This is a genomic window from Microbacterium sp. NPDC096154, from assembly GCF_040302945.1.
In the GTDB taxonomy this organism is placed as follows: Bacteria; Actinomycetota; Actinomycetes; order Actinomycetales; family Microbacteriaceae; genus Microbacterium.
Genome location: NZ_JBEOSM010000004.1, coordinates 230,687 through 286,611, shown reverse-complemented (window position 1 = coordinate 286,611; position 55,925 = coordinate 230,687). Strand labels below are relative to the sequence as shown.

52 protein-coding genes (2 of these 52 running past the window's edge) are annotated in these 55,925 nt (G+C 72.5%); 15 read left to right on the top strand and 37 right to left on the bottom strand.

Annotation, left to right across the window (positions count from 1 at the left end; translation table 11 throughout):
• Window positions 1–141 carry the 3' portion of a hypothetical protein gene (locus ABTW64_RS07900; protein ID WP_350621043.1) on the top strand. It extends 129 nt beyond the left edge of the window, so only the last 141 of its 270 coding nucleotides appear in the window; the start codon falls outside the window, past its left edge; it ends in the stop codon at window positions 139–141.
• A 36-nt stretch (window positions 142–177) separates the two neighbouring features.
• Here the strand turns inward: ABTW64_RS07900 and ABTW64_RS07895 are convergent, their stop codons facing one another.
• Together ABTW64_RS07895 and ABTW64_RS07890 are read right to left on the bottom strand one after the other, a co-directional pair.
• Window positions 178–891 carry a ZIP family metal transporter gene (locus ABTW64_RS07895; RefSeq protein WP_350621041.1) on the bottom strand — a complete coding sequence of 238 codons (714 nt, stop codon included), beginning with the start codon at window positions 889–891 and terminating at the stop codon, window positions 178–180.
• 30 nt (window positions 892–921) lie between these two features.
• On the bottom strand, window positions 922–1,728 hold the full coding sequence (locus ABTW64_RS07890) for a TerC family protein (protein WP_350621039.1): 807 nt from the start codon (window positions 1,726–1,728) through the stop codon (window positions 922–924).
• Window positions 1,729–1,788: 60 nt separating this feature from the next.
• Between ABTW64_RS07890 and argG the strand changes: the two genes are divergently transcribed.
• On the top strand, window positions 1,789–3,231 hold the full coding sequence (gene argG / locus ABTW64_RS07885) for an argininosuccinate synthase (RefSeq protein ID WP_350621037.1): 1,443 nt from the start codon (window positions 1,789–1,791) through the stop codon (window positions 3,229–3,231).
• Between the two features lie 281 nt (window positions 3,232–3,512).
• Window positions 3,513–4,994 carry a condensation domain-containing protein gene (locus tag ABTW64_RS07880; protein ID WP_350621035.1) on the top strand — a complete coding sequence of 494 codons (1,482 nt, stop codon included), beginning with the start codon at window positions 3,513–3,515 and terminating at the stop codon, window positions 4,992–4,994.
• 36 nt (window positions 4,995–5,030) lie between these two features.
• On the opposite strand, the gene ABTW64_RS07875 is transcribed toward ABTW64_RS07880, so the two are convergent.
• Window positions 5,031–5,540, bottom strand: a complete 510-nt coding sequence (locus tag ABTW64_RS07875; protein WP_350621033.1) for an Lrp/AsnC family transcriptional regulator — start codon at window positions 5,538–5,540, stop codon at window positions 5,031–5,033.
• Between the two features lie 117 nt (window positions 5,541–5,657).
• Between ABTW64_RS07875 and ald the strand changes: the two genes are divergently transcribed.
• Window positions 5,658–6,758: an alanine dehydrogenase gene (ald, locus tag ABTW64_RS07870; RefSeq protein ID WP_350621031.1), complete on the top strand. Its 1,101-nt coding sequence runs from the start codon at window positions 5,658–5,660 to the stop codon at window positions 6,756–6,758.
• 248 nt (window positions 6,759–7,006) lie between these two features.
• Here the strand turns inward: ald and ABTW64_RS07865 are convergent, their stop codons facing one another.
• Complete coding sequence (locus tag ABTW64_RS07865; RefSeq protein WP_350621029.1) at window positions 7,007–7,720, bottom strand: hypothetical protein; 714 nt, start codon at window positions 7,718–7,720, stop codon at window positions 7,007–7,009.
• Window positions 7,721–7,833: 113 nt separating this feature from the next.
• On the opposite strand from ABTW64_RS07865, the gene ABTW64_RS07860 reads away from it, so the two are divergent.
• On the top strand, window positions 7,834–8,796 hold the full coding sequence (locus ABTW64_RS07860) for a methyltransferase family protein (protein WP_350621027.1): 963 nt from the start codon (window positions 7,834–7,836) through the stop codon (window positions 8,794–8,796).
• An 87-nt stretch (window positions 8,797–8,883) separates the two neighbouring features.
• Here ABTW64_RS07860 and mnhG read toward each other — a convergent pair whose 3' ends face one another.
• From mnhG to hemE, 16 genes are all read right to left on the bottom strand, one after another.
• Complete coding sequence (mnhG, locus tag ABTW64_RS07855; protein ID WP_350621025.1) at window positions 8,884–9,219, bottom strand: monovalent cation/H(+) antiporter subunit G; 336 nt, start codon at window positions 9,217–9,219, stop codon at window positions 8,884–8,886.
• Entirely contained in the window at window positions 9,219–9,497 is a 279-nt protein-coding gene (locus ABTW64_RS07850; RefSeq protein ID WP_350621023.1) for an MrpF/PhaF family protein, read from the bottom strand. The genes mnhG and ABTW64_RS07850 overlap by 1 nt, the downstream gene beginning before the upstream one ends.
• A complete protein-coding gene (locus tag ABTW64_RS07845) occupies window positions 9,494–10,075 on the bottom strand; it encodes a Na+/H+ antiporter subunit E (RefSeq protein WP_350621021.1) in 582 nt (193 codons plus the stop codon). Before ABTW64_RS07845 ends, ABTW64_RS07850 begins: the two co-directional genes overlap by 4 nt.
• Window positions 10,072–11,634, bottom strand: coding sequence for a Na+/H+ antiporter subunit D (locus ABTW64_RS07840; RefSeq protein ID WP_350621019.1), 1,563 nt, complete (start codon window positions 11,632–11,634; stop codon window positions 10,072–10,074). The genes ABTW64_RS07845 and ABTW64_RS07840 overlap by 4 nt, the downstream gene beginning before the upstream one ends.
• Window positions 11,631–12,236, bottom strand: a complete 606-nt coding sequence (locus tag ABTW64_RS07835; protein WP_350621017.1) for an NADH-quinone oxidoreductase subunit K — start codon at window positions 12,234–12,236, stop codon at window positions 11,631–11,633. Before ABTW64_RS07835 ends, ABTW64_RS07840 begins: the two co-directional genes overlap by 4 nt.
• Complete coding sequence (locus ABTW64_RS07830) at window positions 12,233–15,208, bottom strand: Na+/H+ antiporter subunit A (protein WP_350621015.1); 2,976 nt, start codon at window positions 15,206–15,208, stop codon at window positions 12,233–12,235. Before ABTW64_RS07830 ends, ABTW64_RS07835 begins: the two co-directional genes overlap by 4 nt.
• Before the next feature lie 139 nt (window positions 15,209–15,347).
• Window positions 15,348–16,670: a glutamate-1-semialdehyde 2,1-aminomutase gene (hemL, locus tag ABTW64_RS07825; protein WP_350621013.1), complete on the bottom strand. Its 1,323-nt coding sequence runs from the start codon at window positions 16,668–16,670 to the stop codon at window positions 15,348–15,350.
• Between the two features lie 134 nt (window positions 16,671–16,804).
• A complete protein-coding gene (gene hemB, locus ABTW64_RS07820) occupies window positions 16,805–17,788 on the bottom strand; it encodes a porphobilinogen synthase (protein ID WP_350621011.1) in 984 nt (327 codons plus the stop codon).
• Window positions 17,785–18,690: a uroporphyrinogen-III synthase gene (locus ABTW64_RS07815; RefSeq protein ID WP_350621009.1), complete on the bottom strand. Its 906-nt coding sequence runs from the start codon at window positions 18,688–18,690 to the stop codon at window positions 17,785–17,787. The genes hemB and ABTW64_RS07815 overlap by 4 nt, the downstream gene beginning before the upstream one ends.
• Window positions 18,687–19,724: a hydroxymethylbilane synthase gene (gene hemC, locus ABTW64_RS07810; RefSeq protein WP_350621007.1), complete on the bottom strand. Its 1,038-nt coding sequence runs from the start codon at window positions 19,722–19,724 to the stop codon at window positions 18,687–18,689. The genes ABTW64_RS07815 and hemC overlap by 4 nt, the downstream gene beginning before the upstream one ends.
• Window positions 19,721–20,428, bottom strand: a complete 708-nt coding sequence (gene hemQ / locus ABTW64_RS07805; RefSeq protein WP_350621005.1) for a hydrogen peroxide-dependent heme synthase — start codon at window positions 20,426–20,428, stop codon at window positions 19,721–19,723. Before hemQ ends, hemC begins: the two co-directional genes overlap by 4 nt.
• 119 nt (window positions 20,429–20,547) lie before the next feature.
• Window positions 20,548–20,835: a hypothetical protein gene (locus ABTW64_RS07800; protein ID WP_350621003.1), complete on the bottom strand. Its 288-nt coding sequence runs from the start codon at window positions 20,833–20,835 to the stop codon at window positions 20,548–20,550.
• Window positions 20,825–21,256 carry a phage holin family protein gene (locus ABTW64_RS07795; RefSeq protein ID WP_350621001.1) on the bottom strand — a complete coding sequence of 144 codons (432 nt, stop codon included), beginning with the start codon at window positions 21,254–21,256 and terminating at the stop codon, window positions 20,825–20,827. The genes ABTW64_RS07800 and ABTW64_RS07795 overlap by 11 nt, the downstream gene beginning before the upstream one ends.
• Window positions 21,253–21,597, bottom strand: coding sequence for a hypothetical protein (locus ABTW64_RS07790; RefSeq protein ID WP_350620999.1), 345 nt, complete (start codon window positions 21,595–21,597; stop codon window positions 21,253–21,255). The genes ABTW64_RS07795 and ABTW64_RS07790 overlap by 4 nt, the downstream gene beginning before the upstream one ends.
• Before the next feature lie 146 nt (window positions 21,598–21,743).
• Window positions 21,744–23,195: a protoporphyrinogen oxidase gene (hemG, locus tag ABTW64_RS07785; RefSeq protein ID WP_350620997.1), complete on the bottom strand. Its 1,452-nt coding sequence runs from the start codon at window positions 23,193–23,195 to the stop codon at window positions 21,744–21,746.
• A gap of 8 nt (window positions 23,196–23,203) precedes the next feature.
• Window positions 23,204–24,238, bottom strand: coding sequence for a uroporphyrinogen decarboxylase (gene hemE, locus ABTW64_RS07780; RefSeq protein WP_350620995.1), 1,035 nt, complete (start codon window positions 24,236–24,238; stop codon window positions 23,204–23,206).
• 133 nt (window positions 24,239–24,371) lie between these two features.
• Between hemE and ABTW64_RS07775 the strand changes: the two genes are divergently transcribed.
• Both ABTW64_RS07775 and ABTW64_RS07770 read left to right on the top strand, forming a co-directional pair.
• A complete protein-coding gene (locus tag ABTW64_RS07775; RefSeq protein WP_350620993.1) occupies window positions 24,372–25,652 on the top strand; it encodes a glutamyl-tRNA reductase in 1,281 nt (426 codons plus the stop codon).
• Between the two features lie 100 nt (window positions 25,653–25,752).
• Complete coding sequence (locus tag ABTW64_RS07770; RefSeq protein ID WP_350620991.1) at window positions 25,753–26,325, top strand: HhH-GPD-type base excision DNA repair protein; 573 nt, start codon at window positions 25,753–25,755, stop codon at window positions 26,323–26,325.
• A 37-nt stretch (window positions 26,326–26,362) separates the two neighbouring features.
• Here ABTW64_RS07770 and ABTW64_RS07765 read toward each other — a convergent pair whose 3' ends face one another.
• From ABTW64_RS07765 to ABTW64_RS07745, 5 genes are all read right to left on the bottom strand, one after another.
• Window positions 26,363–26,992, bottom strand: coding sequence for a GntR family transcriptional regulator (locus ABTW64_RS07765; protein ID WP_350620989.1), 630 nt, complete (start codon window positions 26,990–26,992; stop codon window positions 26,363–26,365).
• 149 nt (window positions 26,993–27,141) lie between these two features.
• Complete coding sequence (locus ABTW64_RS07760; RefSeq protein WP_350620987.1) at window positions 27,142–28,527, bottom strand: glycine--tRNA ligase; 1,386 nt, start codon at window positions 28,525–28,527, stop codon at window positions 27,142–27,144.
• A 123-nt stretch (window positions 28,528–28,650) separates the two neighbouring features.
• Complete coding sequence (locus ABTW64_RS07755) at window positions 28,651–30,525, bottom strand: glycosyltransferase family 2 protein (protein WP_350620985.1); 1,875 nt, start codon at window positions 30,523–30,525, stop codon at window positions 28,651–28,653.
• Between the two features lie 43 nt (window positions 30,526–30,568).
• Entirely contained in the window at window positions 30,569–30,961 is a 393-nt protein-coding gene (locus tag ABTW64_RS07750; RefSeq protein WP_350620983.1) for a hypothetical protein, read from the bottom strand.
• Window positions 30,962–31,081: 120 nt separating this feature from the next.
• On the bottom strand, window positions 31,082–31,771 hold the full coding sequence (locus tag ABTW64_RS07745) for a GNAT family N-acetyltransferase (protein WP_350620981.1): 690 nt from the start codon (window positions 31,769–31,771) through the stop codon (window positions 31,082–31,084).
• 84 nt (window positions 31,772–31,855) lie between these two features.
• On the opposite strand from ABTW64_RS07745, the gene ABTW64_RS07740 reads away from it, so the two are divergent.
• Window positions 31,856–33,298 (top strand): MFS transporter, encoded by a 1,443-nt coding sequence (locus ABTW64_RS07740; protein WP_350620979.1) that lies wholly within the window; start codon window positions 31,856–31,858, stop codon window positions 33,296–33,298.
• A gap of 28 nt (window positions 33,299–33,326) precedes the next feature.
• On the opposite strand, the gene ABTW64_RS07735 is transcribed toward ABTW64_RS07740, so the two are convergent.
• The 5 genes from ABTW64_RS07735 to ABTW64_RS07715 form a co-directional block, all read right to left on the bottom strand.
• A complete protein-coding gene (locus tag ABTW64_RS07735; protein ID WP_350620977.1) occupies window positions 33,327–34,217 on the bottom strand; it encodes a hypothetical protein in 891 nt (296 codons plus the stop codon).
• Window positions 34,218–34,325: 108 nt separating this feature from the next.
• Entirely contained in the window at window positions 34,326–35,060 is a 735-nt protein-coding gene (locus ABTW64_RS07730; protein ID WP_350620975.1) for an IclR family transcriptional regulator domain-containing protein, read from the bottom strand.
• Between the two features lie 251 nt (window positions 35,061–35,311).
• Window positions 35,312–36,478, bottom strand: coding sequence for a thiolase family protein (locus ABTW64_RS07725; protein ID WP_350620973.1), 1,167 nt, complete (start codon window positions 36,476–36,478; stop codon window positions 35,312–35,314).
• Window position 36,479: 1 nt separating this feature from the next.
• Window positions 36,480–37,121 (bottom strand): 3-oxoacid CoA-transferase subunit B, encoded by a 642-nt coding sequence (locus tag ABTW64_RS07720; RefSeq protein ID WP_350620971.1) that lies wholly within the window; start codon window positions 37,119–37,121, stop codon window positions 36,480–36,482.
• The gene (locus ABTW64_RS07715) at window positions 37,118–37,858 is read right to left on the bottom strand and encodes a 3-oxoacid CoA-transferase subunit A (protein ID WP_350620969.1); all 741 of its coding nucleotides are present in this window, start codon (window positions 37,856–37,858) and stop codon (window positions 37,118–37,120) included. Before ABTW64_RS07715 ends, ABTW64_RS07720 begins: the two co-directional genes overlap by 4 nt.
• A 213-nt stretch (window positions 37,859–38,071) precedes the next feature.
• Here ABTW64_RS07715 and ABTW64_RS07710 point away from each other — a divergent pair, with 213 nt between their 5' ends.
• Window positions 38,072–38,884, top strand: coding sequence for an SDR family oxidoreductase (locus ABTW64_RS07710; RefSeq protein ID WP_350620967.1), 813 nt, complete (start codon window positions 38,072–38,074; stop codon window positions 38,882–38,884).
• A gap of 50 nt (window positions 38,885–38,934) precedes the next feature.
• On the opposite strand, the gene ABTW64_RS07705 is transcribed toward ABTW64_RS07710, so the two are convergent.
• Window positions 38,935–40,047, bottom strand: a complete 1,113-nt coding sequence (locus ABTW64_RS07705; RefSeq protein WP_350620965.1) for an alcohol dehydrogenase catalytic domain-containing protein — start codon at window positions 40,045–40,047, stop codon at window positions 38,935–38,937.
• 92 nt (window positions 40,048–40,139) lie between these two features.
• On the opposite strand from ABTW64_RS07705, the gene ABTW64_RS07700 reads away from it, so the two are divergent.
• Both ABTW64_RS07700 and ABTW64_RS07695 read left to right on the top strand, forming a co-directional pair.
• On the top strand, window positions 40,140–41,840 hold the full coding sequence (locus ABTW64_RS07700; protein ID WP_350620963.1) for a helix-turn-helix domain-containing protein: 1,701 nt from the start codon (window positions 40,140–40,142) through the stop codon (window positions 41,838–41,840).
• Window positions 41,841–41,942: 102 nt separating this feature from the next.
• On the top strand, window positions 41,943–42,671 hold the full coding sequence (locus ABTW64_RS07695) for a Pr6Pr family membrane protein (protein ID WP_350620961.1): 729 nt from the start codon (window positions 41,943–41,945) through the stop codon (window positions 42,669–42,671).
• Here ABTW64_RS07695 and ABTW64_RS07690 read toward each other — a convergent pair.
• The 3 genes from ABTW64_RS07690 to ABTW64_RS07680 form a co-directional block, all read right to left on the bottom strand.
• Window positions 42,649–44,058, bottom strand: a complete 1,410-nt coding sequence (locus tag ABTW64_RS07690; RefSeq protein WP_350620959.1) for a flavin monoamine oxidase family protein — start codon at window positions 44,056–44,058, stop codon at window positions 42,649–42,651. The genes ABTW64_RS07695 and ABTW64_RS07690 overlap by 23 nt on opposite strands.
• 274 nt (window positions 44,059–44,332) lie before the next feature.
• Window positions 44,333–45,100, bottom strand: coding sequence for a M56 family metallopeptidase (locus tag ABTW64_RS07685; protein WP_350620957.1), 768 nt, complete (start codon window positions 45,098–45,100; stop codon window positions 44,333–44,335).
• Window positions 45,101–45,116: 16 nt separating this feature from the next.
• Window positions 45,117–45,479 carry a BlaI/MecI/CopY family transcriptional regulator gene (locus tag ABTW64_RS07680; RefSeq protein ID WP_350620955.1) on the bottom strand — a complete coding sequence of 121 codons (363 nt, stop codon included), beginning with the start codon at window positions 45,477–45,479 and terminating at the stop codon, window positions 45,117–45,119.
• Between the two features lie 151 nt (window positions 45,480–45,630).
• Here ABTW64_RS07680 and ABTW64_RS07675 point away from each other — a divergent pair, with 151 nt between their 5' ends.
• From ABTW64_RS07675 to ABTW64_RS07660, 4 genes are all read left to right on the top strand, one after another.
• Window positions 45,631–47,265 (top strand): cytochrome ubiquinol oxidase subunit I, encoded by a 1,635-nt coding sequence (locus tag ABTW64_RS07675; protein WP_350620953.1) that lies wholly within the window; start codon window positions 45,631–45,633, stop codon window positions 47,263–47,265.
• A 20-nt stretch (window positions 47,266–47,285) separates the two neighbouring features.
• Entirely contained in the window at window positions 47,286–48,347 is a 1,062-nt protein-coding gene (gene cydB, locus ABTW64_RS07670; protein WP_350620951.1) for a cytochrome d ubiquinol oxidase subunit II, read from the top strand.
• Window positions 48,344–51,739, top strand: coding sequence for a thiol reductant ABC exporter subunit CydC (gene cydC, locus ABTW64_RS07665; RefSeq protein ID WP_350620949.1), 3,396 nt, complete (start codon window positions 48,344–48,346; stop codon window positions 51,737–51,739). The genes cydB and cydC overlap by 4 nt, the downstream gene beginning before the upstream one ends.
• Before the next feature lie 210 nt (window positions 51,740–51,949).
• Entirely contained in the window at window positions 51,950–53,077 is a 1,128-nt protein-coding gene (locus ABTW64_RS07660) for a M14 family zinc carboxypeptidase (RefSeq protein WP_350620947.1), read from the top strand.
• A gap of 195 nt (window positions 53,078–53,272) precedes the next feature.
• On the opposite strand, the gene pcaC is transcribed toward ABTW64_RS07660, so the two are convergent.
• The 3 genes in view from pcaC to ABTW64_RS07645 are tightly spaced (each overlapping or abutting the next) and all read right to left on the bottom strand, a layout consistent with a single transcriptional unit that may run on beyond the window.
• Window positions 53,273–53,668: a 4-carboxymuconolactone decarboxylase gene (gene pcaC, locus ABTW64_RS07655; protein WP_350620945.1), complete on the bottom strand. Its 396-nt coding sequence runs from the start codon at window positions 53,666–53,668 to the stop codon at window positions 53,273–53,275.
• On the bottom strand, window positions 53,665–54,438 hold the full coding sequence (locus ABTW64_RS07650) for an alpha/beta fold hydrolase (protein ID WP_350620943.1): 774 nt from the start codon (window positions 54,436–54,438) through the stop codon (window positions 53,665–53,667). The genes pcaC and ABTW64_RS07650 overlap by 4 nt, the downstream gene beginning before the upstream one ends.
• On the bottom strand, window positions 54,435–55,925 hold the 3' portion of the coding sequence (locus ABTW64_RS07645) for a lyase family protein (RefSeq protein WP_350620941.1). The gene runs 33 nt beyond the window's last position; only the last 1,491 of its 1,524 coding nucleotides appear in the window; the start codon falls outside the window, past its right edge — the gene reads right to left on this strand; its stop codon occupies window positions 54,435–54,437. The genes ABTW64_RS07650 and ABTW64_RS07645 overlap by 4 nt, the downstream gene beginning before the upstream one ends.

Below are 55,925 nucleotides of genomic sequence, written 5' to 3'. Positions count from 1 at the left end.
GTCGCCGCCGTGCTCGTCGTGATCGCGCTGCTGAAGGGGCTGAGCCGTCAGGGCAAGGGCATCGTGCCCGTGGTCTTCGCCGGCATCTTCATCGCGCTGACGTGGGCCGGCATCTCGGCCGGCGGCGGCATCCTCTGGTGAGCTGAGCCGGCACCGGGCTCCTCACGCCCGCGTGCCTCAGCCGCCGAGGGCCGAGAGGCCCGCGGCGAGCGCGAAGCCCAGCACGGTCGCGATGCCGGCGACGTCCTGCGCGCGCCGCTGAGCCTCGGGGATCATCGAGTCGACGAGCATCACCAGCAGGGCACCGGCCGCGAAGCCGCTGAGGCCGGCCTGCAGCTCGGGCGTCGCCACGTCGGCGAGCACGTAGCCCGCGACGGTGGCGCCCGCGCACACCACCGCGACGACGGCCCACAGGCCCGTCACGCGAGGACGCGCCACGCCCCCGTCGAGCAGGTCGGCGGATGAGCCGATCGCCTCGGGCAGGTTCGAGACGAAGATGGCGACCACGAGCGCCACGCTGACGCCCGCGCCGTCGGCCAGCCCGAAGCCGAGCACCAGCTGCTCGGGGATGCCGTCGAGCAGTGCGCCGAGCGCCAGCGGCACCCCCGCCGCCGCTCCGCCGCCCTTGCGCCGAGCCCAGCGCTCGACGAGGCGATCGGCCACGAAGTACACCGCGGCGCCCGCAGCCACGCCGACCGCGAGCGGCACCGGTCCCCCGCGCTCGAGCCCGTCCTCCCACAGCTCGAAGGCGATGCTGGCGATCAGCGCGCCGGCGCCGAACCCCAGCACCACGCCGAGCGCGCGATCGGGCCAGCGGCGCAGACCAGCCAGGAGCGCGCCGAGCACGAGGGGCGCGGCGCCCACCATGCCCCACAGCAGGCTCTGGATCATCCGGTGTCCTCCGCCAGGGGACGGGGAGCCTCAGGCCTTCTGCTCTGCCGTCGCGCGGGCCTCCTCGTCGGCCGTGTACCCGCTGTGCAGGTGCACCGGCTCGGTGGCCTGTCCGGTGCGCTTGCGCTTGCGGGCGGCCGCAGCGAGGTTGAGCGTCTCGACCAGGATCGCGAACGCCATCGGTCCGTAGATGAACGCCTTGTCGATGTGGAAGCCGAAGCCCTCCGCGACCAGGAAGACGCCGATCAGCAGCAGGAACGACAGCGCCAGCATCTTCACCGTGGGGTGCTTGTTCACGAACGTGAAGATGTGCTTGGCGGCCACGAGCATGAGGCCGAACGACAGCACGACGACGGCGATGATCACGATCATGTTGTTCGTCATCCCGACGGCCGTGATGACCGAGTCGAGCGAGAACACCAGGTCGAGCGCCAGGATCTGCGCGAGCACCGCGCCGAACGTCGCCTTCGCTCCGGCCGCCGCTCCGTGATCGTCGGCGCCCTCGAGCTTGTGGTGGATCTCCGTGACGGCCTTGTACAGCAGGAACAGTCCGCCCGCGATCAGGATGAGCTCACGGCCCGAGAACCCCATCGACCCGATGTGGAAGAGATCCTCCTCGAGTGTGATGATCCAACCGGCGAACAGCACCAGCAGCACGCGCATCAGCATCGCGAGCGTCAGGCCCAGGTTGCGGGCCTTCGCCTGCTGCTCGGGCGGCAGCTTTCCGGCCAGGATCGAGATGAAGATCACGTTGTCGACGCCGAGCACCACCTCCAGCACGAAGAGCGTGACGAACACCAGGGCCAGGTCGGGCGTGAACTCGAGCGAGAACTCCATGAGTCCAGCATGGCCGACCGGCGGCCGTTTGCCCCACCCGCACCCCAATAGGATGAAGCCATGTCGAAGGTCCTGGAGTCCCTGCCCATCGGCGAGCGCGTCGGCATCGCCTTCTCCGGGGGTCTCGACACCTCCGTCGCCGTCGCCTGGATGCGCGACAAGGGCGCGGTGCCCTTCACCTACACGGGCGACCTCGGCCAGTACGACGAGGACGACATCGCGTCGATCCCGGGCCGCGCGCTCGACTACGGCGCCGAGGCGTCGCGCCTGATCGACTGCAAGCCGATGCTGGTCGAGGAGGGCCTGGGCGCCCTCGCGTGCGGCGCGTTCCACATCCGGTCGGGCGGCCGCACGTACTTCAACACCACTCCCCTGGGCCGCGCCGTCACGGGCACGCTGCTCGTGCGCGCCATGCGCGAGGACGGCGTCGAGATCTGGGGCGACGGCTCGACCTACAAGGGCAACGACATCGAGCGGTTCTACCGCTACGGCCTGCTCGCCAACCCGCGCCTGCGCATCTACAAGCCGTGGCTCGACGCGACGTTCGTGTCGGAGCTGGGCGGCCGCAAGGAGATGAGCGAGTGGCTCGTCGCGCACGGCTTCCCGTATCGCGACTCGGCCGAGAAGGCGTACTCGACCGACGCCAACATCTGGGGCGCCACCCATGAGGCCAAGACCCTCGAGGAGCTGAACGTCTCGCTCGAGACGGTCGAGCCGATCATGGGCGTGCGGTTCTGGGATCCGGCCGTCGAGATCGCGACCGAGGACGTCACGATCACGTTCGAGGCAGGTCGCCCGGTCGCCATCAACGGCACGGACTACCCCGACGCCGTCGCCCTGGTCCAGGAGGCGAACGCGATCGGCGGCCGCCATGGCCTCGGCATGAGCGACCAGATCGAGAACCGGATCATCGAGGCCAAGTCGCGCGGCATCTACGAGGCACCCGGCATGGCGCTGCTGTTCATCGCCTACGAGCGTCTGGTGAACGGCATCCTGAACGAGGACACGCTCGCGACGTACCACGAGCAGGGCCGCCGCCTCGGCCGCCTGATGTACGAGGGTCGCTGGCTCGAGCCGCAGTCGTTCATGCTGCGCGAGTCGATCCAGAAGTGGGTCGGATCGCAGATCACCGGATCGGTCACCCTGCGCCTGCGCCGCGGCGAGGACTACACCATCCTCGACACGCGCGGCCCGGCGCTGTCGTACGCGGCCGAGAAGCTGTCGATGGAGCGCGTCGGCGACGCCGCCTTCGGCCCGACCGACCGCATCGGCCAGCTCACGATGCGCAACCTCGACATCGCCGACTCGCGCACGCGCCTCGAGCAGTATGCGGGCATGGGCCTGATCGGCGGCCCCACGGCCGAGCTGGTCGGCGCCCTCGAGTCGGGTGAGGCCGACGAGATCACGCACGCCGCCGAGCCGGTCGGCCTCGGCGCCGAGGAGAACGCCTCGGCCATCGACGCCGCCAGCGAGTCGGCCGCGTTCGACACCGGCACCGACTGACCGGGCTCTTGCCCCGAGTTGCCACGGCATCACGGCAGGACGGGGCAACCGCACGATCAGTTGCCCCATCCTGCGGCAACATGGCGGCAATTCGGGGCAACGGCTGGTCGGCCCGAGCTGCGGTGACCTCCGTGCGCCGCCTGAGGCCGCCATGTCCCCCGAAGGTGGGACATACCGCGCGCCGATATTCTGTCATCCTGAGTGGAGTCCCGACCCCGGGAAGCACATCGATGTGATGCGCTTCGCGGGGTCTTCTCTTGTGACAGAACAGGCGATCTCCCATGCGCTCCGGACTCCTGCCCGACTGGACCGTTCCCGCCGGAACGGCCACCGTCTTCCACGTGACGCCCCGCACCCTCGACGCCGTGCACGCCGCCACCCCGCGGCCCGTGCAGCTGAGCTACATCCAGAAGCGCCACTTCCTCGACGCGGCCGGCGCACAGACCGTCAAGCGCCACTCCAGCTATGCGGTCATGGCGTTCGAGATCCACGACGCGTACGACGAGCGGCTCGTGGCGCAGGTGTTCCGCGACCATCTGCGGCGCCACGAGACGTACCACACGTGGGTCGAGCCGACGGGCGACGCCTACGCCGGGCGCACGGTCTCGCCCGAGGACATCGATGTCGAGGTCGCGCACGTGGTGCGCACGCGGCCAGGCGGCACCGACCTGCAGAAGTGGGTCGAGGTCGAGTTCCCCGACATCGCCGAGTGGGATCTGTTCCGCCTCATCGCGATCCGCCCCGAGGGCGTGCGCGACCGGTTCACGCTCGCCTTCGCGGTCGATCACTTCTACATCGACGGCGTCTCGCTCGGCGTCATCCTGTACGAGTTCGTCACCGCCTACCGCGCCGCACGAGCGGGCACGGCCCCTCGGCTGCTGCCCGTGGAGGGGTATGAGAAGTACGCCATCGACGAGCACGCGCACACGAGCGCGCTGACCCTCGAGTCGGACGACGTGCAGGCGTGGCTGCGGATGCTGGTGCGCGCCGGCGGGCGCCTGCCCGCGTTCCCGCTGCCGCTCGGGCTGTCGCCCTCGGGTCGCGCGCGCGGCTGCGGCACCATGGTCGAGAAGGCGGTCGATCGCGCAGACCTCGACGCGTTCGGCGAGGTCTGCCGGGCGGCGGGCGCCTCGCTCAACGCAGGCCTGATCGCGATCGCCGCGCTGCTGGACCACGCGGCGACAGGCGCATCCGTGTACTCCATGCTGACGCCCATCGCGACGCGCGAGCGGCGCACGCAGATCCTGTCGGTCGGGTGGTACACGCGCCTCGTTCCGGTGCAGGTCGACCTTCCCGACGACCCGTTCGACTTCGCCCAGCTGGCGGTGCGCGCACAAGCCGGCGTGGAGGCGGGGGCGCGTCTGTCGCGCACCCCGCTGCACCGCGTGGCCGAGCTGCTGCCCGCCGGCCTGGCCGATTCGGTGCCGGCCGACTTCGCCTCGCCGATGATCTCGTACCTCGACCTGAAGAGCTTGCCCGGCAACGACCTGCCCGCGAAGCACCGGATGGAGGTCTACGGCAGCGTGCACGACTCGCGGGAGGTCTTCACCTGGCTCAACCGCACGGCCGACGGCCTCGACGTGAACCTCATCCACCCCGACACTCCGCTGGCCCGCGCGAACGTCGGGCTCTATCTGCGGGCGTTCGTCGCCGCCGTCCGCACCACCGGCCGCCTGGGCCGCTTCGACGCGGTCGCGATGGCCTCCCACCTGCTCGACCTGCGCACGGCCGCCACGCGCGAGAACGAGGGCGTGACGGCATGACCGTGCGGAGCCGGCGACCGGCTCCGCACGCTCGGCTCAGCGGAAGGGCGCAGCGACCGCGTTGCGGTGGTACTCGAAGATGATGCTCGTGCGCGTCGAAGCCACCGACTGCTGCGCCGAGAGGTGATCGACCACGAAGCGGCGCACGTCGCTGGACCCCTCGACCGCGATATGCACGAGGAAGTCGTCCACGCCGCCCAGGAAGAACAGCTGCAGCACCTCGGGCAGTCGGCGCACCTCGTCGGCGAACTGCACGATGCTGTCGTGCCGGGCGCCCGGGCGCAGCGTCACGCCCACGATGGCCTGAAGGCCGCGCCCCAGCCGGTTGTGGTCGACGCTCGCATGGAATCCCCGGATGACGCCGCGCTCGACGAGCGAGCGCATCCGGGCGTGGGCGGTCGACGGCGCGATGTCGAGAGCGGCCGCGAGGTCGGCGTTGGTGATGCGACCTTCCCGCTCCAGGATCTCGACCATGCGCTCGTCCAGCTCGTCGAGTTCAGCCGGCCGCAGATTATTCGGATGCGATGCGGATGAGAACCTCGCCATCGACGCATATCCCCTCTCCCGATAACCCTGTCGAACGATCTTCGCACGATATCTGTTCGAAACGAAGGAACTGCGATCCTGTCGCGTGACCAGGACGACCCACGGAAGCGAGACGTCATGCGCATCGGCATCCCGACCGAGATCAAGAACAACGAGAACCGGGTGGCCATCACGCCCGCCGGCGTCGATGCGCTCGTGGCGAGCGGCCACGACGTTCTGGTGCAGGCGGGCGCCGGCCTGGGCTCGCGCATCTCGGACGAGCAGTACGCGGCCGCGGGCGCACGGGTCGTGACCGAGGCGGCCGACGTGTGGGGCGACGCCGACCTGCTGGTCAAGGTCAAGGAGCCGATCGCGTCGGAATACGGCTACCTGCGTCCCGACCTCACGCTCTTCACGTACCTGCACCTGGCAGCCGACGGCCCGCTGACCGCGGCTCTGGTCGAGGCGGGCACCACGGCGGTCGCGTACGAGACCGTGCAGCTGCCCGACCGCTCGCTGCCGTTGCTGGTGCCCATGAGCGAGGTCGCAGGGCGCCTGTCGATCACGGTCGGCGCGTACACTCTGATGCGCGCCCAGGGCGGACGCGGCATGCTGCTGGGCGGCGTCGCGGGCACGCCGCGCGCGAAGGTCGTGGTGATCGGAGGCGGCGTCGCGGGCGAGCATGCCGCGGCGAACGCCCTGGGTCTCGGCGCCCAGGTGACCGTGCTCGACGTGTCGCTGCCGCGCCTGCGCGAGCTCGAGCACCGCTACGGCGGCGCCCTGCAGACCCGTGCGTCGACGCGCTTCGCGATCGCGGAGGCGATCGCCGATGCCGACCTCGTGATCGGCTCGGTGCTGATCCCGGGCGCCGCGGCCCCCAAGCTCGTGACGCTCGACATGGTCGAGGCCATGAAGCCCGGATCCGTGCTGGTCGACATCGCGATCGACCAGGGCGGCTGCTTCGAGGGGTCGCACGCGACCACCCATGACGACCCGACCTTCGCGGTGCACCAGTCGCTCTACTACTGCGTCGCGAACATGCCGGGTGCGGTGCCGGAGACCTCGACGCGCGCCCTGACCAACGCGACGCTTCCGTACATCGCCCGGATCGCCGACCGCGGCTGGGATGCGGCGGCCGCCGCCGATCCGGCGCTGGCCAAGGGGCTGAACGTGCGCGCGGGAGACATCGTCAACGAGGGCGTGAAGGCCGCGTTCGAGGGCTTCGCCCTGGCCCGCTGAGCCGCGGACGCGCGCGGGCCGGGCGCGGTGCGCGGTGCGCGGGGCCCGGCGCGGTGCGCGGTGCGCGGGGCCGGGCGCGGTGCGCGGGGCCCGGCGCGGTACGCGGGGCCGTTGCGGGGTCGGTGCGCCTGCACGGCAGCGGAGATCTGCACGGATCCGGATGGATCCGGCTCGATATCTCCGCAGCCGTGCAGATCTCCTGAATCGTGCAGGTACCGCCGGGTCGCCTGACGCGTCGGCGAGCCGGCTCAGCCCGCGAGCTGGTCGACGAGGGCCTGCGTGACCGTGGTGGCCGCCGCGACGTCGTCGGTCATGAGCGTGCTGCCGGTCGCGATCGCATTGCCGACCGAGGCCGAGACCGAGACGCTGGTCATCTCGGTGCCGGCGACCGACGCTACCGTGCGCAGCGCGAAGACGTCGTCGGCGCCCGGGATGTCGACATCCACGGCCTCGATTCGGGAGGCGACCTCCGTGCCGTCCTCGGCCGTCAGCGTCACCTGCGCGCACGTCTGCGGCGCGGCGGCGTTGCGCTCCAGGGCGTCCGCCACCACGGAGGGGTCGGCGAACGACATGATGCCGCCCGAGACCCCGGCCTCCTGGTCGGCGCCGATCGCCACCGTGCTCTCGTTCTCGACCGTCAGCGCGAACGAGCTGTCGATCAGCGCCTGGCACTCGGCGGGCTCCACCGTGAATCCCGCGAGACCGCCCGCGAGCGCCTCGACTCCGCCCTGGCCCTCGATATCGATCGGCTGGAGGCCCGCCGCCTCCACGTAGCCCTCGAGCGTGGCGGCGTCGATGAGCTCGGCGGGAGCCGCCTCCTCCTCGGCGGCAGAGCTCTGCGACGCGGGCGCGCTGGAGGCGCCCTGCGGCTCGGCGTCGTCGCCGGCCGGAGCCGAGCATCCGGCGAGCGCGATCACGGCGAGCAGGGCGACGGGGGCGAGGCTGCGAAGCGAGCTGTGCATGCCGCAAGTATCCCCGACGGGCTCCCCCGGCGCTCGGGGCAAACTGCTCGATCCGACCATCGGCCCGGGCCGGGACAGACCGCCCAGACGCACCCCGCCCCTACACTCGGGCCATGGGTGTGCGTCTGGGGCGACTGTACTTCGTCGCGCAGGCGCTCGGCGGTGCGGTGTGGTGGGTCGCGGTCGTCGTCTCTCCCCCTGTGCGACAGGCGACCCTCGGCGGTCTCGATCCGCTCCAGGTCGGCGTGTTCGACGTCCCGCTGTTCGTGCTCGCGTCGGCCGTGGTTGCCGCCGGCGTGCGCGTGGCCGTCTGGATCGTGGCACCGTGGACGCTGCTGGTCACAGCTGCCCTGGCGGCCTACGCGACATGGACCGCCGAGGCGGGCTGGGGCGCCGTGCTCATGATCGGCGCTTCCGCAGGCACCATCGCGGCGTCGGCCCTGGTGCTGTCAGGTCGGCTGCCCGGGGAGCGCCTGCTCCGCGGCCCGTTCGCCTTCCGCACCGCGCGCAGCCGCGACAGGATGCCACTCCTGGCGCAGACCGGGTCGCAGATCCTGCTGTTCTGGATCGTGTTCCTCGTGGCGATCCCCGCCGCGATCGTCTGGATAGAGCAGCGCTGGCGACTGCATGCTGCGCTGCCGCCGGCGGTGCCCGTGGCAGGGCTCGCGCTGCTGGCTGCGGCGAGCGCTCTGGGCCTGTGGTCGGCCTACACGATGTCGACCCGCGGCACGGGGACTCCTCTGCCGTCCGCCATGCCTCGGCGCCTCGTGGTGGCCGGCCCGTACCGCATCGTGCGCAACCCGATGGCGAGCGCGAGCATCGCGCAGGGCGTCGCCGTGGGCATGATCGTCGGATCCTGGCTCGTGGTGGTCTACGCCGTGTGCGGTGCCCTCGTCTGGCACCTGCTGATCCGGCCGAGCGAGGAGGCCGACCTCGCCGCCCGCTTCGGTGGCGACTACCAGGCGTACCGCGCGCGAGTGGGCCTCTGGCTGCCGCGCCTGCGCCGCACGGCCCCTGGCCGGTCCGCGACGTCGGGCCCGGAGAGATCCGCGCGGTCGACGACGACCGCCCCGTAGCACCGGACTAGCATCGGCGACCGCGCTACGGAAGGGATGCCTCCCGCCGCACCGACGCCGCGGGGACTACCGCCCCCGCCGTGCGCCTCAGGCGTCGCGGTCGCGCAGCTCGTCGAGCACGAGGCTCGACTCGTCGATCGTGCCGTTGCGGTAGGCCTGGCGCCCCACCATGTGGGCGCCGAGCGGCGCGGTGGCCATCTGGATCAGCACCACGGGGATCAGCGCGATCACCACGGTCCACGATCGCAGCGACAGGGCGATGGCGATCGATATCAGCAGCAGGCCCAGCACCTGCGGCTTGGTCGCCGCGTGCAGGCGCGAGGGCACGTCGCGGAACCGCAGCAGGCCGATGCCCGCCGTGACGCACAGCAGCGCCCCGAGCAGCACCAGCACGAGCGCCAGGATGTCCAGGACGTCGCCCATCACTGATCCCTCCTGGCCACGAACCGGGCCACGGCGATCGAGCCGAACACGCCGACCGCCGCGATGATCAGCATGACCGGCAGCGTGCGCGTGTGCTGGTTGATCACCATCTCAGCGCCCAGCACGCACAGCACCTCGGTCAGCAGCACGTCGCTCGCCACCGCTCGGTCGAGGATCGACGGACCCACCACGATCCGCACGATGGTCAGCGCCGCGGCGATCGCGAACACCACCAGGATCGCGCCGATCAGCACCGCCTTCACCATGTCGGGGGTCATCCGCGCGCCTCCCTCGGGGCCTCTCGATCGACGCCGCGACCGGCGATCGCGGCCAGGTCGGCACGCGATCCCACAGCCCGCACGATGCGCTCCTCCCACAGCAGCACACCCCGCTTCTGCGCCTCCGCGTCCTCGGCGTCGCGCACGCCGAGGACGTGCAGATACAGGATGCGCCGCTCGCGGTCGGCCTCGACGATGAGCGAACCGGGGATGAGCGATGTCGCGACGCCCGTATGCGTCATCATCAGGTCGGAGTCGGTGCGCAGGGGGACGGCGATGATCGCCGACATCGTCTCGCCCGGCCGGATGGTCTGCCACGCGACCACCACGGAACCTCGCACCACGGCCCACAGGAACGTGACCACGAACACCGCCCCGTGCCACAGATCGACGCGGCCGGAGAGCTCGGCCGTGGGCAGACGGAACACCCGGGTCACGAACACCGCGACGGCGATGCCCGTCAGCAGGGCCAGCCATGTGAACTGGCCCCACAGCATCATCCAGAGCACCACCAGCCACGCGAAGAATGGCAGCTGGTTCCAGAAGCGGCGCGCGTGCGACCGGAGGTCGGGGCTCATGACGACTCCTCCACCTGGCCGAGGTCGACCAGCGAGATCGGCTCGAGCAGGGCCGATCCGATCCGCTCGCAGATGTCGTACAGCGGCCCCGCGAACACGGTCAGCGCGACCGAGACCACGACCATCCCCGCCGTGGCTGCGGTCATGATCCGGGGGATCACGCGACGCTCGCTCACCTCGTCGGCCGCGGGGGCGGTCCCGAGGTGCTGGATCCGGGCCTCGGTCTCGGCAGAGTCGTCCTCCTCGCGCCAGAACGACAGGTTCCACGCCCGCATCAGGGCGTAGAGCGTCAGCAGCGACGTGATCACACCGGCGACGATCAGCGTGTACATGAGGGGTGTGCCGACCTGGGCCGCGGCATCGAACAGCGCGAACTTGCCGATGAAGCCCGAGAAGGGCGGGAGTCCGCCCAGATTGAGGGCAGGGATCAGGTACAGCGCCGCGATCACGGGGGCCGCGCCGAAGAGGCCCTTGACCTTGAGGATCGACGTGCTGCCCGCGCGGCGCTCGATGAGCCCCACCGCGAGGAACAGGGTGGTCTGCACCACGATGTGGTGGACCATGTAGTAGATCGTGGCGCCGATGGCCGCGTCCGTGGCGATCGCGAGGCCGAACACCATGTACCCGACATGGCTCACGAGCGTGAACGACAGGATGCGCTTGAGCTCGGCTTGAGCGACCGCGCCGAGGACGCCGACGATCATGGTCGCGAGCGCCACCCACAGCAGCAGCACGTTCACGTCGCTGTCGGGGAACAGCTGCGTCTCGGTGCGGATGAGCGCGTACACACCCACCTTGGTCAGCAGGCCCGCGAACACGGCCGTGACAGGAGCCGGCGCGGTCGGGTACGAGTCGGGGAGCCAGAACGACAGCGGGAACACCGCCGCCTTCACGCTGAAGGCCACGAGCAGCAGCAGGTGCAGCACGAGCTGCACGTTGTCGGGCAGCTCGGTCATGCGCTCCGCGATCTGCGCCATGTTCACCGTGCCGAGCGCGCCGTAGATCACGGCGATCGCCGACAGGAACAGGATGGACGACACGAGCGACACGACGATGTAGACCACACCGGTCCGGATGCGCGACTCGGTGCTCCCCAGCGTGATCAGCACGTACGACGCGACGAGCAGCATCTCGAAGCCGACGTAGAGGTTGAACAGGTCGCCGGCGATGAACGCGTCGAAGATGCCGGCGGCCAGGATCAGGTACGACGGGTGGAAGATCGACACCGGCGTCTCGTCGTCGCCGTCGGCCGCGCCCTGGCCCACCGAGAAGAGCAGCACCGCGAGCAGCACGACGCTCGACACGGCCACGAGCAGCGCCGCGAGCCGGTCAACGTACAGCACGATGCCCAGCGGCAGCGGCCATCCGGCGACCGAGACCGCCAGCGGCGTGCCGGCGTCGACGATCACGAACATCGCCACGGCCAGGCCGAACGTCACGGTGAGCGTGCCGATCGAGACGCCGACCTGCAGGCGCCGGCGCCGTCCCGCGACGAGCGTGACCGCGGCGCCGATCAGCGGCAGCGCCACGACCAGCGGCACGAGGAGGCTCGGCGTCATGCGCGGCCCTCCTCGTCGGGTCGATGGCTCTCGGGGTCTGGATCGCTGTCGGGGTCGGGCACGGCCCCCGGATCGGGATCGTCCGGGGCCGGACGGCGGTATTCCGACACCGGCATATCCACGGGAGCGTCACGCAGCAGACCCAGCGCGGCGGCACCCTCCATAGGCCGCAGGGGCGACGCGACAACGTCGACGAAGTCGGTCGTCGCCTCGTCCCCCGCGCCCTCGGCTCCCAGCACGCGCTCGGCCTCCGCCGCACGCATGCGCAGGGCGAGGTCCTCGGCGTCGTCCTCCACGAGGTCGGCCTGGCCGAGCTGCCATGACCGGTAGATCAGTGCCAGCAGGAAGGCGCTCACGGCGAACGTGATCACGATCGCCGTGAGCATCAGCGCCTGCGGCAGCGGATCGCTCTGCATGCCGGGATCGCCCGAGAAGGGGGCGATGCCGGGGAAGCCCATCACGATCAGCAGCAGCAGGTTGCTGGCGTTGCCGAGCAGCAGGAAGCCGATCAGCACCCGCGTCAGGCTGCGCTCGAGCATCGCGTACACGCCTGCCGCATAGAGCACGGCCATGATGATCACCAGGGTCAGCGAGACGCTCATCGGGCGCCTCCCGACTCGCTCGGCACGCTGGCGCGCCAGGGGCTGTCGGTGCCCTTCATCTGCCGGTCGACCTCCGCGCCGAGGCTGCGCAGCACATCGAGCACCAGCCCGATCACGACGAGGTACACGCCGATGTCGAAGAACGTCGAGCTGACGAACTCCACGTGCCCGACCAGCGGCAGCTCGGCCTCCCACACGGCGCGCGTGAGCGGGTCGAGGCCCAGCACCAGGGGCGCGATCGCCGTGCCGACCGCCATCAGCATGCCGGCGCCCAGCAGCCATCCGGCATCCGTGGGCGCGGCGACACCGAGCTCGTAGCGGCCGCCCGCGACGTAGCGCATGACCAGCGCCATGCCCGCCACGAGGCCGCCGGCGAAGCCGCCGCCCGGCAGGTTGTGGCCCGCGAAGAGCAGGTAGATCGAGACCACGATGATGGTGTGGAAGAGGATGCGCACCACGACCTCGAGGATGATCGAGCGCGACTCGGCGCTCATCTTCTGCCCGCCCACGAGCCATGCGCGCGGATGCCCCCGGGTGTGCTCGCTCTGCACCTCGATGCCGCCCGTGGTCTCGACCAGCGGCCGGCGCGCGCCGATGAGGCGGGCGCGCGGCTCGCGCTTCACGCCCGACAGCCCCCGCGTGAGGCGCTGCAGGCTGTCGCTGCGGTCGGTCACGAACACGAGCGAGGCCACGCCGGTGGCCGCCAGGATCAGCACCGAGAGCTCGCCCATGGTGTCCCATCCGCGCAGGTCGACCAGCGCGACGTTGACCACGTTCTTGCCGTGCCCGATCTCGTACGCCAGGTGCTCCCAGTCGGTCGAGACGGGATCGTGGATGCGCGCGCTCGTGGCGATCACGACGAGCGCCGCCATCGTGACTCCCACCGCGGCGGCGAGCAGCGCGCGCAGCACCGGGGCCGACGTGCCGTTGTGCGCGCCCATGCGCGAGGGCAGGCGGCGCAGCACCAGCGCGAAGGCGATCAGCGTGATCGCCTCGATCAGCACCTGCGTGAGCGCGAGGTCCGGTGCGCCGTGGGTGGCGAACAGCGCGACCATGCCGAGGCCCGTCACGGCCGCCAGCACGACGCCCGTGTAGCGCTTTCGCGCCCGCACGGCGATGTATGCCCCGGCGATCATGAGCGGCGCGACCGCCAGCTGCACCGGATCCTGCCATGCGTCCAGCTCGATCCGCCATTCCGGCGAGGCGAACAGCACGACGCCCTCGCCGACGACCAGCACGATGAAGATCGTCGCGACGTAGATCGGCAGCGAGCCGCGCTGCGTGACGCTGGTGACCGCCACCGAAGCCCGATCGACCGCACGGGTGATCGCGTAGTACGCATCGGCCGCCGTGAACCGCACGATGCGGCCGGTCATGTCGAAGCCGGTCGCCCGCACGAGCCACAGGATGCCCGCACCGCCGGCCAGCGTCACGAGCGACAGCACCAGCGCAGGGCCGAGACCGTGCCACAGCGCGAGGTGCGCGTCGTGCTCGGCGACCGGCTGCACGCCCGCGGCCGTGTCGGCGTAGGCGGCAAGGAGGGTGTCGAGCAGCGGCGCGACCAGTCCGCCGGCCAGGCCGAGAGCCGAGAGCACGAGAGGAACGCCCAGGAAGCCGATGGGAGGGTCGGGCCACTCCGTGCGCGTGCGCGCGGCGCCGTGCGCGTCCCGCTTCGTCCAGAACGCGCCCCACAGGAAGCGCGCGCCGTATGCCACGGTGAGCATCGATCCCAGCACGACGCCGATCAGGGCCGCGATACCCCATCCCTCGCCCGCTGCGGCGGCGTCGAGCAGCGCGACCAGCGCGCCCTCCTTCGCGACGAAGCCGAGGGTGGGCGGGATCCCCGCCATCGACGCGATGGCGACGAACGAGATCACCGCCATGACGGGCGCCTGGCGGCCGACCCCTGAGAGCTCGTCGATGTCGCGGGTCGACAGCTGGCGGTCGATCACGCCCACGACGAGGAAGAGCGTCGACTTGAACAGCGCGTGCGCCAGCAGCAGCGCGAGGCCCGCGAGCGCGGCGTTGCGCGTGCCGTACCCGATCACCACGGAGATGAAGCCGAGCTGGCTCACGGTGCCGAACGCCAGGATGCGCTTCAGGTCGCTCTCGCGCAGCGCCTGCACGCCGCCGAGCAGCATCGTGAAGACACCGAGCGTCACGATCACCGGACGCCACGGGTCGGCGTCGCCGAACACCGGCGCGAAACGGCCGAGCAGATAGATTCCGGCCTTGACCATCGCCGCGGCGTGCAGGTACGCGCTGACGGGCGTGGGCGCCGCCATGGCTCCGGGCAGCCAGAAGTGGAACGGGAAGATGGCCGACTTGCTCAGCGCGCCGACCAGCAGCAGCACGAGCGCGACGCTCACGAGCGGTCCCGTCGGCGGGTCCTCGAGCATCGTGCTCAGGCTCGTCGTGCCCGCCGTGGCCGCCAGGATGACGACGCCGACCAGCATGACGAGGCCGCCCAGCGTGGTCACCAGCAGCGCCTGCAGGGCGGCACGGCGGCTGGCGGCGCGCAGGTGGTAGTGCCCGATCAGCAGGTACGACAGGATGCTCGTGATCTCCCAGAACATCACGAGCATGACGATGTCGTCGGTCAGCACCAGCCCGTACATCGCCCCGGCGAAGGCGAGCAGCACGCTCGAGAACCTGCCGAGCCCCTCGTTCTTGCCGCGGAAATACCAGCGGCAGTAGATCATCACGAGCGCGCCCACGCCGCTCACCACGAGCGCCATGACCCAGCCGAGCGTGTCCATCCGCATCGAGATCTCGATGCCCAGCGGACGGATCCACTCGTATGCCGCGAACGGGATGTCCCCGCCGAGCACGCGCGGAGCCATCCAGACGGCATGTGCCAGGGCCGCGAGCGGGAACACGGCCGCGACGTAGAACACCCGCGCGCCGAGCGGCTTCACGAGGAACGTCACGACGAGGGATCCTGCGGCGAACGCGAGCAGGAGAGGCAGCATGGGCGTCTCCTCGGGCTCGTCGGGCGTAAGCGGCGGCTCAGGCAGGCGGAAGGTGTCCGTCCATCCTACGGGGACTTCTGCCCCCCGGGCCCCGGAGAGCGGCACCTTCTGCTCAGCGCCTCCTGGCGCCGCTGCGCGTTCAGCCCATCGCGGTCGCTGCCGCGCGCGCGGCGGCGGGCAGCGCGTCGGCGACGCGGGCGAGCGCGGTGTCGTCGTGCGCGGCCGTGAGGAACCATGCCTCGAACACGCTCGGCGGCAGTGAGACGCCGGCCTCGAGCATCGCGTGGAAGAACGGTCCGTAGCGGAACGCCTGCTGGGCCTTGGCCTGCGGATAGTCGCGGGGTGCCTCGGCGGCGAACACGGGGTTGAACAGGTTGCCCGCGCGCGAGATCGCGTGCTCCACGCCCTCCGCGGCGAGCGCGGACGTGACGGCGTCGACCACGCGGTCGGCCGCGGCGTCGACCGCCGCGTAGACCTCGGGGGTCGCGAGCTGCAGCGTCTTGATGCCCGCCGCGACGGACAGCGGGTTCCCCGAGAGGGTACCGGCCTGGTACACCGGGCCGACCGGCGCGAGCTGCTCCATGACCGCGGCCTTGCCGCCGAGGGCGGCGAGGGGCATGCCGCCGCCGATCACCTTGCCGAACGTGATGATGTCGGGCTCGTATGCCCCGCCCGCCTCCACCTGGAGCCCCCAGTAGCCCGCCGGCCCGACGCGGAAGCCCGTGAGCACTTCGTCGAGGATGAGCAGCGCGCCGTGCTCGTGCGCGATCGCGGCGAGACCGGCGTTGTAGCCGTCGGCGGGCCGCACGACCCCCATGTTGGCGGGCGCGGCCTCGACGATGATCGCCGCGATCTGGTCGCCGCGCTCCGCGAAGATCTCGCGCACCGCGTCGAGGTCGCCGTACGGCGCGACCACCGTCTGCGCCGCGATGGGTGCGGGCACACCGGCCGTGCCGGGCAGAGCGAGCGTCGCCAGGCCGGAGCCCGCTGCCGCGAGGAGGCCATCCGAGTGCCCGTGGTAGTTGCCGTCGAACTTGATCAGCAGGTCGCGCCCCGTCACTCCCCGCGCCAGGCGGATGGCGGTCATGGTCGCCTCGGTGCCGGTGGACACCAGGCGCACCTGCTCGACAGGGTTCAGCCCGCCCGCGGTCACCCGCTCCGCGACCAGCGCGGCCAGCTCGACCTCGCCCTCGGTCGGGGCTCCGAACGACAGGCCGCGCGAGGCGGCCTCGCGCACCGCCTCGACCACCTCGGGATGCGCGTGCCCCAGCAGCGCCGGCCCCCACGACGCGACGAGGTCGACGTACTCGCGCCCCGCGGCATCCGTGATGTACGGGCCGCGCGCCGACTGCACGAAGCGGGGCGTTCCGCCCACCGACCCGTACGCCCGCACGGGCGAGTTCACGCCCCCGGGGATGACCTCACGGGCATGGGCGAACAGGGTCTCGTTGCGATCGGCCATGCCTCCATTGTCCCAGTCGACGCTGGGCGCTCGGCGACGTCCCTCGACAGGAGATCTCGCGTACGACGGAGCGGATCATCCGGAGATCTGCGGCGGAGCCGATTTCTCCTCCCGAAGCGGTCCGGTCGCGCCGCCTACAGCTCCTCGCGCAGCCAGCCGGCGGCCTCGGCCGCCCAGTAGGTCAGGATCGCGTCGGCGCCCGCGCGGCGGATGCCGAGCAGCGACTCCAGGATGGCGCCACGGCGGTCGATCCAGCCGTTCGCGGCGGCGGCCTCGATCATCGAGTACTCGCCCGACACCTGGTACGCCCACACGGGCACGTCCACGGACGCGCGCGCGTCGGCCAGCACGTCGAGGTACGGCAGCGCCGGCTTGACCATGACGACGTCGGCACCCTCCTCGACGTCGAGGAGCGCTTCCTTCACACCCTCGCGTCCGTTGCCGGGGTCCAGCTGGTACGTGCGCCGGTCGCCCGTGAGCTGCGAGTCGACCGCCTCGCGGAACGGGCCGTAGAACGCGCCGGCGTACTTCGCCGAGTACGCCAGGATCAGCGTGTCCGTGAGCCCCTCGGCATCGAGCGCATCGCGCACCGCCGCGACCTGGCCGTCCATCATGCCCGACAGGCCCAGCAGCGCCGACCCGGCACGCGCCTGCGCCACACCCATCGCTGCGTAGCGCTCGAGCGTCGCGTCGTTGTCGACCGACCCGTCCGCGGCGAGCACGCCGCAGTGACCATGGTCGGTGAACTCGTCGAGGCACAGGTCGGTCTGCACCACGAGCGCGTCGCCCACCTCGGCCACGACCGCCTCGGTCGCGACGTTCAGGATGCCCTTCGGGTCGGTCGCCCCCGACCCCTGGGCGTCCCGCACCGCGGGCACCCCGAACAGCATGACGCCGCCGATGCCGGCCTCCGCCGCCTCCACGGCCGCGCGCCGCAGCGAGTCGAGCGTGTGCTGCTGCACCCCCGGCATCGAGGCGATGTCGACGGGTGCGTCGATGCCCTCGCGCACGAACATCGGCAGCACGAGCTGCGACGGCACGAGGTGCGTCTCGCGCACCAGCCGCCGCACCGCGGGCGACTGGCGAAGACGACGCGGGCGGTGGGTGGGGAAGCTCATCGAGAGGTCTCCTGGCGCGTATCGTCGACGACCGTCTCGATCACGGCTGTCGGCGCGGGGTCGATGCGGATCGTCCCGGTCGGCACCGGGCCCGTCGCCGGCACGGCGAGGGCCTCGGGGGTCGGCTCCGGCACGGGCAGATCCGCGAGGGCGTGGATCAGCGAGTCGATCGTCTGCTCGGGCGCGATCATGTGGATGGGTAGGCCCAGCAGATCGGCGTCGTGCGCCGTGCGCGGTCCGATCGCGGCGATCACCGTGGCTTCCGGGATCTCGGGGAACTGCTCGCGCACCTGCTGCGCGACCGAGCCGCTCGTGACCAGGATGGCGTTGATCCGACCGTTGCCCACGTCGCGCACGACGTTCTCCTTGGCCGGCACGCCCACCGTGCGGTAGGCCACGACGCTGCGCACGTCGTGCCCGGCCTCCATGAGCATGTTGGTCAGCACGGGCTTGGCGATCTCGCTGCGCAGCGTCAGGATGTGGCGCGGCTCGGGCTCGAGCTCGTTCATCTGACGTGCCATGCCGGCGGCCGAGTTGTCGCTGTCGGGCACGAGGTCGACGCGGTATCCCACGGCGCTCAGCGCCGCGGCCGTCGTCTCCCCTACCGCGGCGACCTTGGTCGTCTCGGGGATCTTGGCCTGATAGGCGTACAGCACGTCGACCGTGGTCGCGCTCGTCACCGTGACCCAGTCGAACCGACCGGCCGCCAGATCGGCGAGCGCGGTCTCGAGCGTGGCCGAGTCGTCGGTGGGCGCGAAGTTGATCAGCGGGGCGATCACGGGCACCGCGCCCCGGGCGCGCAGCGTCGCGGCGACGCCGTCGCCCCAAGGGCCGCCGCGGGGCACGAGGACCCGCCAGCCGGTCAAGGGCTTCTCCGGGCGTTGAGTGGAGGCTGTGTTCATGAGGAGGATGACTCTCGGGGTACGAGGTCGGCCGCCCCGCGTTCGAGCAGCCGACGTGCGATACCCGAACCGATATCGCGCGCGTGGTCGATCTGATCCACGCCATCGGCAGCATCCGCACCGTTGCCGCTGCCTTGACCCTGAATATACTCCCCCGTCGGCGTGTCGGATGACACGGGCTCCGACAGCTCGATCTCGATCGCCCGCTCGCCGCCCACTCCGTACACTGCGGCGCGCACGTGCAGCGCGTCGCCCTCGAAGCGCGCGTGCACCCCGACGGGAGCGTGGCATCCGGCCTCGATGCCGCCCAGCACCGCCCGCTCGACCGTGACCGCGAACCGGGTGCGCGCGTCGTCCAGGCGCCGGATGGCGTCGAGCAGCTCGGCGTCGGCGTCGGCACGCGTCTCGACCGCGAGCGCCCCCTGTCCCGCGGCCGTCGGCCACGCGTCGAGGTCGCGCGGCTCGAAGATCAGCTCGGTGTCCGGGCCCAGCCGGTCGAGCCCGGCGGCGGCCAGCACGATCGCCGCCAGCTCGCCGTCGACCACGCGCTGCATGCGCGAGTCCACGTTGCCGCGCAGGTCGTGCAGCGCGAGCCCCGGATTCGCGCGCAGCACCTGCGCGATGCGGCGCGGCGATCCGGTGCCGACGATCGATCCGGCCGGCAGCTGCTCGAGGGGCGTGCCGTCGCGCGTCAGGATGACGTCGCGCGCGTCGGCGCGCGACGGATGCGCCGCGAGGACGAGCTCATCCGGCTGCGCGGTCGGCAGGTCCTTGAGCGAATGCACGAGCAGGTCGCACTCGCCGGCCAGCAGCGCCTCGCGCAGCCGGGTCGCGAACACGCCCGTGCCGCCCAGCTGCGACAGCGAGCCCCGGTTGGTGTCGCCCTCCGACACGATCTGCACCAGCTCGACCGGTCGTCCCGACACCTGCTCGAGCGCCCGCGCGACGTGACCCGACTGGGTCATCGCGAGCGCGCTGCGACGGGTGCCGAGCCGGATGGGCCGGGCCTGGTTCGCGACCATGTCGGGCGTCACTGCAGGATCTCGGCGATCTCGCTGACCTCGATGCGGCGGCCCGTGAAGAACGGCACCTCCTCGCGCACGTGACGACGCGCCTCGGTGTAGCGCAGCTCGCGCATCATGTCGACGAGGTCGGTGAGCTCGTCGGCCTCCATCGGCAGCATCCACTCGTAGTCGCCGAGCGCGAACGAGGCCATCGTGTTGGCCGTGACCCCGCGGAACGCGGCGCCCTTGCGGCCGTGGTCGGCCAGCATCGCGCGGCGCTCGTCCTCGGGCAGCAGGTACCACTCGTAGCTGCGCACGAACGGGTAGACAGTGAGCCACTGCTTGGCCGGGATGCCGCGCAGGTAGCCGGGCACGTGGCGCTTGTTGAACTCGGCGTCGCGGTGCACCGCCATCGCGTTCCACGTCGGCAGGAGCGGGGCCAGCAGATCGGTGCGGCGCAGGCGGCGCACGGCGCGCTGCAGGTCCTCGGCGACGGGACCGTGGATCCAGACCATGAGGTCGGCGTCGGCGCGCAGGCCGCTGACGTCGTAGAAGCCTCGCACGGTGACGCCGCCGTCGGTCAGGAACGCGACGATGTTCTCGAGCTCGATGGCGTCGGCCGCGATGACGGGACGGTCGGGGTTGCGGCGCCAGACGGCCCAGAGGCTGTAGTTGTCGCCGACGACCTCGGGCTCGGTCGTCTCGGCGGAGGGAGCGTGGTTCGGGTCAGCCATGCCTCCATCCTGCTCCTCGGGCTGGCGGGGGCCAAACCGCTCGCATCACGACTGGCTACCGAAACGCCCGAGGCGCCCATCCATCGGGAAGGGCGCCTCGGGGCCGTGAGAGCGAGGGGTCAGCGGGCGATGAGCCGCGCGATCCCCCACATGGCGGTGCCGACGGCCACGGCCACGCCGGCCGCCGCGGCGATCGCCGCGACGGGCTGCCGTCGGGCGAACGCCCGGGCCTTGACCGCCCCCGCCTCGATCTTCTCGGAGGCGCGCGCCGGCAGATTGGCCTTGTACTCGATCGCCGCGAGCGCCGCCGCCAGCTCGGCGCGAGCGCGCTCGACGGGGTCGGTGATGCCGCTCGGCACGACCGTGCGGGGCGTCTGGCTGGTGTAGCGCAGGGTCTCAGTACTCACTGGCGGCCTCCTTCACGATCTCCACGTCGGTCTTCGCGGCCGTCAGAGGGCTCTCGCGCTGGCCGATGCGGCGGTAGAAGACATAGCCCGCGAATCCGGCGGCGATCGCGAGCACGATGCCCACCCCCATGACGATGAGCGCCGCGGCCCAGACCGGAAGCCACAGCGACAGCAGCGCGATCAGGAACGTCAGGAACACCGGCACGACCCAGGCGATGAAGAACAGCGCCACGAACATCAGGCCCGTGCCGATGCCCGCGTCCTTGGCCGTCTTGACGAGCCAGCCCTTGATGGCGTTGAACTCCGCGACGATCAGGTTCTTCACCAGCTGGGGCACGTCGCCGACGAGCGTGAACAGCCCGTCGTCGGCGCGGTCCCGCACCGCCGAAGCCCCGCCGCGGCGAGGCGGCTGCATCGTCATTTCGCGCCAGCCGCCTTCGAGGTCTCGTCGTCGGTCGCCTTCTTGACGTCCTCCGCCGCGTCCTTCGTCGCGTCGATCGCGGCATCCAGCTTGCTGCCGGGCGTCCCCTGCTTCGTGGCCGCCTTCGCGACGCCCATGGCGCCGTTCCAGGCCGCCCGCGGCAGCGCCATGGCGCTCGACGTCGCGAACTTCTTGGCCTTGCCGACCTGCTCCTGCACGGGGTCGAGGTTCCAGACCTTCAGGGCCTGGGTCTTGATCTGCTCGTACCGTCCACGACCCGCTCGCGTGCCGAGCACGTAGCCCGCACCGAGGCCGATCACGAGTCCCAACTTGCCCCTCATGGGTGTCTCCTCACGTCGTTCGGAGGGCCGCGCCGCGCGCGGACCCGGTGGCTCGTTCTGCCTGCGTCCCTCCACAGGCTATCGCCGTATGCCCTTCTGGGCATCCGCTTGCGGTGGGCACTGCGACCCGCTAGAGCCGCCGCGCCTCAGTCGAACAGCACGCCGCGACGGAGGCGGTCGGCCTCGGCCACGGCATCCGGCACGACCTGCGCGAGGCCCGTGCCCGCGAGCCACGCCCCGACGACGCCGAGAGCGGCGGTGCCCCGGATGGCCTCGCGCGTGCGGTCGGTCTCGGCGCGCAGCCCGATGGTCGCCGCGGGCTGCGACTGCGCGAAGCGCTCGATCGCGAAGCCCCGCAGCTGTGCGGTGGCGAGCGGCACGCCCAGCATGGCGCCGGCCTCCTCCAGCGCGAGCGCGGCGATCTTCTCGTCGTCGAGCCCCTCGGTCACGGGCGCCTCGCCCTGCGAACCGAACGACACCCGCACCACGTGATGGGCGCCGGCGCGCTGCGCGACCCACTGCCACTTCGCCGTCGCGTGCGTCAGCGCCTTGGCCCGGAAGCTGCCCGGCACCGTCAGCACGCCGGTTCCGCGCGGACAGGCATCGAGCTGGGGCGCGTCCAGCACGAGCGTCACGATGTGCACGGCCGGGCCGGGCCGGGCCGGCTCGTCCGTCAAGCCCGGCACGTGCGGCGCCAGCAGGCGGCGGGCTGCGGCCTCCTCGGCTGCGACCACCACGACATCGGCCTCGACCGGCTCGGCGTCGTCGACCGCGATCTCGACCTCCCAGGCCGAGCCCGGGCGCCGCAGCGCGGCGACCGGCGTGCCGGTGCGGATCACGACATCCGCCGTGGCGAGGTCGGCCGCGAGCGCGTCCACCAGCCGCCCCATGCCCCCGTCGATCCCGAGCACCGCGGCGCCGGGCGCCTTGCCCTGCCGCGGCGCCGCCAGCTCGGCGACCGCGCCGGTGAGCGACCCGGCCCGCGTGAGGGCCGCGTTCAGGCCCGGCGCCGCGACGTCCACATCGATGTCGTCGGGATGCGCCGAGTAGACGCCCGTGGTCACGGGGGCGACGAGGCGCTCGAGCACCGCGCGCCCGAGGCGCGAGCGCACAAGGCGGCCCAGGCTGTGCTCGTGGCCGATGGTCAGCGGGGGGCGCAGCCGATCGAGGTAGGCGCGCCAGGCGCCCGGCCATCCGATGACGGCGCGCACGTCGTCGGCGAAGGGGTTGGCCGGGATGCCCAGCACTCCCCCCTTCGGCAGCGGGGCGGCCCCGCCGCGGGGAAGTCCCGCGAGCCACGCGCCCCCGCCGTTCGGCTGCACCACCGCCGCGCCGAGACCGAGCTCGTCGACCAGCCGGCGCACGTGCCCGCCGCGGGTCGCGAAGCTCTCTGCGCCGAGGTCGAGCGGGATGCCCGCCACCTCGCCCGACCGGATGGCCCCGCCCACGCGGTCGCGCGCCTCGAGCACGGTCACGCGCATCCCGACCTTGGCGAACTCCCGCGCGGCGACGAGGCCGGCGATGCCGCCGCCGACCACGACCGCGTGGTTTGCGTGGGCGCGGTCGTAGAGCTTTCCGAGCGGCGCGTCGACGGACATCCGGTCTCCTAGAGCGCGTGCGCGAGCTCGACGATGCGCGTCAGCACCGCCGGGTCGGTCTCGGGCGGCACGCCGTGCCCGAGGTTGACGATGTGCGCGCGGGCCTCGCGACCGCGGGCCATCACGTCGCGCACGTGCGCCTCGAGGATCTCCCAGGGCGCGCCGAGCAGCGCCGGGTCGATGTTGCCCTGCAGCGTCGTGTCCGGGCCCACCAGCGCCGCGGCCTCGTCGAGCGGCAGGCGCCAGTCGACGCCCACGGCCGCGGCCACGCCGTCGAGCCGCATGTCGCCGAGGAACGGCCCGGTGCCCACGCCGAAGTGGATGACGGGCACCGGCAGGTCCGTGACCGCCGCCTTCGAATGGGGCGCGACGAACTCCCGGAAGACATCCGGGCGCAGCGAGCCCGCCCACGAGTCGAACAGCTGCACGGCCGACGCGCCGGCCTCGATCTGCGCTTCCAGGAACGCGCGGGACACCGCCGAGAGCCATCCGGCGAGCCGGTGCCACGAGCCGGGGTCGGCCTGCATCATGGCGCGGGCGCGCAGGTGCTCCTTCGACGGTCCCCCCTCGACCAGGTAGGCGGCGAGGGTGAAGGGGGCCCCGGCGAAGCCGATGAGCGGGGTGCCGGTCTGGTCGAGCTCGGCCACGGTCAGCTTCACGGCCTCGCGCACCGGGTCGGCGGCCGCGGCCACCTCGGCCGGGTCGATGGAGGTCACGCGGGCCACGTCGGCGGCGCTGCGCACGGGCGACGCGAACACCGGCCCTCTCCCCGGCTCGATCTCGACCTCGACGCCCGCCAGGCGCAGCGGCACCACGATGTCGCTGAAGAAGATGCCCGCGTCCACGCCGTGGCGCCGCACGGGCTGCAGCGTGATCTCGGCGGCGAGGTCAGGGGTCAGGCAGGCGTCGAGCATGCGGGTGCCGACACGCAGCTCCCGGTACTCGGGAAGCGAGCGTCCCGCCTGGCGCATGAACCAGATCGGGGCGGTGTCGGGGCGATCGCCCCGGAGGGCTCGCAGCAGGGGCGCGTCGGCATGGGGCATGGCCTCATTATCTTCGCTCACGCCCCCGTATCCGCTGGGCACGACATCGGCGACGTCTCTCGACGTCGAAGCATCCGGTCCCACATCCAGGCGGGGTTCAGCCCCGCGCTTCGACGGCGCGTAGAATCGAGACGTGCTGCTCTGTGTCACCGCGAGTCATAAGACCGCGCCCTTCGACGTTCTCGAGCAGCTGTCCACCCCCGGCGCCGACAAGATCGCGCCGCTGATCGCCCCGGCCGTCGACGGCGTGGTCGTGCTGTCGACGTGCAACCGGGTCGAGGCGTATGTCGAGACCGAGCGCGATGACAGCGCCGAGCTCATCGCCGAGGCCATGCGCGCGGCATCCGGGCTCGCCCCCGAGGAGTTCGCGGGCGCCTACTCGGTCAAGACCGGCGCCAAGGCCGCCGAGCACCTGTTCGCGGTCGCCGCGGGGCTCGAGTCGGTCGTGATCGGCGAGGGCGAGATCGGCGGTCAGGTGCGCCGCGCGCTGACCGAGGCGCGCCAGCAGGGCACCACCACGAGCGACCTGGAGCGGATGTTCCAGCGCGCCACCGAGACGCAGAAGGCCATCAAGAACGCCACCGCGCTCGGCCGCGCGGGCCGTTCGCTCGTGCGCCTCGCGCTGGAGCTGACCGACAGCCGCCTGGCCGACTGGACGGCCCAGAAGGTGCTGCTGGTGGGCACCGGCATGTACGCCGCGGCCACGATCGCCGCGCTGCGCGACCGCGGTGTCACCGACATCACGGTGTTCTCGCCCTCGGGACGCGGCGCCAAGTTCGGCGCGAAGTACGGCATCGCCCACACCACGCGCGCCGCCCTCGTCGAGACCGCCATCCGCAGCGACATCGTCATCACCTGCACGACCAGCGACGAACCGGTCGTGACGCCCGCCACGATCGAGGGGCTGGCGAAGCCGCTGTTCGTGATCGACCTCGGCATGCCTCGCAACGTCGACCGCGCGGTGGGCGACGTGCACGGGGTGACGCTGCTCGACCTCGAGACCATCCGCCTGCACGCCCCGCTCGAGGAGCTGCAGGCCACCGACGCGGCCCGGGCCATGGTGAAGGATGCCGCGACCCGCTTCGCCGAGGTCGCGCGCGGCCGCAGTGCGCAGCCGGCGATCGTCGCGCTGCGCGAGCACGTGTTCGACCTGCTCGAGGCCGAGATCGGCCGCAGGCCCGAGGCCGAGGCGGCACTGCGCCACCTGGTCGGCACGCTGCTGCACACCCCCACCGTGCGCGCCGCCGACTACGCGATGCAGGGCCGCGCCGACGAGGTGTTCGCCGCGATCGAGACGCTCTTCGGCATCGACGCCCGCCCGGCCGTCGTCCCGGTCGACGCGGAGGCGCCCGGGGAGGCCGAGGCGCCCGAGGCGGCATCCTGCCCGGTCACCGGCGCGATCGCGACCTTCTGACGGCGACATCCCATCCGTCCGGCGGCATCTCATCCATCGGGATGTGATCTCGCGCGACGGGTGTGATCTCCCGGGCGGGCCCCTCTGAAAAGATGGATCCATGGCTCTGCGAATCACCGGCGACGAGGCGGCCGACGCCCTGCTGACCGACAATCCCCTGGCGTTGCTGATCGGGATGCTGCTCGACCAGCAGATCGCGATGGAGACGGCGTTCACGGGGCCGGAGAAGATCCGGCAGCGCATCGGCTCGGTCGACGCCGCGACGATCGCGGGCTACGACCCCGACTCCTTCACGGAGGCGTTCCGGCAGTCACCCGCGGTGCACCGCTTCCCGGGCTCGATGGCCGATCGCGTGCGCACGCTGTGCCAGGCGGTCGTCGACGAGTGGGGCGGCGACGCCGCGGCGGTCTGGACGCGGGGAGAGCCGGACGGCACGGAGGTGCTCAAGCGCCTGAAGGCCCTGCCCGGCTTCGGCGACCAGAAGGCGCGCATCTTCCTCGCGCTGCTCGGCAAGCAGTACGGCTATGACGGCGCCGGATGGCGCGAGGCGGCGGGAGCCTACGGAGAGGAGGGCTCGTTCCGCTCGGTGGCCGACATCACGAGCCCCGAGACGCTCGCCCAGGTGCGCGAGTACAAGCGCGCCGCGAAGGCCGCCGCCAAGGCGAAGACCTGAGCGTCAGCGCCGGATCCAGCGCCCGGGCCGGACCGGGTCAGGCGATGCCGTGCATCCGCCGGACCGCGAGCTCGGCGGCATCGGCGTCGCGGGATGCCACGGCGTCACGCAGGCGCTCCCGCTGGCACGCGATACGGCGCATCAGCTCGTCCTCCGGCATGCCGCGGGTGATGCGGGCCACGAAGTAGGACAGGTCGCTGCCGCGTTCGAACACGTCGTTGCCGCTGCACGACCGCGCCAGGCCGAAGAAGGCCGCGCCCACTTCGAGGCTCTTCTCGACACCATCGGCGGCGACCAGCTCGTCGAGCAGGGCGACCGCTCGGGCGTGCTGATCGGCGGTCATCCGGATGGTGGCCATCCGGACGGCGGCGCCGTGCAGATAGCCGGCGTACTCGATGCCGGCGGCGATGCGCTCGGGCGAGAACTCCGTGACGCGGGTGTAGCGGCTGGCCGCGGTCTCGACGAGGCCCGCGCGTTCGAGCCGTTGCAGGGCCTCACGGATCGGCATGCGAGAGACGCCGAGCTGCTCGGCCAGCACGTGATCGCGCAGCAGCTCGCCGGGGGCGAGCACGCCGTCGACGATCGCATCGGCGAGGCGCTCGAAGGCGAGGTCGGAGAGTCGGGGGCCGCGGTTGGTGAGGGGCGCGGTGAGGTCGAGGGCAGTCATGGCGGTCCGTTCTCGGTACGCAGAAGCCCCTCCCCTGAATACCAGTCTACCGTGAGTCCGCGAACTCTCGATGCACCAACATTTCGGGTTACGAAAGAAGACGAAAGCCCGCGAGTCGGACGGGCTCGCGGGCTTCGCGGAGGCGATGGTCAGGCGCCGCGCAGGCGCTCCGACAGATACGCGCGCAGGCCCTCGAGCGGCACGCGCTCCTGGCCCATGGTGTCGCGATCGCGCACGGTGACGGCGCGATCCTCGAGCGAGTCGAAGTCGATCGTGACGCACAGCGGCGTGCCGATCTCGTCCTGTCGGCGGTAGCGGCGGCCGATCGCTCCCGCGTCATCGAAGTCGACGTTCCACGTGCCGCGGAGGTCGTCGGCCACCTCGCGCGCGAGCGGCGACAGCTTCTCGTTGCGCGACAGGGGCAGCACGGCGACCTTCACGGGCGCGAGGCGCGGGTCGAGGCGCAGCACCGTGCGGGTGTCGGTGCCGCCCTTGGCGTTGGGCACCTCCTCCTCGGTGTACGCGTCGATCAGGAACGCCATCATCGAGCGCGTGAGGCCGAACGACGGCTCGATCACGTAGGGCACGTACTTCTCGCCCGAGGCCTGGTCGAAGTACTCCAGCTTGCTGCCCGAGGCCTTGATGTGGTTCGTCAGGTCGAAGTCGGTGCGGTTGGCGATGCCCATCAGCTCGCCCCAGCCCTTGCCCGGGAAGCCGAAGTCGTACTCGACGTCGATCGTGCGATCCGAGTAGTGCGCGCGCTCGCCATCAGGGATGTCCAGCTTGCGCATGTGCGCCGGGTCGATGCCCAGATCGATGAACCAGCTCCAGCACGCCTCGACCCAGTGCTCGAACCACTCCGCGGCCTCGGCGGGCGGCACGAAGAACTCGATCTCCATCTGCTCGAACTCGCGGGTGCGGAAGATGAAGTTGCCGGGCGTGATCTCGTTGCGGAACGCCTTGCCGACCTGGCCCACGCCGAACGGCGGCTTCTTGCGCGACGCCGTGAGCACGTTCGCGAAGTTCACGAAGATGCCCTGCGCCGTCTCGGGGCGCAGGTAGTGCAGGCCCGACTCGTCGTCGATCACGCCGAGGTACGTCTTCACGAGGCCCGAGAACGACTTGGGCTCGGTCCACTGGCCGCGCGTGCCGCAATCGGGGCACACGATGTCGGCCATCCCGTTCTCGGGCGCGCGGCCCTTCTTCTCCTCGAACGCCTCGAGCAGGTGGTCCTCGCGGTGGCGCTTGTGGCACTGCAGGCACTCGACCAGCGGGTCGGTGAACGTTGCGACGTGGCCCGACGCCTCCCACACCTTCGAGGGCAGGATGATCGACGAGTCGAGGCCGACCATGTCGCCGCGGCCCCGCACGAAGGTCTGCCACCACTGACGGCGGATGTTCTCCTTGAGCTCGGTGCCGAGGGGCCCGTAGTCCCAGGCCGACCGCGATCCGCCGTAGATCTCGCCCGCCTGGAACACGAACCCGCGGTGGCGGGCGAGGCTGATGACCTTGTCGAGGCGGGAGGGTTCGGCCACGGTGGCTCCAATGGTCGGGAGGGATCGGGATGGGCGCGGATGCGCCGGTCACGGCGCCGCGGAGCGGCCGGAGCCGCGCCTCAATCCTAGTCGCGCGCCGCGCGGGGGTTCTGCCTGCGGCGGTCAGCGCGACGAGCTCGCCGTGAGCCGCACGACCCCGCTCGGCGAGCGCACCACCACGACGCCGGTCGCGACCTCGCGTCCCTCCGCGATCGCCGTGACGGCATAGCGCCCCGGCCAGCGCGGCAGGGTGAGCTCCCAGCGCGCGCCGAGGTCGTCGCCGACGATCGCGCACTCCCGCTCGCGCTGCCGCGCGCGGGTGGCCACGATCGGCACGCGGCCGAGGAGGTCTCCCACGAGCCGCATCAGGCGCTCACGGCGTCCCCGCGGCGGCAGCGACGTGAAGCGCACCGCACCGGGCAGTCGCGTCACGCCGTGGGTGTGGACTCCCCGGAGTGGGACGGATGCCGTGCCGCCGCGGACCCGCGCGCTTTCGACATCCAGCCCCACCTCGGCGATGACGGAGCGCCGGCGTTCTCCGATCTCGAGCCAGAGGTAGCCGGCGGGGCTGCCGAAGGCGAAGACCGCGCGCCCCTGAACGAGGCCCACCGCCGCCGGCCCACGGTAGCGCACGTGCCGCTGATTGTGGATGCCGCCGAGGCGCGTGAGCGACGAGGGCTTCCAGCGGTGGGCCGGCAGCGGCCGTCCGCCGGCCGCCCGGCCCACGTCGATGTGCGACCGGGAGGTGAGCGTCACCTCGCCGTCATCCGACACGGCCGCCGTCGCCTGCGTGCGGGACGGCCACACGACGTGATCGTCCTCGCTTCCGAGCACGACGGTCGTCGTGGCCGCCGCCAGCTCAGCCGTGGCATCCTGCCGGGTCCCGGCCGGATCGACGCGCCACCAGCGCCCGTTCTCGCGCGTCACGGCCAGCGGTCCGCCCCACGACGTCTCGGCGTCGACGACGAGCGCGTCGTCGTGCCACCGCAGCGCCGTCGCCGTGGTCATCCCCACGCGGTCGGCGTCGACCGCCGCGAGCGCGCGCAGCGCCGGCACGTCGCCGCGGCGCACGGCCGCGGCGCGCAGCCGCTGCAGGGCGTCGAAGCGCGCGTCGAGCCGGGGCGGTACGAGGTCGAGCACTCGGGGCAGGCGCCCGAGCACGACGCTCACGTCGGCGTCAGCGCGAGTGTCGAAGCCCCGACCGAAGAACCCCAGCACCCAGTCCTGGAACCGCTGCGCGAGCAGCGCGTCGCGCGTCGCGGCGTGCCGCTCGTCCCCCAGCGCACTGTGGATGCGCTCGAAGACCCGCACCACGATGTCCCACTGGTGCGCCAGATCGGCGTCGAAGGCCAGCGAGCTGTTGTCGCCCGTGTGCACCCAGTGATAGAACGGCGTCTCGGCGAGCACCGAGATCACCCGGGCGTGCGCGGCGACGTCGATGTTGAAGAAGAGGTCTTCGTAGTACTGCCGCGCCCCTTCCGGAAACCGGATGCCGTGATCCATCAGCAGCTGTCGACGGTAGAGCTTGTGCGGGGTCATGGGGGTGAGCGCGTGCGGCGCCGTCTCGTGCTCCGCGTGCGCGCGATCGTGCGTGAACACCGCCAGGCCCCAGGCCGCGGACGACGTGCGCGACTCCTTGCCGTTGACCACGTCACTTCCGGCGCGGTCGGCCAGTGCGAGCGCCGCCCTGAGGCCATCCGGATACAGCTCGTCGTCGTGATCCATGAACAGCACGTAGTCGCCGCGCGCCATCTCAATCCCGACGTTGCGCGGCCGCGACGGCCAGCCGCTGTTCTCGATGCGCACCGCGCGCACGTTGGCGCGCTCGCGCTCGAGCCGCTGCAGACGCTCGAACGTCGCATCCGGCGAGCCGTCGTCGACGAAGACGACCTCGAAGTCGCGCGCCGGCAGGGTCTGCGCGTCGAGCGAGGCCAGCACCCGGTCCAGACCCGCTCCGGGACGGTACGTGGCGACGACGACGCTGATCCGCGGGTTCACGGCTCGACCCTGCGAGAGATCGCCCGAGGAGATGGCGACCGTGTCAGCCCCACGGCGAGACGCCCTCGTCGGCACGAGCCGGGCGGAGTGCGGCGGGCGGTGGCCATCCGAGCTCGATGAGCTCGTGCGGCACGTCGATCGCGCCGTAGTCCTCGGTCTTCACGACCACACGGCCGGGATCGCCGGCAGGCGACGCGGGCGACACCTCCACGACGCGCACGCGGATGGCGTCGCGGTCACGGTGCAGCATCCACGGTTCGGCGAGCCACGCGAGTCCGTGAGCCTCGAGCGCCTCCTCCGCCTCGACCCACTCGAGGGGCCCGCTGACGTCCGCGCCGAACAGCGACACCGCCACCCACGCGTCGCCCTCGGGACGGATCCAGCCGACGAGCTCGCGGTCGCCCCTGCGGTGGGCGATCCAGTCGGCCGGGATCATCGCACCTCTCCGAGGTCACACGCGTCTCGCGAGGTCACACGCCGGCGGATGTGATCCCGCGTCGCGGATGCACGCCCCGGCAGACGGATGTGCGCTCGGCGGGGTCGGGCGGCGCGCATGTCAGGCCCGGGTGAAGAGGTAGCCGCGCGACGCGTCGAAGCCCGAGATCTTCAACCCCTGGCCCAGCAGCTCGGCCATCTGTCCGCGCAGCCGGGTGCGCCACTCGTGCGCGGCGGCGGGGTCTTCGACGCGCATGGCCTCGACATCGCGCGGGATGGCGAGCGTCTCGACCACGTCGTCGTCGGACGGCGGCTTGGCGATGTCGGCGAGCGCCCACTCGACGTCGAGGCGGTCGCTCTCGTCTCCCGCGTCGCCACCGCCGAAGATGCCGTACTGGTTCACCGCGTAGCCCGTGACGCGGGCGCCGAGCACCGTCAGGAAGAAGTGCGCGTTGCGGGCGACGAGCGGGTCGAACGTCCACGTGATGTTGCCCACCTCGCGCGAGAACGCCCACTGCCGCTGGTGCTCCTTGAGCTCGCGGCCCCAGCCGCGGCCGCGGTACTCCGGCAGCAGCGCCGTGATGTGCGAGTGCATCGTCCGCTTGCCGGGCACGCCGAAGAACGCGATCGACGCGCCGACCATCCGCTCCTCCCCGTCGCCGTCGAACAGCCCCACCACGTAGTTGCCCGACTGCTGCAGGGCTCGCAGCGTGCCCGCATCGATCGTGCGCTCCGAGCGGCGGAGCGAGTCGAGCAGCCCCTGCGCCTCGATGATGAGTTCGACGGTGTCCAGGTCGCGGATGGTTCGCATGGCATCAGTCTGCCCGGATGCCGGCATGGGAGGGAATCCGGATGTATCGGCGCCACAGTCCCCGGGCGCCGATAGCCTGCTGAGGTGGGTGACAGAGACGACAGACGCGGACTGACCCACTCCACACCCAAATGGCTCACCGTCGCGGTGCTCGCCTTCACCGGCCTCTGCTCGGCGTACATGTTCACGCTCGTCGTGCCGATCCAGGCCGAGCTGCCGCACCTGCTGAACGCCGACCGCAACGACACCGCCTGGGTCGTCACGATCACGCTGCTCGTGGCGGCATGCGCCACCCCGATCTCGGGACGCCTCGGCGACATGTACGGCAAGCGGCGCATCGTGCTGGTGCTCATCGTCGCGCTGAGCGTCGGCTCGCTGGTCGCGGCCCTGTCCGGCGGCATCGGCGGAGTCATCCTGGGGCGCGCGCTGCAGGGCGCGACGACGGGGGTCATCCCGCTCGGCATCGCGATCATGCGCGACGTGCTGCCGCCCGCGCGGCTCGGCACCGCCGTGGCGCTGATGAGCGCCACGATGGGCGTCGGCGGCGCCGTCGGCCTGCCGGTGAGCGCCCTCATCGTGGAGCACCTCGACTGGCACGTGCTGTTCTGGCTGGCGGCGGCTCTGGGCGCCGTCGCGCTGGTCCTGGTCGCGCTCTTCGTGCCGCCCAGCGTGCTGCGCACGCCCGGGCGCTTCGACTACGTCGGCGCCGCGGGGCTGGCGGCCGGCCTCGTGGGCCTGCTGCTCGCGATCTCACGCGGCAGCGACTGGGGCTGGCTGTCGCCGGTGACCCTCGGCTGCGGGATCGCGGGAGTCGCGCTCCTGCTGGCGTGGGGCTGGTACCAGCTGCGCGCCTCCGAGCCGCTGCTGGATCTGCGGGTCGCGGCGCGGCCCGCCGTGCTGTTCACGAACCTCGCGGCGATCGGCATGGGCTTCGCGCTGTTCGGCACGAACGTGACGATGCCGCAGCTCTTGGAGCTGCCGGTCGAGTCGGGCTCGGGACTCGGTCTGACGATGTTCGCCACAGCGCTGGTCGTGATGCCGTCGGGGCTCGTCATGATGCTGATCTCGCCCCTGTCGGGATGGCTCGAACGCCGGCTCGGTGCGCGGTTCATGCTCGCGTTCGGCACGGGGGCGGTGGGTGTCGCCTACGTGTTCGTGCTGCTGTGGTCGTCGGAGGTGTGGCACCTGTTCGTCGCGAACCTCATCGTCGGCGTGGGTGTGGGCTTCAGCTTCGCAGCGATGCCCATGCTCATCATGCGCTCGGTGCCCTCGCACGAGACGGGGGCCTCGAACGGCATCAACGCGCTGTTCCGCTCGCTGGGCACCGCCACCGCGTCCGCCGTGATGGCGGCCGTTCTGGCCGCCATCACGGTGGACTACGGCGGCGTCGCGGTGCCCACGCCCGTGGCCTTCGAGGTCTGCTTCTGGCTGGGAGCCGCGGCCTCGGTCGCGGCCTGCCTGCTCAGCCTGCTGATCCCGCGGCATCCGCACTACGCCGAGCACGCCTCGCTTCCGGACCGCGCCTGAGCCCGGCCGGCCGTGCCTGCGGCCGACGTCAGTCCGTCCAGGGGTCTTCCGGACCGCCCAGACCCGTCACGGCGCGCGCCCGCGGCCGGCGGGGCGCGGGCCGGCGCGCCCGCACGAGCATCGCGATGCCGAGCGCCAGCAGCGCCAGAGCCCACACGACGCACAGCGTGGCGAGCCAGTCGGGGTCGTGCACGTAGCGCTGGCCGGCCACCTCCCACTCGCACCGCAGCCCGAGCGGGAACCACGACAGCTCCCCGGCCGGATCGTACGCGCCCGCGCGCACGCCCGTGTCGAGCTGCTCGCGCAGCGAGCGCCCGATCGCCGTGGCCGCGCAGCGATCGGCGAGAGACCCGCGAGCCGCATCCGCGACCGCCATGCCGATGGTCGTCGCGGCGAGCACGACGCCGGCGAAGGCGAACAGGACGCCGCCCGTGCGCCCCTGTGCCCCTGCGAGGTGCCGCGGCAGGATGATGCGCGCGAAGCCGAGGGCGGATGACGCGAGCCAGATGGGACCGGCCGCGATGAGGTAGAGCATGGGCCCGAACAGCAGGCCCATCATCCCGTAGAAGGCAAGGCCGCCGAGCGCCGCGCCGAAGGCGCCCGACGTCGCGAGCCCGACGGCCGGAAGCAGCAGCCCGACAAGGCCCGAGGCCGCGAAGCCCGAGGCGGCGGCCGAAAGGGCGAGGCCCGGCACGTCGAGCACCGTGCGGCGCCGGACGATCACCGCGAGCACGAGCGCGCCGACAGCGGCGACGATCGCGGCGAGCCCGACCAGCGAGGGGGCGGCGAGCCCGGTGCGGTCGAGCAGCAGAGCCGCCGCGGCGCCGACCGCGAGCGGCGCGACGTAGACCGCGGCGGCGAACGCAAGCGCTCGGGCCCACGTGACGCCGCGGGTGCGTCTTCCATGCGCGCGCGTCATGTGCTCATCCTGCCGTCACCGGGCGGCTTGCGGCGCGGCGGGCGGTTCACGGCGCGGCAGGCGGGTCATGGTGCGGCAGGCGGGTCATGGTGCGCCTCGGCGCCGCGGTCACAGGTGTCGGATCTCGGCGTCGATGGCGCGCGTCGCCTCCAGCAGCGCCGGGAGGTGGTGCGTGCGCAGCCGCTCGAGCGTGACGCGGGTCGCGGTGGTGGAGATGTTCACGGCGGCCACCACGCGCCCGTCACGCCCGTGCAGCGGCGCCGCCACCGACCGGAGACCCGGTTCCAGGCCCGCGTTCACGATCGCCCACCCCTGCGCCGCGACGCGCTCGAGCTCCTCGGCGAACGGAGGATCGACACCCGGCCGCTCCTCGGGCGGCAGCGCCGCGAGCAGCACACGCCCCATGCTGGTGCGCCGGGCCGGGAAGCGGGTGCCGATGGTGATGCCGACGCTCATGATGCGCCGCGTGGGGACGCGCGCCACGTAGACGATCTCGTCGCCGTCGAGCACGGCTGCCGAGACGCTCTCATCGACCTCGCGCGACAGCCGCTCGAGGTGCGGCTGCGCCACCTCCGGCAGCGACAGGGCCGACAGATAGCTGAAGCCGAGCTCCAGCACGCGGGGCGTGAGCGCGAAGTCGCGCCCGACCGCGCGCACGTAGCCCAGGTGCTGGAGCGTGAGCAGGAAGCGCCGCGCCGCGGCCCGCGTCACCTCGGCGCGGGCCGCGACCTCGCTGAGCGTGAGGCGCGGATGATCGGCGTCGAACGCCCGGATGACCGCCAGCCCGCGCGCGAACGACTGCACGTACTCCCGCTGATCGGGCTCGCGCGATGGGTCGGTCATCCGTTCAGCCTTTCACGTTGCGGACCGGACAGCACTCGGATGCCGTCGGCTCGCCCCCTGTGCGAGCGAAGCCGGCGTCGACCGAAGCGAAGTCCGCGCCTGCCGGCTTCACCCCTGTGCGAGCGAAGCGAACCCGCAGCGCGAAGCGCTGCCGCGATGGAGCGAAGCGACAGCGCCTCACGCTCGGAGGGCCCGCGAAGCGGCGCCCGAACGCGTGCGAGATGCGCGCGCAGCGCGCTACAAGAACGCGCTCAGCGCTCCAGCACGACCGCGAGCCCCTGGCCCACGCCGATGCAGAGCGTGGCGACCGCGACGCCGCCGCCGCGGCGCTTGAGCTCGTGCGCGGCGTGGCCGATGATGCGGCCGCCGGATGCGCCGAGCGGGTGGCCGATCGCGATCGCACCGCCGTGGATGTTGACCTTCTCGGGGTCGATGTCCCACTGGCGGATGCACGCGAGGCTCTGCGACGCGAACGCCTCGTTGAGCTCGACGAAGTCGACGTCGGCCCACGTCTTGCCCGCGCGAGCGAGGGCCTTGTTGGCCGCCTCGACGGGAGCCACGCCGAACACGTCGGGCTCGTTGCCATGCACGCCGCGACCGGCGATGCGGGCGAGCGGCTCGACGTCGATCGCGCCCTCGGCGCCGAGCAGCACCGCCGAGGCGCCGTCGTTGATCGACGACGAGTTGGCGGCGGTCACGGTGCCGTCCTTCGCGAACAGCGCCTTCAGGCCCGCGAGCTTCTCGACGGTGGAGCCGTCGCGGATGCCCTCGTCGCGCGCCAGCTCGTGCCCCTCCACCTGCACGATCTCGGCGTCGTACATGCCGTCGGCCCACGCCTTGGCGGCGAGCTCGTGGCTGCGCACCGAGAACGCGTCCTGGTCGTGGCGCGAGATGTCGTAGATGGCCGCAAGCTTCTCGGCGCTCTCGCCGTTGGAGATCGTCCACTCCGCGGGGAGGGCCTTGTTGGTCATCCGCCAGCCGATGGCCGTGTTCCACAGCGTCTGGTTGCCCACCGCGGGGAAGGGCTTGGGCGACTTCTCGACGATGTACGGAGCACGGCTCATCGACTCCACGCCGCCCGTGAGAACGATGCGGTTGTCGCCCGCCTCGATCGCGCGCGAGCCCTGGATGACCGCCTCGACCGACGAGCCGCAGAGGCGATTGACCGTGACGCCGGGCACCGTCACGGGGAAGCCCGCGAGCAGCGCGCCCATGCGCGCGATATTGCGGTTGTCCTCGCCGGCCTGGTTGGCGTCGCCGAAGACGACGTCCTCGATCAGAGCGGGGTCGAGGCCGGTGCGCTCGACCACCGCCTTCATGACGACGGCGGCGAGGTCGTCGGGCCGCACGCCCGAGAGCGCGCCGGCGGCCTTGCCGAACGGGGTGCGGACGGCGTCGTAGACGAACGTCGAGGTCATGTCAGTTCTCCTTGAGGTTCAGGCCCGTGAGCTCTTCGAGCCCCTCGATGGTGTTGTCGCCGAACAGCTCGCGCACGCGGAAGCCGGCGTCGGTCACGTCGAACACCGCGTGATCCGTGTAGACGCGCGTGACGCATCCCACACCCGTCAGCGGGTACGTGCATGCCGCCACGAGCTTCGACTCGCCCTGCTTGGTGAGCAGGTCGGTCATGACGTAGACCGACTTGGCGCCGATCGCGAGGTCCATGGCGCCGCCCACGGCCGGGATCGCGCCGGGCGCGCCGGTCGACCAGTTGGCGAGGTCGCCGGTCTGCGACACCTGGAAGGCGCCCAGCACGCACACGTCGAGGTGGCCGCCGCGCATCATCGCGAACGAGTCGGCGTGGTGGAAGTAGGCCGCTCCCGGCTGGGCGGTGACGGGCTGCTTGCCGGCGTTGATCAGATCCGGGTCGATGCGGTCGGGCGCGGGGGCCTCTCCCATGCCGAGCAGGCCGTTCTCGGTGTGCAGGATGATCTCCTGGTCGGCCGGAAGGAAGTTGGCGACCAGCGTCGGGGCGCCGATGCCGAGGTTGACGTACGCACCCTCGGGGATGTCGGCGGCGATGCGCTTGGCGAGATCGTTGCGCGTGATGGTCGTGCTCATGCCTGTACCTCCTGAAGCGGGCGGCCCTCGATGTCGACGCCGCCGACGAACGCGCCGTCCTGCAGCCAGCGGCGCGGGCCGACGGCCACGACGCGGTCGACGAAGATACCGGGCGTCACGACCGTCTCGGGGTCGATGGCGCCGAGCTCGACCGTCTCGTCGACCTGGACGATCGTGGTCGCGGCGGCCGTGGCCATGATGGGCCCGAAGTTGCGCGCCGTCTCGCGGTACACCAGGTTGCCCCAGCGGTCGGCCTTGAGGGCGCTGACCAGCGCGAAGTCGGCCTTGATCGGGTACTCGAGCACGTAGCGACGTCCGTCGATCTCGCGCTCCTCCTTGCCCTCGGCCAGCTGCGTGCCGACGCCCGTGGGCGAGAAGAACGCGCCGATGCCGGCGCCGGCGGCGCGGATGCGCTCGGCCAGGTTGCCCTGCGGCACGAGCTCGAGCTCGATCTCGCCCGCGCGGTAGAGGCCGTCGAACACCCACGAGTCGCTCTGGCGGGGGAACGAGCAGATGATCTTGCGCACGCGCTTCGCCGCGAGCAGCGCGGCCAGGCCCGTGTCGCCGTTGCCGGCGTTGTTGTTGACGATGGTCAGGTCGCTCGCCCCGTGGGCGATGAGCGCATCGATCAGCTCGACGGGCTGACCGGCGCGGCCGAAGCCGCCGATCATGATCGTCGAGCCGTCCTCGATCCCGGCCACGGCGTCCTCGACGCTCGCGACGGTCTTGTCGATCATCCGGCCTCCTCGCTGGTTCCATGTGTTCGCTATGCGAACGGATGTTCGGTCTGCGGATACACTACCGCGTCGCGTCGCCCCGACACAACGCAGGATGCCCCCGTCGACACGCGCAGAGGACACCCCGGATGGCCGCAGTCTCCTGCGTGGTGTCGTGGATGCCGCCTGTCAAGGCCGTTCCGTGCGGCCTTGCGCCGAGGTGGAATCGGCGCCATGAGCACCGAACCGATGAGCTTCCGGCCGACCACCGCGATCGTGACCGCATCCGACTCGGGCATGGGCCGGGCCACCGCCGTGGCGCTCGCCCGGGCGGGGCTCAATGTGGGCGTCACGTGGCACAGCGACGAGGAGGGCGCCCGCGAGACGGCGCGGCTCGTCGAGGCCGAGGGCCGACGCGCGGTCGTCTCGCATCTCGACGTGACCGACATCCCCGCCTGCGGCGACGTGATCGACCGGCTCGCCGACGATCTCGGCGGCGTCGACGTCTTCGTGAACAACGCCGGCACGGGCGAGAGCGTTCCGTTCCTCGACGTCGACCTCGAGGGCTGGCGCCGCGTCGTCAGCACCGACCTCGAGGGCGCCTTCGTGGTCATGCAGCGTGCCGCCCAGCGCATGGTCGCGGCCGGGAGAGGGGGCCGGATCGTCGGCGTCACGAGCGTGCACGAGCACCAGCCGAAAGTCGGATCCGCCGCCTATGACGCCGCCAAGCACGGCCTGGGCGGCCTGCTCAAGACCATGGCGATCGAGCTGGCCGAGCACGGCATCACGGTCAACGCGGTGGCGCCGGGCCTGATCGCGACGCCCATGACGGGCATCGACCCGAGCGAGGCCGAGCAGACCGCGCGCCCCGGCATCCCGCTGCGCCGTCCCGGCGTGCCCGAGGAGGTCGCCGCCGTCATCGCGTTCCTGTGCTCGCCCGCCGCGTCCTACGTCACGGGTGCCAGCTGGCCCGTGGACGGCGGCATGCTGCAGATGGGCCCCATGGCGGGCGCGAGCCTCGAGAGCGACGACTGGCGCCGCGTCTGATCGGCTCGCGGATTCCGCATCACGCCGCGCCGCACGGCGGACGCCGATGCTCAGTCACCGTCGAAGACCATCACCTGCCGCACCGCGCGCCCGTCCGCGAGATCGTCCATCGCCTCGTTGATCTCGTGCAGCCGGATGCGACGGGTGATGAGCCGCTCCACGGGGAGGCGCCCCGCGCGCCACCAGTCGGCGAACCGCGGGATGTCGCGAGCCGGCACCGCCGAGCCGAGGTAGCTGCCGATGATCGTGCGGGCCTCGCCCGTGATGGTCAGGGGCGAGATGGCGGCGCGGGCGTCGGGCGCGGGCAGCCCCACGGTCACGGTGCGGCCTCCGGGCTTCGTGGCCTGGAAGGCGGTCTCGAAGGCGCCGCCATGTCCCGCGCACTCGAGCGCGTGATCCGTCCGGATGCCCTGCTGAGCGACCTCGGCCGGCGTGTAGGCCGCCTGCGCGCCCAGCTCCCGCGCGAGCGCCAGCTTCTCGGGGCGGCCGTCCACGGCGACCACGTGCGCCCGCCCGTCCGCCACGGCGGAGATGAGGGCCGACATCCCGACACCGCCCAGCCCCACGATCATGACCGTGTCACCCGGCCCGGGCTGCACGGCGTTGAGCAGCGCCCCACCGCCCGTGAGCACGGCGCAGCCCAGCACCGCCGCGACCTCGGCCGGCACATCGGACCCGATCGGGACGACCGACGCCCGGTCGACGACCGCGTGGGTCGCGAAGCCCGAGACACCCAGGTGATGGAACAGCTGCTCACCGCCGCGCGACAGGCGGCGACCGCCGTGCAGCAGGGTGCCGGCGGTGTTCGACTTCGTGCCCTCGGCGCAGGGCAGCCGCCCGCCCGTGGCGCATCCTTCGCAGCTCTCGCAGCGCGGCAGGAACGCCATGACCACGCGCTGGTCCGGCTTGAGATCGTGCACGTCGGCCCCTGTCGCCACGACGATGCCGGCGGCCTCGTGGCCGAGCACCATGGGCGTCGGACGCTCCCGGTTGCCATCGACGACCGAGAGATCGGAGTGGCACACGCCCGCGGCCTCGATGCGCACCAGCACCTCGGTCGGCCCGGGTGCGTCGAGTTCGAGCTCCGCGACGCTGATCGGCTTCGACTGCGCATACGGGCGCTCGCGACCGATCGCCTCGAGCACCGCTCCCGTGATCCGCATGGGTCGCCTCCTCCGCGTCGGTCTCCGACGCTATTCACTCATGCGGGCAGCATCGACGTGCGACGCGCCATTGGATGTGGCTGAATATGGACATGGCGCACACACCCGAGCCCGCGTCGACGGTCGACGAGCCGACGCCCGAGTCCGCCCCGACCCCCGACGCGCAGCGCTCACGCGAGGAGCTGCTGCGCGTGCTGCTCGACACCGCGACCGACATCACGGCGCTGCGCGACGTCGAGGCCGTGCTGCAGGCCATCGTGCGGCGCACGCGCGCGATCGTCGCGACCGACATGGCCTATCTCGCGCTGACCGACGTCGAGGCCGGCGTCACGGCCATCCGGCACAGCGAGGGCGTGGCGACCCACGCGTACCGCACGCTGCAGCAGCCGCTCGGGACCGGAGTGCTCGGCGAGGTGGCGCGCGGGCTGGCGCCGTTCCACTCCTCCGACTACCTGCGCGACGAGGCGCTCGTGCACGTGCCCGAGATCGACGAGATCGTGCGGGCCGAGGGGGTGCGGTCGATCATGGGCGTGCCGCTGACGGTGGCGGGGCGCGTGATGGGCGCACTGGTCGTCGCAGAGCGTCACCCTCGCTCGTTCACGCCCCAGGAGATCGCGCTGGTCGACTCGCTCGGCAAGATCGCGGCCGTGGCGCTCGACAACTCGATGCGCTTCGAGGCGGCGGGGCGCCTGGCCGAGGACCTCGTGCGGCAGCAGCAGCGCAGCGCGGCCGAGCTCGCGCTCATCACGCAGGTCCTCGAGCTCGACGACCGCCTCATGGACGCGGTCATGGTGACGCCCGACGTCGGGCGCATCCTGGCCATCGGGCAGAGCGTGCTGGCCTGCGACCTGTGGCTGCGCGATCCGGACGGCGCGGTGCTCACGGCGACCACGTCCCACGGCCCTCCGGCCGAGCCGGGTTCGACCGTCGCGGTCACGGCGGCCGGCGAGCGCCTGGGGCTGCTCGCCTCCGCGCGCACGCTGGACGCTCCCGCGCTCGCGCTGCTCGAGCGGGTGGCCGTGCACGTCTCGCTGGCGCTGCTGTTCGCGCGCGCCGAGGAGGACGCCGACCTGCGCCTGCAGTCGCAGGTTCTCGACGACCTGCTGGAGCGCACCGATGTGCCGCGCGAGCGCCTCGAGCGCCGCCTGCAGCGCTGGGGCCTGCAGCCGGGAGAGCCGCTGTGGTCGGTCGTGATCGAGGCCCCGGAGGCCGATCGCCGCCGCCGGCTGCAGGCGGTGCGCTCGCTCGGCACGCGGTCGGTCATGATGGCGACGCATCACGATCACGTGTGCCTCGTGACGGCCGATCCCACCTGGGAGCAGTCGCTGCGCACGCTGTTCGCGGCACGCGGATGGCGGCTGCGCGCCGGCATCGGCGGCCCGACCGCCGACGTGCGCCAGCTCGGCGACGCGCACCGGCGGGCGCAGCTGGCCCTCGGTTCCCTCACGACCCTCGGTCGCGACGGCGTGCTCGACGGCGCCGAGCTGGGCCTGCTGGGCGCGCTGCTCGATCTCGCCGGCCGTGGTGAGCTGCCGCAGAGCCTGACGGCGGCGATCGATCCGCTGCGCGACTACGACCGCACGCGGGACGCCGACCTCACGCGCACCGCGTACGTGTATCTCGAGAGCGACGGCAATGTCGCGCGCGTCGCCGACATCCTGCATCTGCACCGCAACACCGTGCGCCAGAGGCTCGAGCGCATCGGCGCGCTGCTGGGCCCGGGATGGGATGCCTCGCCCCGCCGGCTCGAGACCCACCTCGCCCTGCGCGTGCTCGAGGCCGAGCGCGGCTGAGCCCGCCGGAGCGGCGCCGCAGCGGGCGCGACGTGTCAAGCCGCCGCGGACGGCCGGCGGGCTTTCCTAGACTCGTCGCACGGCGCGCGCCCGAGCGCCCGGATGGAGGACGCCCGCGCGTTGAGGATGGATGCGGCCACGCTCCGCACGCTGACCGGCCTGCTGCACCTGGCAGGGGCCGCGGTGTGCGCGGTCGCGCTGACCCATCGCCTGTTCTGGGGCCTCAGCTCGCAGACCATCGCCGGCCAGAACTTCTTCGCCTACCTCACGATCCAGTCGAACGTGGCGTTCGCGATCGTCTGGACCGTCGCGGGTGTCGCCGCGCTGCGCGACCGGCTCGACCATCCGCGCATCACCGCCGCGCAGGCAGTCGTGCTGAGCTGGACGGCAACCGCGGGCATCGTGTTCGCGTTTCTGGTGTGGCAGGCGGGCGAGCGGGCCATCCGCATCGACGTGCCGTGGTCGGACCAGGTGCTGCACTTCTGGCTGCCGGCCCTCGCGGTGCTCGACTGGCTGTTCACCCCCGGCCGCGGCCGCGCGCCGCGACGGGTCGTGCCCATCGTGCTCGCCTATCCGCTGCTGTGGGGCGGGTTCACGATGTGGCGCGGCTCGCTGATCGGCTGGTACCCGTACTACTTCCTCGACCTGCGGCAGGTGAGCGGGCCGCCCGAGTTCCTCATGACGAGCGGCGCGGCGCTGAGCATCTTCGCGGCTGTGTCGGCCTCGCTGGTATGGGCCCGGCGGCGGCACGTCGGCGCACCGCCCGAGCATGCCGGCCGGCTCAGCCTGGGTCGGGCGACCGGCCGGCTCAGGCGTCGTCGGCGGGGATGAAGTACTGCAGCGACGCGAGCGCGCGCTCCTGCGCCGCCGCGTCGTCGAGCGCGGCGAACTCCTCGGCGGCCGCGCCGCCCACGCGGCCGACGAGGATGGGCTCGCCCGTCGCGGGCTCGAGGTTGATCCAGGTCCGGATGAGCGCCTCGCCGCCGACCACGTGCCAGATCGCCGCGTCGCTGCGCCAGAACGGCCGCTCGAACCGCAGCCACACGCTCTCGGCCAGACCCATGCCGAGAGCGGCGATCGCGCCGCGGTGGCTGAACGGCAGGGGCGGCTCGAACTCGATGCCCTCCTGCTGCAGCACTCCCAGCGGCACGGTGAGCACCACCCGGTCGACCGAGAGCGCCTCGCCCGTGCCGAGGCGCAGGCTCACGCCCGTGTCGTCGTACGCGACGCCCACGACCGCGGTGGAGCGCGTCACCTGCAGGCCATCCAGCAGCTCCTCGGCGAGCGGGGTCAGGTCGCCGAGGATGGCCTCCGCCGTCTGCGGCGGCAGTTGCGGCGGGTACCAGCTCGACAGCTCGCCCGCGTCGGCACCGGCCATCGCGGCCACCGCCGAGAGCAGGGCGGCGAGCGCGGGATCATCCGGGTCGGCCCCCGCTTCGGCGAGCGCGTCGGCCAGCGACACGTCGGCCGGCGCGGTCGCGGCCTGTTCCACGGCGGCGCGCACGCGGTCGCCGGCCGGCACATCGACCGCGCCGTCAGGTGACACCGCGACCTGCTCGCGCAGCGCGACGGGCTCGAGGCCGAGGCCGTCGAGGCGGTCGGCGAGGCCCGTCTCGGAGCCGTCGGAGGTCAGCAGCCAGCCGCCCAGCTGTGGTCGCACGCGGCCCGGGTCATCCGGGCTCCATGCGTCATCCGCGACCGACTGCACGCGGCCGCCGAGGCGCTCGCGCGCCTCGAGCACCGTCACGTCCAGGCCCGCGTCGGCGAGGCGCCGGGCGGCCGTCGCGCCCGCGATGCCGGCGCCCACCACCGCGATCCGCTCGCCCGGGCCGGCCGCCGCGATCACGTCGTGGGCCGCGCGTCGGCCACTGCGCAGCGCGCCCCCCAGCGTGCCGGGGTCATCCGGATCGGTCGCCTCGCCCGCGAAGAACACGCGCCCCTCGACGTCGCGCGCGAGGGTCTCGCGGTCGTCGGGCGATGCCCCGGGCGGCGTGAAGCTCAGCGCCCCGCGCGAGAACGGGTCGGCGCCCCATGTGCTGCGCACGAAGGCGGTGGGGGTCGCGGCCGGCGCGCCGCTCGGGGTGGGTGCCGGCGTCGTCGGCGTCGGGGCCCCCGACGACGGCCCCGGCGGCGGCGTCTCGCCCGTGCAGGACGCGAGCAGCACGGCGACGGCGCCCGCTCCGGCGCCGACGAGGAAGGTGCGTCGCGAGATCCCCATCGTCCCGCCACCCTATCCCGGCCGGATCCGCCCCGCCCGCGCCGCTCGGCGCGACTGCGCACACCGCCAGCCGGCCAGCCGGCCAGCCGGCCAGCCGGCCAGCCGCACGAGTCCACACCAATGTGCGTGTGCACTCGCGGGGCCTAGCCGAGTCCACACCAATGTGCGTGTGCACTCGCGGGGCCTAGCCGAGTCCACACCAATGTGCGTGTGCACTCGCGCGCGGCCGAGACCACACGCACATTGGTGTGCACTCGGTCGCGACGGGGGTGCGTCAGGGGGTGCGACGCCCGAGCCGCAGGAAGCGGTCGTGGTGGCGCGAGCGGCGGGAAGACGCGTGCTCGGCCGGGCCGGTCGGACCCGCCACGCGCAGGATGGCCCGTGCCAGCACGGCGTCGGGCGTCGAGCGGCGGGCGCTGTCGTCGGCGCGCATCTCGACGAGCGCGGCGACCTCGCTCTCGGCACGCGCGGCGATCGGGAACCACGGCAGCGCCTCGCGCCACGCCTTGAAGGCCACCAGCAGCACCTCGTGCCGCTGCTCGACGTGCGCGCGCTCGTGCGCGATCACCGCGTCGAGCTCATCCGCATCGAGGTCGTCGAGCAGGCCCTGCGACAGCACGGTGACCGAGCCGATGCCGCGCGGCAGGCAGTATGCGACGGGGGCGGCGTCATCCAGCACCCGTGTGCGCGCCTGGGTGGGGTGCGGCGACGAGAGAAGCAGCAGCAGCTCGAGATGGCGGCGGCGCTGACGCTCGAACTGCACGACCGTGATCGCGAGGTGCACCAGCAGGTACGCCGCGAGCGCCGCCGCGGGAAGGGCCGCCAGCACGGGGTGGCCGGGCAGCACCGCGAGCCCCACGAGCCACAGGGCGCCGATCATCGAGAGCCCACCGGCCACGGCGATCAGCTGCCACAGCAGCAGGGCTCGCGCGGGAGCGAAGGCCGGCCAGGCGGCACGCGACAGCAGGATGGGCACGGGCCACGCGAGCAGCACGGCGATCCCGATCAGGGCGGCCGCGGCGGCCAGCTCCTGCAGGGTCATGCGGTCTCCGGCCGGGTCAGACGGCGCCGGCGAGCAGGCGGCGCAGCACCTCGGCGTCCTCGGCCGTGACGCCGCCCACGAAGCGCGCCAGCACGGCCCCACGGTCGCCGGCGTCGCCGAGCACCTCGTGCATCAGCTCGGCCACGTGGTCGACGCGGCTCGCGGTCGCGCGGTAGCGATGCGGACGGGCCGAGCGGTCGGACGCCACGAACCCCTTCTTCTCGAGGCGCGACAGCACGGTCAGCAGCGTGGTGGCTGCGAGCTGACGACCCTGCTCGCGCTCGAGGTGCTCCTGCACGTCGTAGGCGGTCAGCGCGACGTCGCCGGCGTCCCACAGCACGTCCATCACGGAGCGCTCCAGTTCACCCAGACTGCCCATGTCGCACCTCCTCTGTTCACTGTGACAGGCCATTCTACTCCGACTTCGCTTGTCCGTAGAACATCTTCGATGCGTTGTAGAACTACTTCTACACGGCGTAGACTCCCTGCGGAACTACCCCGCCTCATCCGCTCGTCCCAAGGAGCCCCGCGTGGATCCGCTCGACATCGCCCGCTGGCAGTTCGGCATCACGACCGTCTACCACTTCCTCATGGTCCCGCTCACCCTGGGGCTCGGCGCGATGGTCGCCATCCTGCAGACGGCGTGGGTGCGCACGGGCGACGAGCGCTGGCTCCGCATGACCAAGTTCTGGGGCAAGCTCTACCTGATCAACTTCATCCTGGGCGTGGCCACGGGCCTCGTGCAGGAGTTCCAGTTCGGCATGGCGTGGAGCGAGTACTCCCGCTTCGTGGGCGACGTGTTCGGCGCCCCGCTCGCGCTCGAGGGCCTGCTGGCGTTCTTCGCCGAGTCGACCTTCCTCGGCGTCTGGATCTTCGGATGGGGCCGCCTGCGCAAGGGCGTGCACCTCGCCGCCCTGTGGCTGGCCGTGATCGGATCGTGGGTCTCGGCGTACTTCATCATCGTCGCGAACTCGTGGATGCAGCACCCCGTGGGCGTCGAGCTGGGCGAGGACGGCCGCCCGGTGATGACCGACCTGTGGGCGGTGCTCACGAACAACACCGCGATCGCGGCCTACTCGCACACGCTCGCCGGTGCCGTGATGGTGGGCGGCATGTTCCTGCTCGGCATCAGCTGGTACCACCTGTGGCGCCGCCGTCACGACGGCATCGACACCGTGGACGCCGACGGCCGCGTCGTGGTCGGCTCGCACCCCGAGGTGCGCGGGCGCGACGAGAAGGATCACGGCGTGTGGATCCGGTCGCTGCGCATCGGCGCGGTGGTGGCGCTCGTGGGCTTCGCCGCCGTCGCGATCAGCGGCGACCTGCAGGCCAAGCTGATGTATCAGCAGCAGCCCATGAAGATGGCGGCGGCGGAGGCCGCCTGCCACGACGACGAGCTTCCCGGATCGTCGTTCTCCGTCCTGTCGATCGGCGACCCCGGCGCCGGATGCGAGTCGGTCACCCCGGTGATCGAGATCCCGTACGTGCTGAGCTGGCTGGGCGCCGGCGACTTCACGACCGAGATGCCGACCGTGACCGACCTCGAGACGCAGTACGTCGACGCGTACGGCGAGACCATCCCGGAGGACGAGCTCTACGGCCAGCGCGCGGGTTCCGAGATCGCGTACGTGCCGGTGATGTGGATCACCTACTGGGGCTTCCGCCTCATGATCGGGCTGGGCGCCATCCCGGCGTTCGCCGCAGCCGTCGCTCTGTGGCTGACCCGCAAGGGCACCGTGCCGGCCTCGCCGTGGATCATGCGCCTCGCGCTGCTCGGCATCACCGCGCCGTTCGCCGCCAACATCGCGGGCTGGATCTTCACCGAGATGGGTCGCCAGCCGTTCGTGGTGGCTCCCAACCCCGACCCCAGCGGCGTCGACGGCGTCTTCATGTTCACCGCGGCGGCGGTCTCGCCCGGCACCACCGTGGGCGAACTGCTGTTCTCGGTGATCTCGCTCACCGCGATCTACGCCGTGCTGCTGGTGATCGAGGTGATGCTGCTCGTGAAATACGTGCGCGGCGGCACGATCAGCGCGATGCCCGAGATGGAGCACGGGATCGAGCGCACCGAACGCGGGCCGGATGACGACCCCGACGACCAGCACCACGGCCACCAGAACCGCGACGACGACCCGCGCGACGACGTGCTCGCGTTCGCCTACTGAGACACGAACGAGGAGAACACATGAATGTGCCGATGGACGGCTCCGCCGGAGGGCTTCCCGTCGTCTGGTTCATCGCCATCGCGGTGCTCTGGATCGGCTTCCTACTGCTTGAGGGCTTCGACCTCGGGGTGGGGATGCACATGATCTTCAGCACCAAGAACGAGACCGACCGCCGTGTGATGCTCAACACGATCGGCCCCGTGTGGGACGGCAACGAGGTGTGGCTCATCACCGCCGGGGCCGCCCTGTTCGCGGCGTTCCCCCTCTGGTACGCGTCGTTGTTCTCGGCCCTCTACGTGCCGCTCACGATCACGCTGCTCGGGCTGATCCTGCGCGCGGTCAGCATCGAGTACCGCGGCAAGAACCCCGATCCGCGGTGGGCGACCTTCTGGACGTGGACGCTCGGCCTGGGGTCGCTGGTCGTCGCGTTCTGCATCGGCGCCGCCCTCGCGATCACCTCGACCGGCCTGCCGCTGAACGCCAACGGCGACCGCGTGGGGCACCCGTTCGTCTGGCTCACCGCCCCGGCCGTGATCGGCGGTCTGGCCGGCGTGGGCTTCGCCCTCGCGCACGGCGCCACGTTCCTCGCGCTCAAGAGCGACGGGCCGGTGCGCGTGCGCGCGGCCCGGTTCGCCGCGACGTGGGGGCCGCTCTGCCTCGTGCCGGCCGCCGTGTGGGCGCTGTGGGTGCAGTTCCAGCACGGCGGCGGCATCCTGTCGTGGACGCTCGTCGGGCTCGCCGTCGCGGGCGCCGCGTTCGGATGGCGCAGCGCCCGCGCGCGGCGCGAGGGCCGCGCCTTCACCGGCTACGCCGCGTTCATCCTGTTCGGCGCCGCATCGATCTTCGCCGGCATGTTCCCGGACGTGCTGCCGTCGACGCTCGACCCGGCGCACAGCCTCACGGTGTTCAACGCGTCGAGCAGCGACTACACGCTCGGCATGATGACGATCTTCGCGGGCATCGGGCTGCCGATCGTGATCGGCTACCAGGCCTGGTCGTACTGGATCTTCCGCAAGCGCGTCACGCCCGGCGCCATCCCGAACGCGCACGGCTTCGTGCCGGCCATCCTGCGCGCCAGGTGAACCCTCACGCCGCTTCGGGCATCGCGACGCGCGAAGCCCGCCCCGCCGGGAAGGTCGCACCCGACCGCAGCTCGGATCCGTGGGAGATCGAGGCCGCGCGGCCGAAGCGCCTGGCTACGCGGCCCGAGCTCGGGCCCGTGCGCCCCGTCGCCCTGCTGCTGCTCGGTGTGCTGGCCGCGCTGCGGGCGCTGGGCCTCGTGGTGGTGGCCGGGGCGATCGCCTCGGGAATCGCGGGGCTGCAGCAGGGGGCAGTGGACGAGCGCGGCGTCCTGCTGCTGGGCGTCGGCGGCGCCGCGCTGCGGGCCGCGTCCGGCTGGGCGACCGACGTCATCGCGCGGCGCGTCGCCATCTCGGTGAAGACCACCCTGCGCGCCCGGCTGTGGCAGCGCATCGCCGACGGCGACGCGGGGGTCCCGGGCGAGGGCGAGGTCGCGATGCTCGCGACCGACGGGCTCGAGCAGCTCGACGACTACTACGTGCGCAGCCTGCCGGCCATGATCGCCGCCGTGGTGGTGCCCGCCATCGTGGGGCTGCGCATCCTGGGCGCCGACTGGATCAGCGCGCTCATCGTCGTGGTGACCGTGCCGCTCATCCCGTTCTTCATGGCGCTGATCGGGCGCCACACGCAGGCGCGCACCGACGAGGCGCTCGGCGCGCTGTCGCGCCTGGCCGACCACCTCACCGAGCTCGCGCGCGGGCTCCCGGTGCTGGTCGGGCTCGGGCGCGTGGAGGAGCAGTCGACCGCGCTCGACGGCATCCAGCGCGCGTATCGCCGGCGTACCCAGGAGACCCTCCGGCAGGCTTTCCTGTCGGCGCTCGCGCTCGAGCTGATCGCGACGATCTCGGTCGCAGTCGTGGCGGTCTTCCTGGGCCTGCGCCTGATGCAGGGCGGCATCGGCCTGCATCAGGCGCTGCTCGTGCTGATCCTCGCGCCCGAGTGCTTCGCGGCGCTGCGCGACGTGGGAACGGCGTTCCACGCCTCGCAGAACGGCCTCTCGGCACTGCAGCGGGTGCGCGCGATCACCGCGCGTGCACCCGAGGCGAGGATCGTGCGCCGCCGCTCCCCCTCTCGCGCCGATCCCGGCATCTCGCTGAAGGACGTCACGGTGCGCTACGCCGGGCGCGAGAAGCCCACGCTCGACAGGACGGACGCCCGCCTCGACGGCATCGTCGCGATCACCGGCCCGAGCGGATGCGGCAAGTCGACGCTGCTGGCAGCGCTCGTGGGCGCTCTTCCCGCGGATGCCGAGGTGACGGGCCGCATCGACGGCGCGGATCCGGATGCGGTCGCCTACGCGCCGCAGGCCCCGCGGGCCTTCACCGCGACCCCGAGCGACGAGCTCGCGCTCTACGGCGCGGGCGATCCGATCGCCGCGCTCGCGGAGCTCGGGCTCGCGCACGTCGCTGCCGCACGCATCGCCGAGCTGAGCCCCGGCGAGCTGCGCCGCCTGGCCGTGGCGCGCGCGCTCGCCCGTGTGGACCGCGGCGCCACGCTGCTCGTGCTCGACGAGCCGACCGCGCACCTCGACCGCGCGTCGGCCGACCGCGTGCGCGCCGCCATCCTGCGCCGGGCCCATCGCGCGACGATCGTGCTCGCGGCCCACGAGCCCGAGACGCTGGCGCTGGCCGGATCGCGGATCGCGGTCGGCGGCCCCAGCCGGACCGCGAGCGAAGCGAGCGCGGCGCGGATGCAGGCCACCAGGCACGAAGCGCCGGCGCGAGAGACCGCAGCGACAGCGGCGTCCCTCGCACCGGCGCCGCTCACGGCCCCGCACGCACCCCCGAGACGATCCCTCGTGCCCTGGCTGGTGGGTGTCCTGCTGGCGTTCGCGGCAGTCGGGCTGGGCCTCGCCCTCAGCGCGGTGTCGGGATGGCTGATCGTGCGCGCGAGCGTCGAGCAGCACATCATGTACCTGCTCGTCGCGATCGTCGGCGTGCGGTTCTTCGGCATCGGCCGCTCGGTCGCCCGCTACGCGGAGCGGCTGTTCACGCACGAGGCGGCATTCCGCATGGTCGACGCCCTGCGGCTGCGGCTGTGGCGGGCGATCGCCGCGCGCGGCGCCGGTTCGCGGCGGCTGCTCGAGGGCGGGTCACCGGTCGACTACCTCGTGATCCTCGCCGACGAGCTGCGCGACCTGCTGCCGCGGATCATCCCGCCGCTGGCCGTGGGCATCCTGTCGCTCGCCGGCATCGCCGTGACCACCGCGCTCGTGCTGCCCGAGCTCGCCGTCACGGTCACGGCGGCGCTCACGGCCGCCGCGCTGGGCGGCGCCGCACTCGCCCTCGCGAGCGGGCGGGGCGCGCAGCGCGCGCGCATCCGGGAGCGGTCGGCGCTCGTGCGGGCGACGGCGGCGCTCGCCGCGGCGGCCGATGACCTGCGCGGCAACGGCTGCTCGGCAGCGGCTCTCGCGGCCGTCGGCGACGCCGCGCAGCGGCTCTCGCGCGCCGAGCGGCGCGCATCCTGGGCGGCCGGGCTCGGGGGCGCCGTGGTGGTGTTCGCGGCGACCGCGCTCGCTGCCGGCGTCGCGCCGCTGGCACCGGGCGCGCGCGCCGAGCTCGCGTGCGTGGTGGCCCTGCTGGTGCTGGCCGCGCTCGAGCCGCTGCTCGAGCTGGTGGCCGCCGCGCAGCGCGTGCCCGCGCTGGTCGAGGTGCGCTCCCGGATGGCCCCCGTGCTCGCCGAGGGGCCCAGGACGACCTGGGGCACGGCCCGCCCCGGGGCGCGCATCGCGGAGATCGCGCTCGACGGGGTCGCGGCCCGCTACCCCCGCACCGACTCCGCCGGCACCGACTCCCCCGTCTTCCGCGACGCGCAGGGCGCGGTCCGCGCCGGCCAGTGGCTCGTCGTCTGCGGGCCGAGCGGCTCCGGCAAGTCCACGCTGCTTTCGGTCGTGATGGGCGCGCTGCCCGCGTCATCCGGCTCCGTGCGCGTCGACGGCACGCCCCTGACGGCTCTCGACGCGGCCGCCTGGCGCCGCCGCGTCGCGTGGTGCCCGCAGGATGCGTACGTGTTCGACTCGACCCTGCGCGGCAACCTGCTGCTCGCCCGGCCGCGAGCGGATGCGCCCTCCGACGCCGAGATGGCCGCGGTGCTCGAGCGCGCCGGGCTCGGCGCCCTGCTGCGGGCGCTGCCGCGAGGCCTCGACACGCGCGTGGGCGCCGGCGGCTCGGCGCTGTCGGGCGGCGAGCGCCAGCGCCTGGCCGTCGCCCGCGCGCTGCTGACCGACGCGGATGTCGTCCTGCTCGACGAGCCGACGGCTCACCTCGACGCCCCGACTGCGGCTGCCATGATGGCCGATCTGCGTCGGGCGACGAACGACCGCGTGGTGCTGCTGGTATCCCACCGTGCCGACGACCGTCGCCCCGGCGACCCTGTCATCGACCTGACGGCCTGACCCCCTGACGGCCTGACCCCCTGACCCCTGACCCCCTGACCCGGCGCGCCCGCCAAGGCGATCGAGGACTTCAGAGGACCGCGCAACCGCGCATCCCGGTATTCGGGACGGCAGAACTGCCCATCCACGGGGGAGGCACAGCCCATACGCTCCGAGCAATCCCGGCTTCCGGGAACGTGCCATCCGGCTTTCATCGCAGAAAGGCAGCACATGTCCAGCTCCCTCCTTCCCCGCCGTGCGGCCGTCGGCCTCGTCTCGGTCGTCGCCCTCGGCGCCCCGCTCGCGATCGGCGGTCCCGCGGTCGCCGCCGGCAGCTTCCCCTCCACCGAGGGCGAGACCAACACCTCGGCGATCCTCACGTACGACGACGTGATCGCCGACCTCGAGCGGATGGAACGCACGTCGCGCTTCGGCGTCGAGGTGCAGACGCTCGCCGAGGTGGGCACGCAGGTGACCACGTCCGAGCAGGGGCGCGACCTCTACGTCGCCACCGTCGGCGACGGACCGCAGAACGTCTGGCTGCAGGGCGGCATCCACGGCAACGAGCCGTACGGCGCCGACTCGCTGCTGGCCGTGCTGAAGGAGCTCGGCACGAACGGCTCGGCCGACTGGCGCCTGCTGCGCGACACCTACACGTTCCACGTGATCCCCACGTACAACCCCGACGGCGCCGAGCTGAACATCCGACACACCGTGCTCGAGGACGGAACGCGCATCGACCTCAACCGCGACTGGCAGGTCGGCGAGTTCGTGGCCGCCGAGTCGCGCGCGTTCTACGAGTACTGGACCATGGTCGATCCGGTGTTCGCCATCGACATCCACCACCAGGGCCTCAAGACCGAGTACGGCACCGGCGACCCGGTCACCATGTCGCTCGGCGTCTCGCTCGCTCCGGGCGGCCCCACCCTGCCCGGCATCGAGGGCGGTGCGTACGACGTGCTGACCCGGCAGATGCACGTGCACGTCTACGACGAGCTCGAGAAGTACGGCTATGCCAACGTCGACCGCTACCAGGTGGGCGGCAGCGTCGAGATCGACATCCACGGCGGCGTCGTGTCGGCCATGATGCTCGGCCTCGACTACGACGGCCTCAACCCCGAGGGCCACACGAACCCGGCGATCTTCTTCGAGACCAGCGGCAACACCAGCCCGGGCAGCCTGGGCCAGAAGGCCCGCGGCAAGTCGATCCAGCAGAACGTGCGCGCGATCGAGGCCGTGCTGGTCGGCATGGCGACCGGCGAGGTGCAGCAGGAGGACCCGGAGCGCTGGGACGACATCCCCCACGCCCCCACCACCGGCTACCAGACCGACGACGGCGTCATCCCCGTCGGCTACTGACCGATGCACGCGAGGCCCGGCTCCCATGGGGCCGGGCCTCGCAGCGTCCGCCTCGCAGCGTCCGCCTCGCGGCGTCCGCCTCGCAGCGTCCGCCTCGACGACACGTGTGCTCAACGAGAACACGCGGGATGAGCGCTCGAACGACGTGTCCTCGTTGAGGACACGTGTCGTCGGGCAGGGGGATGACCCCCGGCTTCAGTCCCCGAAGACCTCGTTCGCGATGCGGAAGGCCGTGTTCGCGGCCGGGACGCCCGAGTAGATCGCCGACTGCAGGATGACCTCGCGGATCTCGTCGATCGTGAGGCCATTGCGGATGGCCGCGCGGAAGTGCATCGCGAGCTCCTCGTGGTGCCCGTGCGCGATGAGCGACGACAGCACGGCCACCGAGCGCGACCGCCGGTCGAGACCCGGGCGCGACCAGATGTCACCCCATGCGACGCGCGTGATGAAGTCCTGGAAATCGGCGCTCAGCTCGGTCTGGTTGGCCGTCGCGCGGTCGACGTGCTCGGCCGACAGCACCTCGCGGCGCACCGCCATGCCCTGGTCGTAGCGCTGCTCGTCGCTCAGGCCCTCGCCCATGGGACGTGTCATCGTGCTCCTCCGAAGAACTCGTTCAGCGTCGCGGCGACCTCGTCCGGGCGCTCGGCCGGGGCGAGGTGCGACGCGTCGTCGATGCGGATCATCCTGCCGTCGCGCACGCCGTCGGCGATCGTGCGCGCGTGCTCCTCGGGCGAGACCGCGTCGTGCTCGCCGTAGATCGCGAGCACGGGCGTGGCGATCTCGCCGAGGCGCGGCACCACGTCGTACTGCGAGAGGGCCTCGCAGCACAGCGCGTAGCTGGCGTCGTCGGCGTCGCGCAGCGCGTGCAGCAGGCGACCGGTCAGCACCGGACGGCGCTCGATCGAGCCCGGGGCGAACCAGCGCTGGGCCGATCCGACCACGAGCGATCCCGTTCCCTGTGTGCGCACCTGCGCGGCCCGCTCGGTCCACATGGCCGGGTCGCCGAACTTCGGCGACGCGCACACGATCGCGGCGGCGGTGACCACATCCGGATGCCGCAGCAGCAGCTCGAGCCCTGTCGCGCCGCCCAGCGAGACGCCCGCGTACAGCGCGGGAGCGCCGAGCTCGCGAATGCCCGCGGCCACCGCGTCGGCGAGCTCGCCGACCGTGAAGGGAGCGGTGGCGGGCCGGGAGACGCCGTGGCCGGGCAGGTCCCAGCACGTCACGCGGAAGCGCGTGGCCAGCTGCGGCACGACGTCCTCCCACAGGATCGTCGAGGTGCCCAGCGACGGGCCGAGCACGAGCAGGGGCGCGCCTGCGGGCCCGACGGGGGCCATGAACGTGAGGGCGGGCTGCGTCATCGGTGTTCCTTTCCCGCGCTCGGATCGGCGCCGAACGGGTCGTCGAACGGGTCGAAGCCGCGGCGCGGACGGGGCCGCGGCTCGGGAAGGTGCGAGCCGTCGTCGAACGGATCGTAGGGCCCCGGCGCCTCCACCGCGCGCGGCGCGGACGGGTCGGCCACCTCGATGTGCGGCGCATCGCCCAGATCGCCGTCGACGAGGCGGCCGGCCAGCCCCGTGTAGGCCGCGGGGTCGAGCAGGTCGTCGAGTCCGTGGGGAACCGCGGTGTTGGCCTCATCGAGGGCGCTGTGCACGAGCAGCGCGAGGTCGCCGCCGAGGCCGGCCGCGCGCACGATCTCGGTCACCTTGTCGGAGCCCAGGATGGGCCCGAGCACGATCGACAGGCGCTCCGAGACGATCAGGCCGCGCGTCGCCCCGAGATTGCGCGCCACCGCATCCGCGTCGGCACGCAGCCCCTCGGCGAGGTCGGCCGCGTGCGCCGCGGCGCCGAGCGAGAGGCGCAGCAGCTCGCGCAGCGTGGGCCACTCCACGTGCCAGGCGCCGTCGGGGCGCTCGTCGACCGCCAGCGCGGCGGCGGTGTGCAGCGCCGCACCGAGGTGCGGGCCGCGCATCGCGGCGGACCGGATGAGCACCGAGCGCGCCGGGTTCTGCTTCTGCGGCATGGCCGACGAACCGCCTCCCGTGCCCTCGGCGAGCTCGCCGATCTCGGTGCGCGACAGGGTGGCGACGTCGGCGGCGAGCACGCCCAGCGCGTCGAGCGCCTGCACGAGCGCGTCGCCCAGCTCGGTCACGGGCCACCGCGCGGTGTGCCAGGGCGCGTCGGGGGCGGCCAGGCCCGTCGCCTCGGCGAGCGCGGCCGGCAGCTGCGCGGCGCGATCCGGTCCCAGGATCTCGACGAACGAGGCCAGCGTGCCGCCGGCGCCGCCGAGCTGCGCGGGCAGGGCATCGCGCGCGGCGGCGAGCCGAGCGCGGGCGCGGCGCACCGCGCGCAGCCATCCGGCCGCCCGCAGGCCCACCGTGGTGGGCACGGCGTGCTGCGTGAGCGTGCGCGCGGCGGCGACCTGGTCGCGGTGCTCGCGCGCGAAGCGCTCCAGCGCGTCGGCCGTGGCGTCGAGCCCCGCGAGCACGTGGCCCGCGGCGTCCTTCGCCACGATCATCAGCGCGGTGTCCAGGATGTCCTGGCTCGTCGCACCGCGGTGCACCCATGGCTTGACGGCCGGGCCGGCGATCCGGCGCAGCTCCTTGACCAGCGGGATGACGGGGTTGCCTCCCGCGACGCCCGCGAGCGCGATCGCACGGGCATCCTCGACGCGCAGCTCGCGCGCCTGCTCGAGGATGACCGCGCGATCGAGCGCCTGGTCGTGGCCGCCGACCGCTGCGTACGCCTCCACGAGGCCGATCTCTGCGGCCACCAGCGCCGCGAGCACGGCGTCGTCGGTGACCGGCTGCTCATGCCCCGCGGTCGCGGGCGAGAGCAGGCCCAGATC

Bases quoted from the DNA above. Each gene is read 5' to 3' on its own strand.
- hemE (WP_350620995.1), bottom strand. From the start codon at position 24,238: ATGCCCCATGCCGACGCGCCCCTGCTGCGAGCCCTCCGGGGCGATCGC.
- ABTW64_RS07685 (WP_350620957.1), bottom strand. From the start codon at position 45,100: ATGACCCTGCAGGAGCTGGCCGCCGCGGCCGCCCTGATCGGGATCGCC.
- ABTW64_RS07790 (WP_350620999.1), bottom strand. From the start codon at position 21,597: ATGAGGGGCAAGTTGGGACTCGTGATCGGCCTCGGTGCGGGCTACGTG.
- ABTW64_RS07730 (WP_350620975.1), bottom strand. From the start codon at position 35,060: ATGACCGACCCATCGCGCGAGCCCGATCAGCGGGAGTACGTGCAGTCG.
- ABTW64_RS07835 (WP_350621017.1), bottom strand. From the start codon at position 12,236: ATGAGCGTCTCGCTGACCCTGGTGATCATCATGGCCGTGCTCTATGCG.
- ABTW64_RS07770 (WP_350620991.1), top strand. From the start codon at position 25,753: ATGGCTCTGCGAATCACCGGCGACGAGGCGGCCGACGCCCTGCTGACC.
- ABTW64_RS07710 (WP_350620967.1), top strand. From the start codon at position 38,072: ATGAGCACCGAACCGATGAGCTTCCGGCCGACCACCGCGATCGTGACC.
- hemL (WP_350621013.1), bottom strand. From the start codon at position 16,670: ATGGCCGATCGCAACGAGACCCTGTTCGCCCATGCCCGTGAGGTCATC.
- ABTW64_RS07745 (WP_350620981.1), bottom strand. From the start codon at position 31,771: ATGCGAACCATCCGCGACCTGGACACCGTCGAACTCATCATCGAGGCG.
- ABTW64_RS07795 (WP_350621001.1), bottom strand. From the start codon at position 21,256: ATGACGATGCAGCCGCCTCGCCGCGGCGGGGCTTCGGCGGTGCGGGAC.
- hemQ (WP_350621005.1), bottom strand. From the start codon at position 20,428: ATGGCTGACCCGAACCACGCTCCCTCCGCCGAGACGACCGAGCCCGAG.
- ABTW64_RS07725 (WP_350620973.1), bottom strand. From the start codon at position 36,478: ATGACCTCGACGTTCGTCTACGACGCCGTCCGCACCCCGTTCGGCAAG.
- cydB (WP_350620951.1), top strand. From the start codon at position 47,286: ATGAATGTGCCGATGGACGGCTCCGCCGGAGGGCTTCCCGTCGTCTGG.
- ABTW64_RS07895 (WP_350621041.1), bottom strand. From the start codon at position 891: ATGATCCAGAGCCTGCTGTGGGGCATGGTGGGCGCCGCGCCCCTCGTG.
- hemG (WP_350620997.1), bottom strand. From the start codon at position 23,195: ATGTCCGTCGACGCGCCGCTCGGAAAGCTCTACGACCGCGCCCACGCA.
- ABTW64_RS07650 (WP_350620943.1), bottom strand. From the start codon at position 54,438: ATGACGCAGCCCGCCCTCACGTTCATGGCCCCCGTCGGGCCCGCAGGC.
- ABTW64_RS07815 (WP_350621009.1), bottom strand. From the start codon at position 18,690: ATGAACACAGCCTCCACTCAACGCCCGGAGAAGCCCTTGACCGGCTGG.
- ABTW64_RS07660 (WP_350620947.1), top strand. From the start codon at position 51,950: ATGTCCAGCTCCCTCCTTCCCCGCCGTGCGGCCGTCGGCCTCGTCTCG.
- ABTW64_RS07840 (WP_350621019.1), bottom strand. From the start codon at position 11,634: ATGACGCCGAGCCTCCTCGTGCCGCTGGTCGTGGCGCTGCCGCTGATC.
- ABTW64_RS07720 (WP_350620971.1), bottom strand. From the start codon at position 37,121: ATGAGCACGACCATCACGCGCAACGATCTCGCCAAGCGCATCGCCGCC.
- ABTW64_RS07830 (WP_350621015.1), bottom strand. From the start codon at position 15,208: ATGCTGCCTCTCCTGCTCGCGTTCGCCGCAGGATCCCTCGTCGTGACG.
- ABTW64_RS07715 (WP_350620969.1), bottom strand. From the start codon at position 37,858: ATGATCGACAAGACCGTCGCGAGCGTCGAGGACGCCGTGGCCGGGATC.
- mnhG (WP_350621025.1), bottom strand. From the start codon at position 9,219: ATGGGCGACGTCCTGGACATCCTGGCGCTCGTGCTGGTGCTGCTCGGG.
- ABTW64_RS07865 (WP_350621029.1), bottom strand. From the start codon at position 7,720: ATGCACAGCTCGCTTCGCAGCCTCGCCCCCGTCGCCCTGCTCGCCGTG.
- pcaC (WP_350620945.1), bottom strand. From the start codon at position 53,668: ATGACACGTCCCATGGGCGAGGGCCTGAGCGACGAGCAGCGCTACGAC.
- ABTW64_RS07880 (WP_350621035.1), top strand. From the start codon at position 3,513: ATGCGCTCCGGACTCCTGCCCGACTGGACCGTTCCCGCCGGAACGGCC.
- ABTW64_RS07875 (WP_350621033.1), bottom strand. From the start codon at position 5,540: ATGGCGAGGTTCTCATCCGCATCGCATCCGAATAATCTGCGGCCGGCT.
- ABTW64_RS07765 (WP_350620989.1), bottom strand. From the start codon at position 26,992: ATGACTGCCCTCGACCTCACCGCGCCCCTCACCAACCGCGGCCCCCGA.
- ABTW64_RS07850 (WP_350621023.1), bottom strand. From the start codon at position 9,497: ATGACCCCCGACATGGTGAAGGCGGTGCTGATCGGCGCGATCCTGGTG.
- hemB (WP_350621011.1), bottom strand. From the start codon at position 17,788: ATGAGCTTCCCCACCCACCGCCCGCGTCGTCTTCGCCAGTCGCCCGCG.
- ABTW64_RS07705 (WP_350620965.1), bottom strand. From the start codon at position 40,047: ATGCGGATCACGGGAGCGGTGCTCGAGGCGATCGGTCGCGAGCGCCCG.
- ABTW64_RS07860 (WP_350621027.1), top strand. From the start codon at position 7,834: ATGGGTGTGCGTCTGGGGCGACTGTACTTCGTCGCGCAGGCGCTCGGC.
- ABTW64_RS07700 (WP_350620963.1), top strand. From the start codon at position 40,140: ATGGCGCACACACCCGAGCCCGCGTCGACGGTCGACGAGCCGACGCCC.
- ald (WP_350621031.1), top strand. From the start codon at position 5,658: ATGCGCATCGGCATCCCGACCGAGATCAAGAACAACGAGAACCGGGTG.
- ABTW64_RS07695 (WP_350620961.1), top strand. From the start codon at position 41,943: ATGGAGGACGCCCGCGCGTTGAGGATGGATGCGGCCACGCTCCGCACG.
- ABTW64_RS07735 (WP_350620977.1), bottom strand. From the start codon at position 34,217: ATGACGCGCGCGCATGGAAGACGCACCCGCGGCGTCACGTGGGCCCGA.
- ABTW64_RS07680 (WP_350620955.1), bottom strand. From the start codon at position 45,479: ATGGGCAGTCTGGGTGAACTGGAGCGCTCCGTGATGGACGTGCTGTGG.
- ABTW64_RS07890 (WP_350621039.1), bottom strand. From the start codon at position 1,728: ATGGAGTTCTCGCTCGAGTTCACGCCCGACCTGGCCCTGGTGTTCGTC.
- ABTW64_RS07690 (WP_350620959.1), bottom strand. From the start codon at position 44,058: ATGGGGATCTCGCGACGCACCTTCCTCGTCGGCGCCGGAGCGGGCGCC.
- argG (WP_350621037.1), top strand. From the start codon at position 1,789: ATGTCGAAGGTCCTGGAGTCCCTGCCCATCGGCGAGCGCGTCGGCATC.
- ABTW64_RS07750 (WP_350620983.1), bottom strand. From the start codon at position 30,961: ATGATCCCGGCCGACTGGATCGCCCACCGCAGGGGCGACCGCGAGCTC.
- ABTW64_RS07845 (WP_350621021.1), bottom strand. From the start codon at position 10,075: ATGAGCCCCGACCTCCGGTCGCACGCGCGCCGCTTCTGGAACCAGCTG.